Below are 57,671 nucleotides of genomic sequence, written 5' to 3' on the forward strand. Positions count from 1 at the left end.
GGGCGCGTGGATACTTTTGTGCCACCGTTGGCGAGCTGAGCGAGGAGATGATAAAGCAGTACCTGGAGCATCATTTTGAGCCAGACCCAGCGGCTGAATTTCGAGTGGAGCCCTAGACGCGTCGTTCAGTCGACGCGTATCCGGACTTTCAGTCCGTTACTCAAACCCACCGGCTTTTAGCCGGCGGTTGTTTAGTTCTTCAACCAGACTCTCGCCAAGCCCTTCCGCTGGACCTACATTGGCAAGCCACTGATGGTGTAAATTCTCCAGTGAATTTCAGGTGCGAGGTGCGAGTCCGAACGAGGCCGCACCCAGCAGGTCCGCCGTCCAGGCCACGCCCAACAGGGTTTTGAGCATCCGCCGCAGGGCCTTGCTCTCGGTGAGCCGCCCGACCGCATACATGGCCAGCGCCGCGCCGCCGGGACCGCCGATCAGCATCCCCAGCCCTCGCACACCCAGGCCCAGGTTCAGCAAGCCGCCCAGCACCGTCATGCCGAGCAGGCTGCCGACGGCGGCGGCGATGGCCAGCCGGGCGGAAGACAGGCCAGGACTGGTGACGGGAAGGGGCAAATCCCAGGCGGGGTTGAGACTGAGCCAACGGCTACGCAACGCCTCCCGGGCGCCGGCCGTAGTCGGCGCGCTCGGCAGTGAATCCAGCACCGCGTCTGCGGTCAGGGCGGCGAAGACCTCGTCGCGGGCGCTGGTGGTGGCCCGGTCCAACCGGGCCTGAATGGCGGTCTCGGTGTGGTCAAAGACGGCGAAAAACCGCTCGGTCGCGCGCTCGGTGGTCTGCTCGCGCAGCGTCTGATTGGTCGCCATCCAGGCGTGGATCGACTCTTCGAGAATGATGGACATCGCGATTCCTCTGCGCGTCAACCTGACGGCTTATGCTCGGTTGAGATCTAATCTGCTGTGCGTTTGTATCCGCTGATCATGCCGCCAATGAGGTTCTCCAGATGCTCCAGACTGGATAAGAATACGCCGACCGACTATATGTCGCGACACTCAGCACAGTACAAAACGAATAGCTTCCCCAGCTAATACAGCACGCGCCTCATGTCATGTTGGACGTTGAACGGTCGCCCATCGAGCATGAAACCGAGGACGCAGAGCAGTTCGGCAGCGAAACTGGCCTGCAGGGTGATGAGGCGCTGAAGGAGGTCGAGTCCGTAGCGAAAGAAGCTGAACTGAGGGCGCTCGAGTGTTTTTTTTGGCGAATCGGCTGTTGCTCGTGCGCCCAGACACCGGTATGAAGCGCCCACAGGGTGGCCAGCGTCAGCAGCGCGAACAGTCGCTCGAGGCGCTCGGGCTTGGTGAGATGGGTCTCTTCGAGGTGGAATCCGTGCGATTTCAAGGCGGCAAACAGGGTTTCAATGGTCCAGCGTTGGGCATACTCCTCAATGGCTTGGCGGCTGAAGGACTCGCTGACGATGAGCAACCATTCATTGGTTTCCAGGCGTTTGGCACTGAGAAAGACCTTCTGCCCCCAGAGCCGGCGCGGCTGACGCAGCACCCGTGAGCCCCCGACGGCCAGGGTTTGGAATTCGCGCAGCAGTGGATAGGAGCCTTTGGTGGACGTGAGGTTGACGTTGGCCTTCAGGCGCAAGCGAAATGGCAGCTCGCGCTGCAGGAGATACGCCAGCCAATCACGCCCGACGAACTCGCGATCGGCCAACAGGAAGGCCACTGGCTGGCCCGGAAAGGTCGCGAAAAAGCGCTCCATCAGCGCGATGCGCTCTTTGGTGTTGGAGTTGCCGGCCTTGGGCAAAGCGGTCCACAGCAAAGGGATCGCCAATCCCCGATAGGCGACACCGAGCACCAGCAGATTGATCTCGGCACGTCCGAGTTTCCAGTTGGTGCGATCGAGCGTCAGCACCCATGGCTGCTGCGCGGGCAGGAGATCGCCAACCGTGCGGGCGATGTCCGACTGATCCATCGTGAAGGAGCGCATGAAGCGCTGTAACCGGATGTAGTTCGAACTGGGCTTCGCGCGGCTCGAGAGCACCGGCGCCAGGCGGGCCAGGTTGACCGAGCGCACTTGCAGGACGGCCAGGATGAAACGGGCGAGAAAATCGAGACGAGAGCCATGCCAGTCCAGGTGTGTGGCAAGCAGGGTTCGGAGCAGTCTGACAGTGCGGGTTTCGGGCATCGTGACGTTGGGGCAGAGTCTCAAGACAATGCCATTATAATCAAAATCTTAATTTGAAATGTACTGTACTGAGACGATAATCAGTAAGATCGTCGCCAAAATAGAGCCTGACGCGTCTATCCTTGACGTCCCCCTCGGCACCGGAAGATTTTTGAGCCTGTATGGACAGGACGCTCGACGCGCCCTGGTCGGAGCCGATATATCGATGGACATGCTCTTGCAGGCAAGGAGAAAAACCGAAAGGCAACCGGGCGAAAACCGGACCTGGATGATCGTCGGCGACGCGGAGCAGCTACCGCTCAAGGATCATTCGATCGACTATGTGGTATGCATTCGCTTCCTCAACTGGCTATCCGGCGCACACTTGGACCAAGTGCTCACGGAATGCCGAAGAGTCGCGCGACGCGGACTGATTTGGGATCCGCGTCCATTGCGAATTGCGGCCTTATAACTTGATACAGCTTCGCGGCCCACAGATCAAGCCAGCACTCTATCACCTGCTCGGGTCAGTGAGGATTGCACTCGCAAGACGAATCAGAAGCCTAGGTAAGATCGAGCAAGAATCGCTGGATTCCGAAATACACCCTTACGATAACAAGAGCAACGAGTTCAAACTTCACGACGACAGCCACACACGGAGTCTATTCGCAAAAATGGGATTGAAAATCGCTCAACAATTCACCCTTGACGTGCGATGGGATGCCAACACAAAACGCATGCTGCCATACAGGATATTTTTCCTGAAGCTTCAATAAAGCCCGATCCAAATTAAAACCAATGACCGCCGAAAACAAAAACCGATTACATCACAGCCGCACGCAAAAAAACCATAAGATCTACGTCATGGCCTCGCCATGTGCCGGAAAGTCTACATTTGCGACCCGCGAAACCTACAGGAAAGTACGACTTATCGACTTCAACGTCTATTTCGAGCAATGGGCTAAGGACTCAAACCTCAACATCACTGAATTCAGCCGTACAACAATGGAAGAAAGAGAAGCTATCTACAACAGAGTCAACATTGACTATCTATACGCCCAAAGCGACTCTGTATGCATGCTTGGCGTCATTGGACCGGAAAAACCACAAAAAAACACGGACATCTCTTTCGTTATCGTACAGCCATCGCTTCTGCGCGCCATGACAAATTGCCTACTCAGAAAGTGGGAACTAAAAAGAAGCAAAAAAACGAGTCACTGGTCCCGATGGACGCACATCAGAGACTACCGTCGAAAGCTCGCAGCCTACGCCAAAGAAAATGGAGTTCAGATTTACCCCAGATTTGAAGCGGCATTAGATGCCGTTCTTGATGACCCATCGCAGAAAAAAGAAAAAAGCAACCGTTTCAATTAAGCCGCAGATCGAGTAGGCAACCTGTATTCCGCCGAATGGAGGGCAGACTTCCTCCCTGCCAGCTCGAGCGGCGAGCTAACGCATCCCATTACGCACAAATCTGTAAGCGCTTGATTTTGCGTGCCCCAAAAAAGCACCCGCCTATATAAATCAAAAAGTTAAAAGCAGACCAGCGGAGATGTATGTAACGAGATGGAGCTAACGTTGGCGTGTCCTGGCATTCGGCGCAATAGGCTGCGCTATTGAGATTTATTCAAACTAGGCATTGGGAGACGCCGCTTGCGGCGCACGACAATGTGTGTAAGCATTACCTGGATGATTAAGACGTCGCATACGCGCCCGAATCAAAAGCCAGGGAACGTCTTATGGCAGCGATCAGCAAAAACGAGGGAGTGATTCCAAAAGCGTAAGACCTAACCACCGGAGAATAGACGATGGCTGTCGACCACCATTCTTTTGCGGCTGCCTTGGAAGCGTTTCGCGGAGAGTTCGATAAACTCGCTCGCATGCTGCTCATCGCACTCGTCTGCGTCACCCTGCTGCGCCTATTGCTTTGGCAATTTTCCGGTGATTGGGTCTGGCCACTTGGCATTCTGCTCGGCTGCGCTGCCGCGCTACGCATCCGGTCTCGTCTGCCACAGCACCTGGCGAGCCTCGACCTTACTCACCGTGAGCGTGAGAGCTTTTTCATGGGCATTTTGGATGCCTGCGATCAACCCTGCTCGGTCACTGCGCTCGGCAATGCAGGCGACAATGAATGGCGATGGCTCTACGTTAACGATCAGGTTCGGAGCGCTTTCGGAAAACCTCTCAGCGAATTCCTCGACAAGCCCTGCTATCAATGGGGCGCCAATATCTGCAAGACCGCGAATTGCGGGCGCGAATGCCACAGCCGAGGCCAGCCCAACACCAGATTCGCACAGGACTTCGGTGCCGGATTGAGCCATTTTCGCGTCTACACCAAACCCATCAACGACCTGTCGGGTCAGCCGGCCTACATGGTCGAGTGGGTCGATCCACAGGAAGAGCTGCGGTTTCAGATGTCGCATGCCGGCGATCGCGTCAATGAGCTATCGAGCCGTGGGGTTCAGTCGACCCAAGAACTCTCGGAGAACATCAAGGGCGTCGCCACCGCAGCCGAGGAGCTTTCATACTCGACCTTGGACATCAGTCGCTCGGCCGAAAGCGTCGTCGCCACCATCTCGGAAGTCGAGCAGATCACGCAGAAGGCTGGCGAGGAAGCAGAGGAAGCGGCCGATGCGATTCACTCGCTAGCGACCATCGGCGAGCAGATCTCGGATATGAGCTCGGTCATTCGAGCGATTGCGAATCAGACCAATCTGCTGGCTCTGAACGCATCGATCGAGTCCGCACGCGCTGGTGAGCATGGACGAGGTTTCGCGGTCGTGGCCAATGAAGTCAAGCAACTGGCCGAGAAGACCCAAGACGCCACGAAACAGATTAACGAAAAAACCGAAGAGACACGGTCTCAGATCGCAGGCAACGTTTCTCGAATCGCCTCGTTGTCGAAGCGCGTGAACGAGGCGACCGATCGTGTCGGAGATGTCAGATCCGCCATGCAGTCGGTTGCGGCCGCAGTGACCGAGCAAAACGCTGCGGTGGAAGAAATCGCCCGCAATGCGACCGAGGCATCGCATGCCACCGATGAAGCGGCCAATCTCTTAGAGCAGAATTCGGAGGCAGCCAGGGAACTGAAGGACAAAATCGGATAGGAAATCCCCCCTCTCACGCACATCGAGTTGCGGGGAACAGGGGGCCGATGAGGCGACCCGCGTCCCTGCGGCTCGCCATCCTCTCTGCCGGATCAGCGATCCAGATGCAGGAACTGCATGTGGCGCTCGTACTGGTTGAGGATGTCGTTAATGACCTGGCTCTTGGTGTAGCCAACCAGGTCGTATTCACGACTGCCCTCGCGCAGGAAGACCTCGGCGCGGTAATACTGCTCCTGTTCGGCATGCTTGACGATGCCACCGCTCAGGCCAAGCGCGAAGACCGGCTTGAGGCTGCCGACCAGATGGACACGATAGATGAAGTCCATCTCCTCCCCGTGTCTGATACAGAGATTGATCTGACCCGACGACGCGTCGTAAGCCAGGTCGGTATCCAGTCCACGCTGATTGAGCGCGGTCGCAACCTCCTCCATCGCCGGATAGACGGTCTCGGTCATGAAGCGCACGACAAACTGGCGCGTGGGGAAATGCACGATCCGCGACAGACGCTCCTTCCATCCCAACCCGGCGGTCGAAATTGCCGGCGCGAAATCGATGTTGCCCGCCTTCAGCTTGGTCGCCTCCTGACGCAGGCTGTAAAGCAGCGACCACATGAAGAGGATCAGCACCAGGGAGAAGGGCAGAGCCGAGACGACCACCACCGACTGCAAAGAGTTGAAGCCGCCAGCGAACAGCAACCCCAGGGTGATGAGTCCGGTCAGCACCGCCCAGAAGGAGCGTAGCCAGATGGGGGCGTCGGTCTCGGAGGTCAGACCGCGCGTGCTGAGGTTGGCGAGCACCAGGGCGCCCGAGTCGGCCGAGGTGACGAAAAAGATGAGCCCGAGGATAACCGCCAGCACCGACCAAACGCTGGACATGGGGTATTGGTCGAAGAGCGCGAACAGACCCATCGCCGGATTGTCGGTCGCAATCTGGCCGAGTTCGACAACACCGTGATTGGCGACCAGATCGATGGCGCTGTTACCGAAGATCGAGAACCAGGCGAAGATGAATCCGAGCGGGATGAACATGACCCCGAAGACAAATTCGCGCAATGTCCGACCCCGCGATATACGGGCGATGAACAGCCCGACGAAGGGCGACCAGGCCAGCCACCAGGCCCAGAAGAAGACCGTCCAGCCCGCCTTCCATGCCTCACCCTCCTCGCCCTGATAGGCGTAGACGTCGAAGGTCTTGACCATCAGCGTCTGGAAATAGTCGCCGATGTTCTCGACCAGCGCGTTCAGCAGGAAGAGGGTGGGGCCCATGATCAGCAGGGCCAGCAGCAGCAGGGTCGCGAACCCCATGTTGATTTCGGAGAGACGGCGCACACCGCGCTCGACGCCCGAGATGGCCGAGAGGGTCGCCATGGCGATGACGGCGATGATGATGCCCGCCTGGACCAGCTTGCTGGATTCGATGCCGAAGATGTGGGTCATGCCGGCGTTGGCCTGCAGCACCCCGATCCCCAGACTGGTGGCGATACCGAACAGGGTGCAGACGATGCCGAAGGTATCGACCGCGTCGCCAATCCAGCCGCGTGCGCGCTCCTCGCCGATCAGCGGCACCAGCGCCGAGCGCAGCGCCAGCGGCATCTTATGGCGATAGGCGAAATAGGCCAGCGTCATGCCGACCAGGGCATAGACGCCCCAGCCATGAAGCCCCCAGTGGAGGAAGGTCTGGGCGATGGCCTGACGCTCGGGTTTGAGCAGACCGGCATCGCCGCCCGGCGGGGCCAGATAGTGCGCCAGCGGCTCCGAGGCGCCGAAGAACAGCAGGTCGATCCCGATACCGGCGGAAAAGAGCATCGCCGCCCAGGTGACATAGTTGAAGTCCGGCTGGGCGTGATCGGGACCGAGCCGGATGTCGCCATGGCGCGAGAAGCCGATGAAGAGCACGAAGCCCGAATAGGCGGCCATGACCAGCATGTAGTACCAACCGAAGTCGTTGGAAACCCAGGTCAGTGCCTGCCCGAGCAGGGTCTCCATGCGGGCCGGAAAGAGCATGGTGATGGCGATGAGCCCAAAGGTCAGCACCGCCGAGGCGACGAAGACACGACGGTTGAGCGAAAGCGCTGGGGCCTTCTCGATGAGGTCAGGTGGATTGGACATGGATGGAAGCGAACGAATGGATGAGTGAGCGTGACCGGACACGGACGTGGAGCGGTCGACGAAGACAAGCCGTCCAGGCCAGGAAGGCGCGAACGACACGACGAAGCGGTGTGCGAGGCACACCAGGAGGTATCCGCCACATCAGTGGCGGATACCAGAGGGATAGAGAGCGACAGGCACCGCCCCGGATGGGGCGTGCCTCCTCAGGCGGCTCGACGAACCGGAGCGCCATCGGCGCGATAGTAGTCTGCACGGGCACGGTGCATCGATTTGCCGCGAATCCGGTCGGCGATCTTCTCCGCAATCATGATGGTGGTGGCGTTGAGATTGCCGGTGATGATGCGCGGCATGATGGAGGCATCGATCACCCGCAGGTTCTCCAGCCCATGGACGCGGCCGGCGCTGTCGACGACGGCCTCGTTGTCCGTCCCCATGGAACAGGTGCCACAGGGGTGATAGGCGGTCTCGCCGTTGTTGCGGACGAACTCATCGAGTTCGGCATCGCTCTGTAGGTCGTCGATCGGCGAGATCGCGCGGCCGCGATAGGGCGCGAGCGCCGGCTGATCGAAGATCTCTCGGGTGATGCGTATGGCGGCGCGGAATTCGCGCCAGTCCTGCTCGTGCGCCATGTAGTTGAACAGGATGCTCGGGTGCGCCTTGGGATCGCGCGAGCGCAACTTGATCCGTCCCCGACTGGGCGAGCGCATGGAGCCGACATGGGCCTGGAAGCCGTGGGCCTTGACCGCGTTGCGCCCGTCGTAGCGCACGGCGATCGGCAAAAAGTGGTACTGGATGTTGGGCCAGTCGAACTGGGCGTCGGAGCGGATGAAGCCGCCCGCCTCGAACTGGTTGCTCGCCCCCAGGCCCGCACCCATGAACAACCATTCGGCCCCGATGCGCGCCTGATTCCAGGGTTTGAGCGCGGGTGCGATCGAGACCGGCTGCTTGCACTCGTACTGCATGTAGAGCTCGATATGGTCCTGGAGATTGTTGCCGACGCCCGGCAGGTCGAGCACCTCGGGGATGCCCAGCTCGGCGAGCCAGGCACCAGGGCCGACCCCGGAGCGCTGCAGGATCTGGGGCGAGGCGATGGCACCGCCGCACAGCAACACCTCGCGGCGGGCATGGGCGGTCTTCTCGGCACCACCCTGACGGTAGGCGACCCCGACGGCGCGTTGTCCGTCGAAGAGGATGCGGTCGGTGAGCGCGCGCGTCTCGATGCACAGCCCCGGACGGTGGCGGGCCATGTCGAGATAGCCGCGCGCGGTGCTGGCCCGGCGTCCATTGGGCGTGACGAAACGGTCCATGGGACCGAAGCCTTCCTGCTGGTAGCCGTTGAGGTCGTCCGTGCGCGGATAGCCGGCCTGCACGCCGGCCTCGATCATGGCCTCGAACAGCACATTGTTGCCCGCCTTGGGCGTGGTCACCGCGACCGGGCCGGTGGCACCGTGATAGTCATTGCCACCGATGTCGCGCGACTCCGACTTCTTGAAGTACGGCAGACAGTCCAGGTACGACCAGTCCTCCAAGCCGGGGATCTGTGCCCAGTGATCGAAATCGAGCGCATTGCCACGGATGTAGCACATGCCATTGATGAGCGAGGAACCACCGAGACCCTTGCCGCGACCGCAGTCCATACGACGGTTGTTCATGTGGGGTTCGGGATCGGTCTCGTAGGCCCAGTTGTAGCGCTTGCCCTGCAATGGATAGGCGAGCGCCGCCGGCATCTGGGTGCGGAAATCGAGACGATAGTCGGGACCGCCGGCCTCCAGCAGGAGCACCGAGGTTCCGGCATCCTCGGTCAGACGGGCGGCGAGCACGTTGCCCGCCGAACCGGCGCCGATGATGATGTAGTCGTATTCGGTCGTTGCTTGCATCTTGACTCTGTTCGGGGGAAATGCGGAATGCGGATGGAACGCGGGCGCGGGAAGAGCGCCCGCGCGCGGATCAGAACACCGAGCTGAAATCCCCAAGCTCGATCTGGATCGATTTGGTGCGGGTGTAGTGCATCAGGGTCTCGATGCCGTTCTCCCGGCCGATCCCGGATTGCTTGTAGCCGCCGACCGGCATGGGTGCGGGCGATTCGCCCCAGGTGTTGATCCAGCAGATGCCGGCCTCAAGGCGATGGATGAGACCGTGGGCGCGCTTCAGATCCGGCGTGACCACCCCGGCGGCGAGCCCGTAGGTGGTGTCGTTGGCGCGGCGGATCGCCTCATCCTCGGTGTCGTAATAGAGGATGCTCATCACCGGCCCGAAGATCTCCTCGCGCACAATGCGCATCGCGTCCGTGCAATCGGTGAAGACGGTCGGCGCCACATAGGCACCCTGATCGAAGGGGGCCTGCACCAGCCGTTCGCCGCCGCAGAGCACCCGCGCCCCGTCCTGCTTGCCGGACGCAATGTAGTCCAGGACCTTCTCCATATGGGCGAAGCCGACCAGAGGGCCGAAATTTGTCTCTGGATCGAGCGGATCGCCGATACGCATACGCGCGACCCGCGCCTGGATCGCCGCCTCGAAGGCCTCCTTCCAGGCACGCGGCACAAAGACGCGGGTCCCGTTGGTGCAAACCTGACCGGAGCTGTAGAAATTCGCCATCATGGCAATGTCGGCGGCCAGCTCCAGATCGGCGTCGGCGCAGATGAACAAGGGCGACTTGCCGCCCAGCTCCATGGTGACGTCCTTCAGCGAAGAGGTCGCGGCCTGGGCGACGACCTTCTTGCCGGTGGCCACACCGCCGGTGAAGGAAACCTTGTCGATTCCCGGATGCTGGCTCAGATAGGTCCCGACGGCGACGCCGCCCTGCACCACGTTGAACAGACCGTCCGGCAGACCGGCCTCGGTGAAGATCTCGGCGAGCTTGAGGGTCGTCAGCGGCGTGATCTCGCTCGGCTTGAACAGCATGGCATTGCCGGCCGCGAGCGCCGGTGCGACCTTCCACATCGCGATCTGAATCGGGTAGTTCCAAGCGCCGATGCCGGCGACCACGCCCAGCGGCTCGGCACGCGTGTAGACGAAGCTGGTCTCGCGCAGCGGGATCTGACGACCCTCGATGGCAGCGGCCAGCCCGGCGTAATACTCGAGCACGTCGGCGCCGGTGACGATATCGACAGCGGCGGTCTCGGAGATCGGCTTGCCGGTGTCGAGCGTCTCCAGCCGCGCCAGCGCGTCGTTGCGTTCGCGCAGGATGGCCACGGCGGCCTGGATGATACGCCCGCGCTCGACCGCTGGCCGGGCGGCCCAATCCCGTTGGGCGCGACGCGCGGCGACGACTGCGGTATCGATGTCGGCCTCGGTCGCGGGCTGGATCTCGGCGAGCACCTGGCCGGTGGCTGGATTGATGCTCTGGAAGGTCGCGGCATCCGTGCGCGCAAGGAACTGTCCGTCGATATAGGAGGTGTGGATGGTCGTCATGCTTGATTCGAACAGTATCGGACGAGGCGCCAGCGGACGCATCGAAAAAAGTCGCGAGCAGAATCGACGCGTCGATCCCACTCGATGTAGTGGCGCGCATAAAAACAATCCGTGTATCGCGAAAAACGGAGATGGCAACGAAACGCATCGCCATGACCCTCAACATCCCATTCCAGGAATGCATCCCGAATAGCGATAAAAGGGCAACGACGGCTCAGTGACGTGAGGGCGAACGGCGATCTCCATTCCATCCGAATCGAGATCAGTTCAATCGATATCGGGAAAAATGCAGTCCGATCCGAGGGGCCGAGCGGGAAACAGCGATCTCGCGTCCTGGTATCCGAGCCGATCCCGTCGATCGGGCAACAGCCGTTCCATCCTTAGACACGAACCTATTCATTCTCCATTGAGCACGGGATGACGTCAACGCCCAGCCGGGGAAGAACACAAAAAGATCACGCACATATCTCAAGGAGACCGCCGCAGAATCGGGGATAGCGGCGCCCGCAACCCGAAGGCGTCTAGTCTTCCGAGACTGACTCTGCGGGATCGTCCCTCCAAGGCTCGGTGCACACGCGGTTTCGCCCCTCTGCCTTGGCCCGATAGAGCGCCCGGTCGGCGCGCGCGATCAGGGCATTGACGCGCTCCGAGGCCTTGTACTCCGCCACGCCAAAGCTCGATGTGACCGGCTGGCCCATGCCGAAATCCTTGTCGGAGACGCGCTGTTTCAGCAACTCGGCCAGGTGTTTGGCGGATTCCAGGGCGGTTTGCGGGCAGAGGATCAGGAACTCCTCGCCACCCCAACGCACGACCAGGTCAGTGGGCCGACTCGTGTCGGCGAACAGGCGCGCGAGACGGACCAGAACCTGATCCCCCGAGTCATGCCCCTGGCTGTCGTTGATGGCCTTGAAGTGGTCGATATCGGCGATGATGAGCGACAGCGGGACCTCATAGCGGTCCGTGCGCGCCACCTCATTGGCGACGACCTCGGCGAACTTGCGCCGATTGGCGACGCCGGTCAGCTGGTCGGTAGTCGACAGGATCTGTAGCTGGCGATTAGCCTCCTGCAGACGCCGGTTGTAACCGGAGATGACGCGGTCGCGATAGAACAACAGCAGCCCGATCACCCCGATCGCGCCGAAAATCTTGAACAACAGCGGGCGATCGAGTTCCTTGACCGTCTCGACCGAGGCCCATCGCGACAGTGCCTGATCGATCTCCTCCTCCGGCAGCGAGGCCAATGCCTTGTCATAGATCGACAGCAGCAGTGGATCGTCGCCGCGCACGCCGATGGTCAAGGGGTAACGCTCATCCAGCTTGCCAGCGATCTTGACCTCGATGAGCTGGTTCTTGCGAATCGCGTAACCGATGCTGACACTGGTGTCGACGAAACCGAAGGCGTCGCCCTGACGCACCGCCTCCAGACCGGCTAGAGGATTATCGACCTCGATCAGATGGATGTCCGGATAGCGGCGGCGGAAGATATCCTGTAGCGCGTGACGCCGGATGACGGCGACGGTCTCGCCCGGCACGTCGAGGACGCTGTCGATGAAGGGCTGCTCCTGGCGGGTGGCGAGCACCAAGGGCACGTCCAAAAAGGGCTGGGTGAAGGACAGAAAAGAACTGCGCTCGGGAATCGCCACCGCCGCCGAAACGAGGTCGCAACGACGGTCTTGAGCGGCGCGCAACGAGTCGGCCCAGCTCCTGGTCGACATCACCGTCAAATCGACACCCAGCCGCATGGCGATCGCCCTATGGATATCGGCGATGATTCCCCGATACTCGCCCGCCTCGTTCAGACTCTCGTAGGGCATCCACTGAGGGTCGACGCATAGCGACAGCGATCCCTTGGCGCGGAGGTATCGCCGCTCCTCCGGAGTCAAGGGCGCATAGGTCCCGCCAAGTTCCGCCACTCCCTGTATCCCATGAAACCAGCGTCTCTGGATCAATCGGCGCTCGCGCTCGGGAATCGCGGCCAACCCCTTGTCGAGAATGCTGACGGCCTGCGGCCAATCGCTGCGCACGGAGAACACCAGATCCAGAGAGCGGTCGGTATCAGGCGCCATCTCCAGATACGACATGCCCAGCTGGTTGGCCAGGAGCAGGGTCTCGCTGTTTCCGAACGTTGCATCGGCCTCGCCGACAACAACCGCGCGAAGACAATCCTCGACGCTGTCGACAAACATCAGCTCGACACCCTCGACCTCCCGAGCCCGCGTCTCATCGGCAAGAACGCCTCGCTGGACCGCCAGGGTCTTGCCAACGAGATCCCGAACCGAATGGATGCCCGCAGGATTGCCATTGGCAACCAGCAGCATCTTGCGCAGCGAGATGTAAGGGGTCGAAAAACGCAGAAAGCCTCTGCGCTCGTCATCGACGGCGCTGGTGCTGAGTCCATCGATACGCCGCGCCTTGGCTGCCTCCAGCATCTCGCTCCAGCGCCCCAGGACGAGCTGGAAGTTGGCCCCGGTCAGGGCATTCACCCGAGCGAGGATATCGGCATCGTACCCACGCACCTCGCCGTCCGGCGCGGCCATGACATAGGGCTCCCATTCCTCATCGGTCCCAAGCCGGATCGTCGGATGCGTTCTGAGGAAACCCTGCTCGGCGGCGGTCAGGACGACCGTCTCATCAATGCTCGGCCCGCCGGCTCGCGCCCAAGTCGACCACGCCGTCAGGCTCAGCGGCAACCAGAAGAACAGAAGGACGAGAACGAGACGAGAAACGCGGATGAAGACCCGGTGATCGAGGACACGTTGGCCCGGCGACAGCGCGTAACGCGGATTCGATGTGCCGCATTCCCCACTGTCACTGGAGCGCTGGAGCCAGTCGAGCAACCATTTAGACTCAGCATCCTCCAGCATGCGTCTCAAACACTCCATCAATAGAGAATCGATCCCGTACCCAGAACACCGAAAATGCTACCGTTGTCGATGATCCAACAGATACCGCCCGATGTCGAACCCACCCGCAACGAACGCATGTCCAGCCACTCCCGAATAGGCCCACCGAGGACAGCGAGCACGACCCGTTGCAAACAGCGCACGCGACCCTACGCTGTCCGATGAACGCCCCCCTGTAACCTCGCCCACTGGAGACGCCTCATGGAATACAGCAAGACCTTCGCATTGCTGGAAGCCGTGGCCCTTGTCGGATTGGCCGCCTGGCTCTTCTATCTCAACGCATCGAGTTCGCGCCGAAGCTCGGACGACGAGGACCACAGTCAGGCCGAACGCGAAGCGAAACAAAAAGACACGTCTGGATCCTGACCAGCCCCGATGCGAACAAGGTCGCAATGTTCAATCAATCGATCGTTAACACTATAGCCAAAGGCCTTCTCCCTACGGATGAAGACCACCGAATCCGAGTCTATCTAATGCACAGCACGGCAAAGCACAACGAGACGGCACGCGACCGCCTGAAAAGGGTCATCGGTGCCGACGCGCGCTAACGCAGGACACCGCGACCCAGCGGCCTCCCTTGATGGAGGCTTGCACCGAGAGACCGAACTGATGGGCGAACAGCATCTCGGAGCTCCCACGGAGACCGAGGGCTTACGGCCAATTCGCGGCCCGCTCCTGCTGCTTTTCTGCATGACCCTCACGCTCTTCGTGGGACTCAACATCCTGATCACCTCATGGATGCAGCGACACGAAGCCGATCAGGCCACGGACGCGGCACGACGCGGATACGAGACGCTGCTGGAGCAGACGCTAAACCAAGAAACCAACAACCTTTCGGGCCAACTGGACTTCATCGAGCGCGACGAGACGCTGACTGCGGCCTACCTGGCAGAGGATCGCGACCGGCTGCTCAAGCGCGTCAAGCCGCTCTACGAGCGCCTCAACCGACGCTTCGACGTCACCCATTTCTATTTCCACACCCCCGACAAGACCTGTTTCCTACGCGTGCACAACCCGCCGCGCCACAGCGATCGCATCGATCGCTGGACCATGAACACAGCCGCAACGACGCAACGGGAGTCATCAGGAATCGAGCTCGGCCCTTTGGGTACCTTCACGCTTCGAGTCGTCAGACCCTGGACAATCGATGGCAAGCTGATCGGTTTCCTCGAACTGGGTAAGGAGGTCGAGAGCTTCACCGCGAGGATCAAGGACGTTCTCGGTCTCGATTTCTTCGTGCTGATCGACACCTCCAGACTCGACCGCGAGCAATGGGCCGAGGGACTTCAGATGCTGGACCGCACGCCCCTCGCTCCCTGGGGCGCGCTGGACGATAAGGTCATCGTCGACGGCACACTGAGGCCGATACCGCACGCCCTGCTCGACTGGCTGAAGAAACCGGGATTGGGCGCGGACAAAAGTAGGCATGTCAGGGTCGGGAACCGCATCTATAACTGCGCGCTGGTCCCACTGTTCGACGTCGCCCGTACCCGCGTGGGCGAGGTCGCCATCCTCCTCGACCAGACCGACATGATTAGGGACCACGCGCGTTCCTCGGGGCTCTTCATCATCATCCAGATCGTCACCGGAGCCGTCGTGATCGGCGTCTTCTGGCGCGTCCTCAAACGCCTGAAGCACAAACTCGACGCGTCCCACGCGGCGCTCGCCCAGGCGCGAGGAAAGCTGGAAACGCGGGTCGCGGAGCGCACGCGCGAGCTGGCCACCACGAACGCCGAGCTCCGCGAGGAGATCGGGCATCGCAAACAGGTGGAAGAGGCACTGATCGAGGCCAAACACCGGGCCGAGGCCGCGACCGAGGCCAAGAGCCGCTTCCTCTCGTCGATGAGTCACGAGCTGCGCACCCCCATGAACGCCATCATCGGTGTCGGCGAGGTGCTGGCCGACACCGAACTCGGACGCGATCAGGTCCACTTCATCCGCATCCTGCAAAGTGCTGGCGACGATCTTTTGAACGTCATCAACGACATTTTGGACATCTCCAAGATCGAGTCCGGCGAGCTGACCCTGGAATCGATCGATTTCGACCTGTCGCAACTGGTCGAAGAGATCTGCGACATGCTCGCCATCCGAGCACGGACCAAAGGGCTGGATCTGGCCTTGCGACTCGGCCGATACCTGCCAAAGCGAATCGTCGGCGACCCCCATCGACTGCGCCAGATCTTGATCAATTTGATCGGCAACGCCGTCAAGTTCACCGAGCAGGGCTATGTTTCGGTCGAGGTTTCCTTGGAAGAGACCAGCGTGCCGTCCGCCGCCGAAAAACCTCCGGGAAGTCAGGTCGCGCTAGTCTTCAGCATTCGAGATACCGGAATCGGGATCCCCGAGGACAAGCAGGAGCAGATCTTCGAGAGCTTCACCCAGGTCGACTCATCGACGACCCGCCAATATGGCGGGACCGGGCTGGGACTGGGGATCTCACGGCGCCTGGCAACGCTCATGGGCGGCACCATCGAGGTCCATAGCACGCCGGGGCTCGGCAGTCTCTTCGCCGTGCATCTGACAGTGCAGACTGGCAAAGACGAGACGGTCTCGGCACCGCCCGCAGAGATCCCGGATCCGCCCGAAAAACGCATCCTCATCGTCGACGATATCGAGGTCAATCGCCTCATCCTGGGCGAGATGCTTCTGGAATGGGGGATGGATTTCGCCGAGGCGGAGAGCGCCGAGCAGGCGCTCACCCTGCTGAATGCGGCCCGCAACGCCGGACGGCCGTTCGACATTCTGCTGCTCGATTACTGGATGCCGGGCATGGACGGACTCGATCTGGCCAACGTCATCACGCAAGACCTCGACTTCGCCGACCTCGACATCGTCATGCTCGCCTCCGACACCCTGATTATGGACAAGGCCCGCACGCAGCGGATCCGGCTCGCCGGACATTTGGTCAAGCCGGTGAAAAAGCGGGATCTCAAGCGTCTATTGGTCGGATTCACGCAGATCGCCACCGGACCCGGCACGTCGAGCGGCGAACAGGGTGCCACAACCGAGGATGACGGGCGATCGCTGCCAGCGGCGCGGATCCTCGTGGTGGAGGATTCGCCGCACAACCGCACGCTGATTCAGGCATTCCTGGCGCGGACGCCCCTGCGGGTCGACTATGCCGAGAACGGCGCCGAGGCCATCGAGAAGTGGAACGCCAACGCCTATACTCTCGTTCTCATGGACATGCAGATGCCGGTGATGGACGGTTACGAAGCAACGACCGCCATTCGCGAGCAGGAACGAACCGAGGGGCGAGCGCCGACACCAATCGTCGCGCTGACCGCCTTCGCCCTGACCGCAGACGTGGACACCTGTCTCGCTGCCGGCTGCGACGCCCATCTGGCCAAGCCCATTCGCAAGCGGGATTTCTTTCGCATGCTGCACACCCATCTCGGCGCAGCCTCGCCTCCCACCGCAGAGCATCCCCCCCAGGAGGAAACGCCTCCCATGGAAGAACAGTCGGAGATTTTCGCCTATGCCGAACCTGAGCTACTACCCTTCGCACAGGAATTCCTCGATACCCAGCGGGAGGCGCTCGAACACCTGCGCGCGCTGTTGATGGATGAGCGCTTCGAGGAGATCCGCCGCTTGGGGCACACCATGAAGGGCGAAGGTGGCGGATACGGACTCGAAGAGGTCTCCGTCATCGGAGCGGCCATCCAGGAGGCCTGCGAACTGAAGGCCGCTCAAACGATCGCGACGCTGCTCGATCGCCTGGACACCTATCTCGATCAGGTGCGAATACTGTCCAAATCCTGATGGCAAACGGAACGCGATGAAAATCCTGATCGTCGACGACTCGGTGCACGTCCACCGCCAGTTGCAGGTCTTCCTAGCCTCAGACGGCTATTCGGATCTGGTGTTCGTCTCCTCGGCGACCGAGGCATTCCGGTGTCTCGGACTGGAGGGCGACGGACATCCGCCCCCCATTGCGGTCGATCTCATCCTCATGGACATCGAGATGGACGATATCCGTGGGATCGAGGCGACCCGCCGCATCAAGGGTGAGCCGAGCTTCACCGACGTTCCGGTCGTCATGGTGACGGCCGATACCAGTCCCGAGAGCCTGAGCAAGGCCTTCGAGGCCGGCGCGGTGGACTACATCAACAAGCCGATCCGCAAGATCGAGCTACTGGCCAGGGTACGTTCCCTGCTGCGATTGCGGCAGGAAACCCTGACCCGCAAGGCGTGGGAGGCCGATCTGGTCAAGCTCGCAGCAGAACTGGAACACACCAACCGCGAACTCCAGCATGCCAATGAAACACTGGCACGGATCGCCGCGAGCGATGGCCTGACCGGCGTCGCCAATCGGCGTTATTTCGACAAGACACTGGCCCAGGAGTGGAGGCGCGCCCAGCGGCGCGGACTCGACATCGCCCTGCTGATGCTCGATATCGACCATTTCAAGAGTTACAACGACACCTACGGCCATCAGGCGGGAGACACCTGCATCTGCCAGGTCGCGAACGCCCTGACCTCGGTCGCGCGCCGGGCCGGCGAGTTCGTCGCCCGCTACGGCGGCGAGGAGTTCGCCATCGTGCTACCGGAAACGGATCTGCTCGGGGCCACGCTGGTGGCCCAACAGGCGTTGGCCGCCATCGCCGCGCTTGGACTGCCCCATGCCGGGAAAGGGGCGAACGGACACGTCACCATCAGCATCGGCGTCGCATCGAGGCAAGTGCATCAGAATGAACACTGGGAGCCCCTGATCCGAGCGGCCGACGAAGCACTCTATCTGGCGAAGAGACAGGGTCGCAATCGACTGGAAGTCGCCGAGCACTGACCCATTCCTGCTCCAGTGCCGATCGATCGGCGGCACACCGCCCTATTCCGACCCTCTGGAACTTTACCGCGTCGATCTGGCCGACTTCCCCATTGAGGGCCGTCTACCGTTACCGAACCGACGGGCGCCCGATTCATTCGTCCCATTCCGAGGAGCCACACCCATGCCAATCCAATCCATCGATCCCACCACCGGCCAAAAGCTGCAGGACTTTTCTCCCATCGACGACGCCGCGCTGGAAGAGGCGATCGCATCCGCCGCGAGCGCGGTCGCGCCCTGGGCCGCACGCCCGATCGCCGAACGCGCCGCGCAACTCCGAGCCGTCGCCGCCCGACTGCGCGAACGCCAAGGAGAACTGGCGCGCACCATCACCCAGGAAATGGGCAAACTCATCGGCGAGGCCGAGTCCGAAATCGAGAAATGCGCCCTGGTCTGCGACTACTACGCCGACGAGGGCGAGCGACTGCTGGCCGACATCCCTCTCGACTCGGACGCCAGCCGGAGCTATCTCGCGCATCAGCCGCTCGGCGTCCTACTCGCCGTCATGCCCTGGAATTTCCCCTTCTGGCAGGTCTTCCGCTGCGCCGCCCCGGCGCTCATGGCCGGCAACACACTGCTGCTCAAACACGCCTCCAACGTGCCTCGCTGCGCGCTTGCCATCGAATCGGTATTCCGCGAATCCGGACTCCCCGACGGCGGCTTCAAAACGTTGCTGATCGAATCCGACCGAGTGGAAAGGGTCCTCGCCGACCCGCGCGTGCGCGGCGTCAGCCTGACCGGCAGCGAGGCGGCCGGACGCCAAGTCGCAGCGACGGCCGGACGCTATCTGAAGAAGAGTCTGCTTGAGCTGGGCGGATCCGACGCCTGCGTGATACTCGAAGACGCGGACCTGGACGAGGCGGTGGAAACGGCGCTGCGCTCGCGCTTCATCAACGCCGGACAGAGCTGCATCGCCGCCAAGCGCATCATCCCGGTGCGCGCCATCGCGGACGATCTGGTCGCACGGCTGCGCGAGGCCGTCCAAGGTCTGCAACCGGGCGATCCGCTCGCACCCCATGCGACCCTCGCCCCGATGGCCCGGGAGGATCTGCGCGACGAACTGCACCAGCAGGTCCAGGACAGCCTGGCGGCCGGAGCCGAACTCCTGACCGGCGGACAGCCGCTCGATCGATCGGGATGGTTCTATGAGGCGACCCTGCTGGACAAGGTCGGCCCAGGCATGCCGGCCTATGAAGAGGAGCTGTTCGGACCGGTCGCGGTCGTGATCCGCGCCGAGGACGAGGCGGACGCGTTACGTATCGCCAACGACTCGCGCTTCGGACTCGGCGGTAGCGTCTGGACCCGCGATCAGGCGCGCGGCGAACGTTTCGCGCGCGCCATGGCGTGCGGCGCGGCCTTCGTCAACGGGCTGGTGAAAAGCGATCCGCGCCTGCCCTTCGGTGGCATCAAGGACTCGGGATACGGCCGCGAGCTGGGCGCGCCCGGCATCCAGGAATTCCTGAACGCCAAGACGCTGTGGATCGGCTGAGACGGATCAGATCACCGAGCTGAAGCATTCGAGTTCGGGCGGTCCGAGGTAGATTTCACGCGGCGTACTGCCGGCATTGGCATGGGCGGCACGGAAGGCCTCGGAGCGGGTCCAGTCCTCGAACGCCTGCTCGGACTCCCATTCGCTGAAGGACGAGAACAGGGTGTATTCCTCGGTTTCCGGCCCCTTGAGCAGATGAAAGCGCAAAAAGCCGGGGACCTGGTCCAGATGGCTTTCGCGGTTGCGCCAGAGTTCGATGAAGGTCTCTTCGTGGCCGCGCGCAATGCGAAACCGGTTCATGGCGAGGAACATACTGCGACTCCAGGGATAGTTTGAGCGAGGTTTCAGCAACGTGGGGCGTCGAGCCGACCGGATCAACCGGGCAGATCCTTCCGCGTTGTCACACCTTGTTGTTGTTCAGCCGCTGAGGCGCTGGGTATCATGGCGCATCGACACCTTAGATCCACACCCCCGCCGGAGGCATTCCATGTCCGAGCAGAAATTCCGTCTCGTCACCCGTAGCGATTTCGACGGCCTGGTTTGCGCCGTGCTGCTCAAGAGGCTGGATCTGATCGACGAGATCAAGTTCGTACACCCCAAGGATATGCAGGACGGTAAGGTCGAGATCGACGCCAAGGACATCACGACCAACCTACCCTACGTGGACGGCGTCCATCTGGCCTTCGACCACCATGCCTCCGAAACACTTCGGGTCGGCCAGCACGACAACCACATCATCGACCCCGACGCCCCTTCGGCCGCGCGGGTCGTCTGGCGTCACTACGGCGGCCACGACACCTTCCCGACCGACTGGGACGAGATGATGGCGGCGGTGGACAAGGGCGACTCGGCCCAATTCGACCGCGAAGAGGTGCTGAACCCGACCGGCTGGGTGCTGCTCAATTTCCTGATGGACGCGCGCACCGGGCTCGGACGTTTCCGCGAGTTCCGCATCTCCAACTACAGCCTCATGATGGATCTCATCGATTACTGCAAAAATCACGGTATCGACGAGATCCTGGCGCTGCCCGACGTCAAGGAGCGGGTCGAGCTCTATTTCGAGCAGGAGACCAAGTTCAAGGAGCAGATCCAGCGCTGCGCCCAGGTGCACGGCAATCTGGTGGTGCTGGACCTGCGCAACGAGGAGACCATCTGGGCGGGCAACCGCTTCATGGTGTATGCCCTCTATCCGCAGTGCAACATCTCGATCCACGTGCTCTGGGGGCTGAAGCAGCAGAACACCGTCTTCGCCACCGGCAAGTCGATCTTCGACCGTAGCTCCAAAACCGACATCGGCGAGCTGATGCTCCAGTACGGTGGCGGCGGACACCATGCGGCCGGGACCTGCCAGGTCGAGAACGAGCGCGCCGAACCGGTCCTCGCCGAACTGATCGCGCGGATCAACGCAGACGGCTGAGTCAAACCACGCCCATCGGCCCGACCTCAGGCCACCGCCGGCAACCTCACCCGCACCATGAGACCGCCCTCCGGGGCGGTGCCGAAGCAGAGCTCGCCACCGTAGGCGTCGATCACGTCACGCACGATGGCGAGCCCCAGTCCGGAACCATCCTTGCGCTCGTCCAGCCGCAGCCCACGCTGCCCCAGCCGCGACAGCTGATTCCCGGCCACGCCGGGTCCGTCATCACCGACCTCGATCTCGACCCAGTGCTCGACCCGCACGCTCACCCGCACCCGAGCGGATGCCCATTTGGCGGCGTTTTCCAGTAGGTTTCCGAGCAACTCCATCAGGTCGTCCGACATGAGCGCCGCCATGACCTGAGACGGCGTCTCCAATTGCCAATCCAGAGACTCACCGTTCGGGGTGCGCTGAAGCGTGCGCAGCAGTCGGCGGGTCGCCTCCACGACATCGACCCGCGCCTGATGGCTGGACGAGCCCGAGCGCACCCGCGCACGGATCAACTCGCGCTCCACACGCCGACGCATGGACTCGGCCAACTGCTCCAGGTCGTCGGCCAGGGCCGGGTTGCCCGACTTGCGCAGACGCTGAGCGTCGGCGATCAGGGCACTGAGCGGTGTCTTGAGACCATGCGCCAGGTCGGCGGTCCAGGCGCGAGCGCGCTCCACGGCCTGAGCACGCGCGGCGAGCAATGCGTTGACCTCGGCGACCAACGGCATGACCTCGTCCGGATAGTCGTCGGCGAGCTGCGGCGACTCGCCCGAGCGAATGGCGCCCAATCCGCGTCGCACCGACTCCAGCGGCGCCAGGCCGGTCTGGATCTGGACGAAGGTCGCCAGGATCAGGACCAGGACGATGAGTCCCAGATAGGGCAGCATGTCGGCCGCGAAGGCATCGCGCGCGGCAACCAGCTCGGCTCGATCGATCGCGACCGCGAGCCTCAAAGAGGTTTGTGGGCCAGAGCCGGACAATAGGATGCGCCGCTCGCGCACCAGAAGCGGCTTGCCGTCCGGCCCAGGAAGCGCGTGGGCATGGACGATGCCCTGCTCCAGATCATCCGCCGGCAATGGAATGAAACCATCCCAGAGTGAGCGCGATCGCAACAAACCCGGCTGTTCCGGTGCATCGATCTGCCAATAGAGACCGCTCAGTGGCTGGGAGAAGCGCGGATCGGACGGCTCGTGCTCCAATTCCACGCCACCGTCGGCCCTGATGACGACGGCCGCCGCCAGCTGATTGAGCTGAACCCGCAATTCGGCACCGATGCGCCGCTCGACGTGGCGCTCGAAGAGCGTGAGCAGACCGATACCGGCGACCAGCAGCGCCACGCCGATCGAGACGACCGCGCTGGCCCACAGCCGAACCCGCAGCGAACGGCGCGTCACACGCCGTCCAGCTCGACCAGATAGCCGAAACCGCGCCGGGTCTGGATCAGGTCCGTGCCCAGCTTGCGGCGCACCCGCCCGACCAGCACCTCGACCGCATTGGAGTCGCGTTCGAAGTCCTGGGCATAGAGCTGCTCGGTGAGTTCGAGCTGTGACACCACCCGGCCGGCGTGCTGCATCAGATAGCTGACCAGGCGGTATTCCTGAGGCGAGAGATGGATGGGAACGCCCTCCACGCTGACCGACATGCGGCGCGTGTCGAGGATGGTCTTGCCGATCTCGATCAGCGCGCTCGCCTGCCCGGCCGAACGCCGGATCAACGCCCGCAGCCGGGCCTGCAGCTCCTCCATGCGGAAGGGCTTGGGCAGATAATCGTCCGCCCCTGCATCGATCCCCTCGACCCGCTCTCCCCAGTCGCCCCGAGCGGTCAGGATGAGGACCGGCATGCGCTGGCCGGCCGCACGCCATCGGCGCAACACCGAGAGTCCGTCCATGCCGGGCAGTCCCAGATCCAGAATGACGGCCGAATAATGTTCGGTGTCGCCCTTGAACCAGGCATCCTCGCCGTCGCGCGAGCGATCGACGACGAAGCCCCCTGCCTCCAGAACGGCTTCGACGGCATCGCCAACCCGGTCGTCGTCCTCGACCAAAAGCACGCGCATCAGTCTTCCTCCACCTTTAGGATCCGCCCGTTCGCGGCATCGACCTCGACCTCCAGCAGGCGACCATCGGTCGCGATGATCTTGAGTTCGTAGAGCCAGCGCGGCGGGCCGTGACCCCGTTTGCGCTTGCGCTCGAACTCGACCTCCACCACATCGCCCGGCACCTGAGTCGCGACGCTGGCGAGGATCTCGGCGATGGGGCGCACCTCACCGCGCCGCAGCGCATGACGCGCGCGCTCGTGATCGTGCTTTTCATCCTCGTCCCAATGACGGTCATCAGGCTCGGCCCAAACCGGCATCACCATCAAAGCGACCAGCAGCCCCAGAACAAAGCGACGACGAGGTGTGTTTGGCATCTTCATGGTGGGCATTGTGCCTACAGAGTGGCTGACAGATCGCTGACAAGGGCTCACAGGATTTGGTCAGCACCGCTCCGATAGTCTGCGCATCACAGACCGCCACGCCAGGCGATCACTGGAACCCGCGACGACGGAGGAGCGATGCATGAGGACGACCGCCGACATCACCGATGAGGCCAAAACCAGCGCCGACCGGACCGCTCGCACGCGGGTATGGGATCCGCTGGTGCGGATCTTCCATTGGTCGTTGGTGGCCGGATTCGCCACCGCCTACCTCGTCGAGGACGAACTCCTCGACCTCCACGTCTGGGCCGGCTACCTGGTTCTGGGTCTCGTCACGATACGCATCCTTTGGGGATTCGTCGGAACCCGGCATGCGCGTTTTGCCGATTTCGTGCACGGGCCACGCCAGACCCTCGCCTATCTGAGGGACGCGCTGCGATTCCGCGCACCGCGCTATCTGGGTCACAACCCGGCCGGCGGGGCCATGGTGGTCGCGCTCCTGATCGCGGTCGCGGCGACCGGCCTCAGCGGACTGGCGCTCTTCGGCGCCCAGGAGTTCGCCGGCCCCCTGGCCGACCTCATGAGCGGCGTCTCGAACGCCACCGCGCACCGTCTCGAAGACGTTCACGCCTTCTTCGCCAATCTCACACTGGTCCTGATTTTCGCCCACCTCGCCGGCGTCATCTTCTCCAGCCTGGAGCACCGAGAAAACCTCGTTGCGTCCATGTTCAACGGACACAAGCGTTCACCCCACTCAAACGGAGACAACAGTCAATGAAGCATCTCAGCGGACTCGGCAAGCAGACCCTCATCGCACTCATCGCCGCCGGAACCCTGTCCGCTCCGGCAGCACTGCTCGCCGCCGACCCGGCTGCGGGCGCGGCAGGTTGGACCAAGGAATACCCGGCCCCGGACGGATCCAAGGCACGCAGCTGCGCAACCTGTCACGGCACGGACCTGACCCAACCGGGTCGCCATGTCAAAACCGGAAAGACGATCGACCCCATGGCGCCCTCGGTCAACCCGCAACGCCTGACCGACGAGAAGAAGGTCGCCAAGTGGCTGCTGCGCAACTGCCGCTGGACGCTCGGACGCGAATGCTCGGACACCGAGAAGGCCGACTTCATCGCCTACATCAAGACCCAGTGAACGCCAAGACCCAATCAATACCAAGCTCCAGAGAGACCGTCCCCATGCAACCCACGCAACGATATCGAGACATGAAGACACCCAAGATCGCGCTGCTGATCACGCTCGGACTCCTGTCGCTCGGCGGCGCAGGACTGGCCTTCAGCGACGACGACGATGACGACGGCGATCGCCACGGTTCGCACCACGAAAAACATGGGAGCTGGTTCGGATCGCGATCGGACATCGCGCCCAACACCAATCCGACCTACACCGAGGAGTGTGGATCCTGTCACATGGCCTATCAGCCAGGATTGCTGCCGGCCCAGTCATGGGCCCAGATCGTCAACCCGGCGGCACTGGCCAACCATTATGGCGACGACGCCTCGCTGTCCGACGCACTGGTGCTCGAACTCAGCACCTATCTGACCCAGAACGCGGCCGATACCAGCAGCCGGACCCGCTCGCGCGCCTTTGCGGTCGCCTCGGCGGACAACGCATCTGGAGGCCAAACCGAGAGCCTGCCGCGCATCACCCAAACCGCCTATTTCCTGCGCAAGCACGATGAGATTCCGGCACGGATGGTCACCGACAACCCAGACGTCGGCAGCTTCAGCCAGTGCAACAGATGCCACCAAGGCGCTGCCGACGGCGACTTCAACGAGCATCGGGTCAAGATCCCCAACTTCGGAGCTTGGGAGGATTAAATTCGCGAAGATGGATGGCGAGATGTCAACGAAAATGCAGGCAGAGACTGCAATGCTAAACCGGCTGAACCCCTGAGCGCTTCCGTCGTGCCGGCCCGGAGCCACAGACGCCTCGACCAGCCGACGGCAGACAAACCCGACGGAGAGCAACGATGAAACAGATGACTCGCACCTTGCTGATTTCAGCCGCCATCGCGGCAAGCGGCTATGCGCTGCCCACCCTGGCCCAGACCCAGGGCATGCCGCGCGGACCCATGACCTTCGCTGGCTTCGATCGCAACGGCGATGGCACGGTCTCGCAGCAGGAATTCGATGCCGTGCGGGCCGAGCGCATGGCGGCCATGGCTGCCGCTGGCGCACCGATGCGCGGCGCGGCGAATGCGCCGAGCTTCGCCGATTTCGACGCCAACGGTGACGGGCGCATGACCGCCGACGAATTTGCTGCCGGACGCCAGGCCCGCATGCAGAACCGTACCGGAATGGGCATGGGCCCCGGCTCTGGCGGCGGACAGGGCGGAGGAATGGGCCCCGGCTACAGTCGCGGGCCAGGCATGGGCCCCGGCGCGGGGATGGGCCCTGGAATGGGGCGCGGAATGGGTATGGGACGCAACATGCCCGCCTTCGCCGACTTCGACCTGAACCACGACGGCAACCTCACCGAGCAGGAGTTCTACCAGGCCCGAGCCAATCGCATCGCCGAACGCTCGCAGCAAGGCTACCCGATGCGCAATCTGGGCAACGCGCCCGAGTTCGGAGCGATCGACCTGGATGGTAACGGTCAGGTCAGCCAGCAGGAGTTCGCCACAGCCCAGGCCCAGCATCGTCAGCAGATGATGCAGCGAATGGCACCTCCGGCCCAATAGCCTGCAGTTCCACACGTTCAGCCCCTAGTGGCCGGTCCGCCCACGGCGAGACCGGCCGGATCCCCCTGCCCCCCCGCGACATCCGTTCCGCCATGATCCGACTGAAGGCGGATCGAGATTGCCTCGACTGGATCGATTCGCACGTCCCGTCCTTCCCGAAACCCTCAACGGCCAAATAGGCGTCAGCGCAATCCGTCGGAGGATCCCAAAGGGCCGTCGATTTAGCTGTTAAACTGGCGCTCCTAGACCCGGCTCAGCCATATCAGGAGCGGCACCAGCACGCCCAGATGCGATGCGTCGGCATCCCGGACAAGGCCCAGAGAAAGGTGGCGCCGAGGCGCGGCAAAACGGCCGAATGATTCCCGAAGAGAGAACGCGATCCATGCGAACAAGAGGGGTTATGAGCGACCGCAACATCGACTCCAGACTCAAATGGACGGCGCCGGCATTGGCCGCCGGGTGGTTTCTGATCCTTTCGGGTCTGGTCGGAACGCATGTGGCGTGCGCAGGATCGGAGACGGCCGACAACAAGGCCTGTCTACGCTGCCACCAGATGACGACACTTGCCTACCGCGATCCGGAGACAGGCAAGATCGTCGACCTCTCGATCGACCCCAAGGCCCTGTCGCATTCGGCGCATGGAGAACTCGCCTGCTCCGACTGTCACGCTCCCGACTTCGAGCGTTACCCGCATCCGCAACGTCTGAAGAACGAGTCACTGTCGTGCGTCCGCTGCCACGAGGGTCAGGACGACGCAGCCGAACGTCTGTACCGATTCCAGACCATCGACGAGGAATTCGAGCACAGCGTCCACGCCACCTCGGACGATCCGAAGGTCGCGGGCTTCAGCTGTCATAGCTGTCACGATCCGCACGCCTTCCGCAACTCGCAGGTCGGAGAGGACATTGCCCAGATCGTCCGAGCCGACAACGCGATCTGTCTCTCCTGTCATACCAAAGTGCAAGACCCCTTGCGCGATCCGCATACCTGGCTACCGAATCGGGAGAAGCACCAAGAGTCGGTGCGTTGCCTCGACTGCCACACCCCCGTGTCCGAGGACGGCCAGACGGTGTCTCACCAGATCCTCGCAGGGAATGACAGCAATCGCGACTGCGTCAACTGTCATTCCAAGAAGCCGCAACTGCTGAACCGTCTCTATCAGTACCGATCGGAGACGGATCTGGCGAACCAAGGCTGGGTATCGAAGGCCCTCTTCAACGAAGCCTATGTCGTCGGCATGAGCCGCAGCCCACTGATCGACCGTCTGGCACTGGCCATCATCGGCATCACCCTGCTCGTTCTGGGTGCCCACGGCTACGGACGTTACCGGGCGCATCGGCGCTCGAAGGAGGATCAAGCATGAGCCAGCTCTATCTCTACGCCCGCTGGGTGCGCATCTGGCACTGGATCAATGCCCTGCTCTTTCTGACGCTCATGTATTCCGGCGCGAGCATGCACTTCAATGGCGCCGTTTTGCTGCTGGATTTCCAGACGGCGATCACGGTCCACAACACCGCTGGCATCCTGCTGACCATCGGCTGGATCGGCTTCGTCATCGGCAACCTGATCTCCACCAATGGCCGCCACTATCATGTCCAGCTGAAGGGGTTCATCGGGCGACTGATCGCGCAGAGCCTCTATTACGGCTACGGCATCTTCAAGAATGCACCCCATCCTTTCCATCCGAGCGCCGAGGCCAAGCTCAACACACTGCAGCAGATCACCTACATCGGGGTCATGTATCTGCTGATGCCACTGCTGATCATCAGCGGCTGGGCCTTTCTCTTCTCGGTCTACCTGCCCGAGACCCTGCTCGGCATCGGCAGCGTCTGGGTGGTGGCCATGTCGCACCTGACGATCGCCTATCTGCTGGTGCTCTTTCTGCTGGTCCATCTCTACATCATCACGACCGGCGAGACGGTGATGACGAACATGCGCGCCATGCTCACCGGATGGCACCGCGACTCGCATCAGGAAACGGAGGGATAGGCACTCGCCTCCCCGGATATCCGAGTGCGACCGCCTTGGCTGGAATCATCAAGAGTGACGACCATGAAACCGCTCCAGAATCTGCTCTCCACACCCGCCAGACGTCGACTCCTGATCGTGGCACTGGTGCTGATCGCCCTGACGCTGGCCTACAAACGGCTCTACCCGCTGATGTTCGAGTCCTATGTCGGCGAGACCAACGCCCGACTGACCTACGACAGCAGCAAGACGCTCACCGACGCCGAATTCGAGGCGCTCGCCACGGATCTCAGCCGGGAGGCGCGCTATCGCAAGGCCGACTCGATCGTCGAAACCGACCAGGCCCCGTTCGCGCGCCAGGTCAAGATCGAGATACTGATGGGCACCGAGTCGGTGGTGCGCGACGCCGAACCTTCGCACATCAAGTATTTCCGCGACGCGGGCATCCGGCGCTACGAAGGGCCAGACACCTGTCTGACCTGTCACGCGACCATCAAGATCGATCACCCGGACGGCAGCGTCTCGACCATCAACACACTCAACGACATCGTCAACTCGGTGCACTTCAAATTCCAGAGTAGCTCGGGCGGATTCTCGACCTACGGCTATGACGGTCGCCGCGTCAACAGCGGCGTGCACAAGATCCCGGTCGGCAAGATCGACCGCGCCTGCGGCATTCCGGGAAGTTTCACCTGGACCGGCTGGGCCGCCCTGGTCACGGCCAAGCCTGAGCACGACGGCAAGGTCGAGCCCCAGCTCCGCAGCGAGGGCTGCGGCCAGTGCCACATCGGCGGCAACTATCAGCCAGCCACCGAAAAGATGATGCCGATCGGCGACGTGCCCAACGAGGTCAAGGAGGGAATCGACTGTCTCATCTGTCACTCGACCCAGTACGATATGAACCGTCGCGTCGTCATCCGCGACGCGCACGGACTGCGCTGGGACCAGGACCGCAGCATGCGCGCCGCGCTGACCGTCGGCCCGATCCGCGCCGAGAACTGTCTGCGCTGTCACCAGCACAACATGGGCGGTGACACCTACACCCACAACGCGGCGGCCCAGCAACCTGGCTATGAGCACCAACGCATCCTGCATCGCGGGGCCAAGCGCGGCAATCCGTTCAGTCCCCAAGACGACGCCCATGCCGCCGCCGGACTGGAATGTACCGACTGCCATCGTCCCGAGGGCCACAAGATCCCGCGCGGTCGCAAAGGCGTCGATCTGGTCGCCAACGACCTTCCCGGCAAGGAGGTCTCCTGCGAGAGCTGCCATTCCCGGGCCCCGCACAACAACTCCGAGCACAAGGCGCTGCTGAACGGACACATCGACCGCCTGGCCTGCGAGACCTGTCACATTGAGGAACTCCAGCCGGACAACGTCGTTCTGCGCGACTGGGTGCATCCGACCTGGAACGCGGAAGAGGGCATCTGGGAGCCGACCGACATCTATCGTTCCGGCGCGCCCGGCAAGGGCTTCACCTTCCTCTGGTTCAACGGCAACGGAACCTTCCTGGCCAACGCATTGGGCAACAATCCAAACGGATCGGACGTCTATAACCCGCTGATGCGACAGATCGCGCGGATCGACGATCCCGAGGTCATCGCCGCCGTGCGCACCAAGGCCGTCGAGCTGAAACAGCAGTATCCGGACATCGACGTCGAGCGCTACGTCCAGATCGCCACGAACCCGGTGTCGCAGCTCACACCGGACATGCTGAAGAAGCGCGAGACCATGGTCAGGGACAACCTGCGCGGTCCGATGAATGAGGGCGAGAGCCGCATCTATCCCTTCAAGCTCTTCAACGCCATGATGTACGAGGACATGTCGAACCAGGGCCCCTTCGGAGCCATGATCCTGCCATTCGACTACAAGACCTACTATGAAACGGGCAACAGCAAGGCTGCGGTGGCCAAGGCCGTGCAGGACCCCATCGTCCAGCGCATGTATCAGGAGCCCTTCAAGCTCTACATGATGGACGAATTCATGGCCTACTTCGGCGTCACCAACGGCTGGAAAACCGACTATCCCATCGTCGACGGCACACTGGTCAACGTCGAACCCCATTGGATGCGCCAGATGGGAACCCTGATGGTGAATCACGGCATCCAGCGCGCGGGACGCGAATGCACCGACTGTCACTCGCCCAACGGCATCATGGACTTCGCCAAGCTGGGCTATACGCCCGAGCGCACCGCCGAACTGGAAAACGTCGACATCGCCGAGGAGGTGGAGTCAGGGGATGGGCGCGCCCAGAGCGGCTCCAACGACTAGCCGGGCGCGATCAGGGATCGGATCGCATCGGTCGCCGCGCGAAGGACGGCGTCGCTACGGGCGGCGCCGTTCGCGTTCAAACGCCCGCAGACCAGACGACAGAGCCAGTCGGTCGGCGACTCGAAGTCGCAATGGTCCGCACCACTGAAACGCAGGATGCGCGCCTGGGCCGCAACCGCGTAGACGGCGAGGCCGTTGTTGTAGGCATTGCAGGACGATGGATCTCCGAACAGACCGATCAGCGGGCGCTCCATCCCCGACGCCATACGCCGTCCGATCCCGTCGGCGTCGACCAGATCCAGGGTGACCACACCCAGTGCGCGCGGATCGTTGCGCCCAGCGACCAACGCGGCCAAGGCCCCGGCCGAAAATCCGGCATAGACGACCCGTTTGGCGCCCAACGCATCCGCCAGCGCCATCATGTCGAACCCATTCTGGACATGGCTGCCATCCCAGGGTCGAACGTTGCAGAAATCGAGCGTGGCGACGCTCAACCCGGTCGAGGCCAGCGACTCGGCCAGCCCCGCCATGCGGTCGCGGCTGCGCAGAAAGCCGTGCCCCAGGATCACCAAATCGCCCGTCCGAGCCGCGTCGGGACGATAGAGGCTGTAGTCCAGCGCGCAGCCGGTGCGCGAGGCGATCGCTCCCGTCTCGACCGCGATCGGGCTCGACCCGAAGCGCACGGCCTTCTCCACGGCATCGACCCTCGGCTGTCCCGGTTCGACCTGGAGCAGCGGACCGAAACACCCCGCCAATGCCAGACAAGCGGCCAAGACAGCGGTAAACTTGGCTCGACATGGAGCTGTCGGTCGAATCTGACATCGGTCGTATTTCATCGCAGTCGAACACCTTTGATACCTGACGCCATGGAAAGCCCGATTCACGAACGCAATCGTTTGATTTTTTTTGAAATGCCACCTCGGCCTCGGTAACCGGAAGGGTGAGCATCGAGATCCGCGAGCACCCGAAATCCTGGGCCGGCAGGAACCAGTGCAGCCGATCCGATTCAAATGGCTGCCCCCCGCATCCGCGCCCCGATCCCATTGGATCGGCGCGGCGCGCACCGCGAACGACCCAGAACCGAACTCAAATGAGGTATTACGAAATGGACTCCGCCATCAATTCCGCAACCGACCCAGCCAAACCTGGATCCTCCTCGCTCGTCAGCGCCATCGACGCCCCGAGCCATGATTTCATCAGCCAGGCAGCCGGTCGGATCCACTATTACGTCGACGACAGCGCATCGGGACGCCCCCTGGTGCTGATCCACAGCATCAATGCCGCGCCCAGCGCCTTCGAGATGAAGCCGCTGTTCGATCGCTTCCGCTCGCAGCGTCCGGTCTATGCGCTCGACCTGCCCGGCTTCGGACGTGCGGATCGCAGCAAACGCCGCTATTCGCCCGAACTGTACGCCGGCGCCATCAGCGATTTCCTGGAAGAGGTCGTCAAGACACCCTGCGACCTGGCGGCCTTCTCGCTCGGCTGCGAATTCTCCGCCAAGGTGGCTGCGCAGAAACCCGAGCTGGTTAAATCGCTGGCCCTGATCTCACCCACCGGTTTCAACATCCGGGGTCTACCCACCGGAGCGGCCGCCGAGCGCGCCTACAAATTCCTCAGCGTCCCGGGTATCAACGACGGACTCTATGGTCTGCTGACCACGCGTCCCAGCATTCGCTTCTTCTACAGGCAGGCCTTCGTCGGCACCACGCCGCCGGAACTCGTCGAATATGCCCACGCGACCTCACACCAGCCAGGCGCCAAGTACGCACCGCTCTATTTCCTGTCGGGCCAGCTCTTCACCCCAAAGGCATCCGAGACGCTGTACGACACACTGACCCAGCCCGTGCTGGTGATCTATGACAAGGATCCGAACATCGATTTCCACGAGTTACCGGACTTCCTCGGTCGTCACCCCAACTGGCGCGCCGAACGCGTCGGTCCGACCCGCGGACTGCCTCAATGGGAGAAACCGGCCGAAACTGCCGACGCCATCGCACGTTTTTGGGCCTCGCTCCAGTAAACTCGGCACCTGATCCCCAAGCAAGCCCCGCCATGGCCGCGCCGTCGAGACTCCGGACGGCGCGGCCATGGCGGGGCCCCCATTATCCCGCACTCACCGCCCACTCATGCTGCAACCGCTCAAAGTCCTCGAGCAACTCAAGGCTCGTTTACGCGAGGCCGTCGCCCTACTCCCGCTCGATCGAAACGCGGGATATGCCTCGATCATTCTCGAACTCCCGCACGGCCTGACCCACGCGCCCGACATCGCCGGTCCTCGATTCCTGTTCGCGCACAGCCATCGCGGCGACCTGCGAGCCGGCTATGGCATCGCCGGGGAATGGCGCGCCGAGGGGCCGAAGCGACTCGACATCCTCCGGGCGAAGGCTCGCGCGGTGGCGGCCGATTGGCAGCATTTCGACCCCGACGAAACGGGCTTCACAGGGTTCGGCATGCTCGGTCTCGCCGCCTCTCCGAATCCATCCCAGTCGAAAGAAAGCGATCTTCCGAACGCCATTTTCTGGTTGCCCGAGCTGGCGCTCACCTCCCACGCCGGCCAGGCGGCCCTGGTGCTCACCACCCCGCTGCCCTCGACGCTCGATGCGCTGCTGACCCGCTGGGAGCCGCTGCTCGACCGTGTGGTGCCGCTACTCGACGTCCCGGCTCAGGACCCGCTCACCCAGGCCCATTTGGACCCAGGCGACAGCACGCCGGACCAGGACGACTGGCGCGAACTGGTCCTGACCGCGCTCGACGAGATCGACCAGGAGCGCTTCGAAAAGGTCGTGCTCTGGCGCCGGTTGCGGCTGCAGGGACACCGACGCTTCGATCTGACCCGGCTGAATGCCGCGCTGGCCTATCTCTTCCCCTCCTGCCAGGTGGTGAACATCCGTCTGCATGGGGCCAGCTTCGTCGCCGCCACGCCCGAGCGTCTCTTCACCCAATGCCGCGACCGGGTCGAGGCCGACGCACTCGCCGGCACCGCCTGCCGCGCCGAGGATGCCGATCTCGACGCCGAGATCACCCGCGACCTGCAGCACTGCGAGAAGAATCTGCGCGAGCAGCGCGTGGTCGCCGATGCCGTCTCCGAGGCGCTCACCCATTGCTGCAGCCACGTGGAACCGCCCGACGGTCCGCGCATCATGCAGCTCAACAACGCCCAGCATCTCTGGAGCCTCATCCGTGGCCATCTGAAACCGGGCGTCGACGTTTTCCGTCTCACCGATCTGCTGCACCCGACACCGGCGACCAACGGTCAGCCGCGACAGCAGGCGCACGATTGGTTGCGCGAGCACGAACCGCTCGAACGCGGCTGGTACACGGGCACGGCCGGCATCGTCGAGCCCGATCTGACCGGCGAGCTCTGGGTGCTGCTGCGCTGCGCCCGGATCGACGACCGCGTGGCCGACCTCTTCGCCGGCGCCGGGATCGTCGCCGGCTCAGACCCCATGGCCGAATGGCAGGAGACGGGTCACAAGCTCGCGGCCATGTCCACCGCGCTCCAGTTCGCCTGAGTCCCGCATGACCGAAACAGCGGATCTCGGCTGTCGCAATCTGCGCTGGGCGCTGGCCCTGCTCGACGGACTGGCGGACGGCGGCCTGCGCCGCCTAGTCGTCTCGCCCGGATCGCGCTCGACTCCATTGGTCATGGCCGGCCAGCATCATCCGGCGATCGAGCTCACGCCCATCCTCGACGAGCGCAGCGCGGCCTTCTTCGCACTGGGGCTGGCCCGAGCCTCGGGCCGTCCGGTCGGACTGGTCTGCACCTCGGGCAGCGCGCCCGGTCATTGGATGCCGGCGGTCATGGAGGCCTCCCAGTCCGAGATCCCGCTGATCCTGCTCTCGGCCGACCGTCCACCCGAACTGCGCGGCTGGGGCGCCAACCAGACGCTCGACCAGAGCCGCTTGTTCGACGGTTTCGTGCGCGCGTTCCACGACCCGGGGCCGGCCGAGGAAGGCACTGCCGCGCTCAAGATGATCCGCGCGCTCGGTGCCCGCGCCGCCGCCGTGAGCCAGGGCGACTGGCCCGGTCCCGTGCATCTCAACCTACCCTTTCGCGAGCCGCTGGTCCCTCGCACGGGCTGCGAGCCCCAGCGACTGGCGATCCCGGCCTGCCCCTCTCCATGCACGGTGCCGGAATCGGATATTCCCATCCCCACGTCCGTTCGGGATCTGGCATCGCATCTGAGCGGACGCGGAATCATCTGCTGCGGTCCGGGCACCTGGTCGCGCCAGGCGACCGAGGCGCTCTGGAGCTGCGCCGAACGGCTCGGCGTCCCCGTGCTCTGCGACCCGCTCTCGGGTCTGCGCTTCGGTCCAGGCCCCGAGCACCGCATCGCCCGCTACGACAGCCTGCTGCGCGACCCGGCGACCGCCGAGACCCTGAGGCCGGACTGGGTGCTGAGGTTCGGACGCGTCCCCGTATCCAAGACGTTGCTGACCTGGCTGACAGATCTTCCGACCTATCTGGTCGACCCCGGGGCCGGATGGAGCGACCCCAGTCACGACGTCAGAATGCGTATCCAGACCGATCCGGGCGCCGTCTGCCGCTGGATCGCCGACTCGGATCCTTCGCCCGCCGACAGCGGCTGGCTGGCGGCCTGGATCCGAGCGGAGACGGATCTCGACGCCTCGATCGACGCCTATCTGGCCGAATCGCCCTGGTGCGAGGCCCAGTTGATCCGCGATCTGCTGGCGACCCTGCCGCCCGAAGAGGGTCTGCTGTGCGCCAACTCCATGCCGATCCGCCAGATCGACACCTGGTCGGGCACCCGTGCAGCGCCCCTGCATCTGTTCGGCAATCGCGGCACCAGCGGGATCGACGGCCAGACCTCGACGCTCGCCGGCCTCAATGCCGGAGGCGTTCCGACCACCGCCCTGCTGGGCGACCTCTCATTCCTCCACGACCTAAGCGGACTGGCGCTGCTGCAAGGGCTCGACCGCCCCTGCATCCTCATCAATAATGGTGGCGGCCGTATCTTCGACTATCTGCCCCAGCACGGACTGCCCGACTTCGAGCGGCTCTGGCGCACGCCGGTCGATGTCGATCTGGCGTCGCTGATCCGATCCTTCGGCATCGCCCATCGGACGGTCGAAGACGCAACGGGCTTCCGCCAGGCGCTGACCCAGTCCCTGGCCGATGGCGAAGGCAACGCCGGAGTCATCGAGGTACGGCTCGACGGAGACCTCAGCCGACGCATCCATCGCGACTTCTGGACGCGTCTCGCCGGCTGACGACACAGAACATCAAACAGGCGAGCGTCTAAGGACGCCCGCACTCAGCTTCACCAATCGACGAGGTTTTTCGGTGGAATCAGATCAGATGCAGCGAACCGGGGATCAGTCTGGCTCGGAGCTTGCCCCTATTCAGTGGGAAAGCCACCCGGATTGCAGCTATGAGGACATTCTCTACCATCGGGCGGAACACATCGCCAAGATCACCATCAACCGGCCCGAGGTGCGCAACGCCTTTCGCCCCCAGACGGTACGCGAGCTGATCGATGCCTTCCATCGGGCGCACATGGACCCGGAGATCGGGGTCATCATCCTCACCGGTGCCGGCGATCTGGCCTTCTGCTCGGGCGGCGACCAGCGTATCCGCGGGCACGAGGGTTACAAGGACGAGGCCGGCGTCGAACACCTCAACGTGCTGGAACTGCAGCGCCAGATCCGCACCCTACCCAAGCCGGTGGTCGCCATGGTCGCGGGCTATGCGATCGGCGGCGGTCATGTGCTGCACCTCATCTGCGACCTGAGCATCGCCGCCGACAACGCGCGCTTCGGTCAGACCGGCCCCAAGGTCGGCAGCTTCGACGGCGGATTCGGCGCCGGGCTCATGGCCCGCACCGTGGGGCTCAAGAAGGCCAAGGAGATCTGGTTCCTCTGTCGCCAGTACGACGCCCAGGAGGCGCTCGACATGGGCCTGGTTAACACCGTCGTCCCACTGGCGGAACTGGAGACGGTCACGGTCGACTGGTGCCGCCAGATGAATCGCCTCTCGCCGTCCGCGCTGCGCATCCTCAAGGCCTCCTTCAACGCCGACACCGACGGACTCGCCGGCATCCAGGAGCTGGCCGGAAACGCCACAGCGCTCTTCTACACCACCGCCGAGGGACAAGAGGGACGCAACGCCTTCCTCGAAAAGCGCCAGCCAGACTTCGGCAAGTTCCCGAGACGTCCCTGAAGAGAGACTGATTAACCGCAAAGGCGCAGAGGGCGCGAAGGAGAGATCCGGGTTCAAGGTTCCGGGCGGTCATTCCTGGGATCGCCGAGTGGAGGATTTATGCATCCTATTCTTTGCGTCCTTCGCGCCTTTGCGGTTCAAACCAACATTCCAGCCGACACATCATGAACCAGACCCAAGAGGCCAGCCTGCCTGGCCAACACCAGCACATGCCGCCGCTGCTGACCCGCTGGATCGCGGCGGCGCGCCCCAAGACGCTGCCACTGACGGTGACACCGGTCGTCGCGGGCATCGCGATCGCAGTCGCCGAGACCGGATCACTGTCTCTCTGGATTGCGCTCTGCACACTGCTGGGCGCGGTGGCGATCCAGATCGGAACCAACCTCTACAACGACGCCTCCGATTTCGAGCGCGGCACGGACACCGAGGAACGGCTCGGCCCAGCGCGCGCCACCGCGCAGGGCTGGTTCACCGCCCGCCAGGTGAAGATGGCGGCGCATCTGATGTTCACCCTCGCCTTTCTGATCGGACTTGTCCTGCTGATGCACGGCGGCTGGCCAATCCTCGCGGTTGGACTCGCCTCGCTCGCCGCCGGCTATGCCTATACCGGCGGACCGCGCCCCATCGCCTACGGCCCCTATGGCGAACTCTTCGTGCTCCTCTTCTTCGGCATGGCGGCCGTCGGCGGCACCTATTATCTGCAGACGCTCGATTTCGGCTGGATGCCGCTGCTTGCCGGATTCGCGCTGGGTCTGCCGGCGGCGGCCGTGCTGACGGTCAACAACTATCGCGACCTGGACACCGACCGCGCCGCCGGGCGCCGCACACTCTGTCACTATCTCGACCGTCCAGGCGCCCGTCTGCTCTATACGGCGCTCCTTCTGCTGCCGGTTCCCATCCTCATGGAGGCCGGGCTGCCCGGGGCTAGCTGGCCATTGCTCGCGGCACTGCCGCTAGCCATCGTCCTGAGCGCCCGACTCTTCCGTGGCGCAAGCGGTGAGGCACTGAACGTCCAACTCGCACAGACGGCCCTCTACCAGAGCGCGCTGGTCGTGCTCATGATCATCGGGTTTCTGATCGCTTGATCGACCGGCTACAGATCCAGGCCTACGACCTGCCGCTGCGCCAACCCTGGTCGAGCGCCAAAGGCGGATTCGATCGGCGTCGAGGCTGGTTGGTTCGCCTGGAGTCCGAGGGTCTCGTCGGTTTCGGCGACTGCGCGCCCTTGCCGGCCGCCGGCACCGAGACCCAAGAGACGGCTTGCAGCGCTCTCGAGTGCATCGGAGCGGCGGCATCGGGTGATTCGGCCGACAGGCTTCTAGAACGGTTCGAGGTCGAGCTGAGCACTGCGCCAGCGACCCGGTTCGCCCTCGATTGCGCCCTCGCCGACCTGGCGAGCCAGCGTGCAGGAATGCCTCTCAGACAGCATCTATCCCCTTCCTCGGCCGACCGGGTGGCGGTCAACGCCATGCTGGGGCCTCTCGATAGGGTCATGGAGAAAGACCTCGTCGACGCCACCGAGCACGGCTTCCAGGTCATCAAACTCAAGGTGGGGCTGGGCCCGTTGGACGAGGAGATCGCCCGTCTGAGCGAATGCGCCCGCCAGCTGCCGTCCGACATGCGTCTGAGGCTCGATGCCAACGGAGCCTGGACCCAGCCGGAGGCCGAGCGACTGCTCGATGCCCTGATCGCACTCCCGATCGAGTCGATCGAGGAGCCGCTGCACGACCCGACGCCCGAAACGCTCGCGGCGCTCCAGACACGCGCCCCCTTCCCACTGGCGCGCGACGAATCCATCCAGGGGCTAGGCCACGATCTGGATCCGGCCGCGCTCGGAGTACGACGCATCGTCATCAAACCGGCCGCGCTCGGCGGATTGACCCGCACCCTGGCGCTCGCACGCCGGGCCGAGGCAGCCGGCATCGAGGTCGTCATCACCAGCCTGGTCGAGAGCGCGGCCGGCCTCTGGCCCAGCGTCCAGCTCGCCGCCGCTATCGCTACCCCCCTCCCACACGGGCTCGCGACGGCGAACTGGCTGGCGGAGGATCTGGGCGCACCACCCCGCGCGAAGTGCGGCTGGATTCGTCTGCCCACGACACCCGGATCCGGATTCAGACCGACCGTCCCATGACCCCGCCGCTCGATCCAGCACTCTGGCCCAGCCTGCGGCTAGCGCTCCACATCTTCTTTTTCATGGCGGTCTTCTTTCTGCTCAAACAGCTGTTCGAGCTGCGCGACCAGGCCCAACTGCGCCATCTCGCCAAACCCAAGGGCGCCTTTCGCGTCCCCATGCTGATCCTGACCCTGCTGTTCGGTGGACTGCTCATCTACCAGGCCAGCTGGCAGTTGACCGGCATGTTGCGCCCCCAATTCATCGCCTTCATGCAACTGCACGACCGGCGCGAGTTCAATCCGGCCCATTGGATCCAGCGCGGTCGTATCCTCGACCGCAACGGCGAGGTGCTGGCCTACAGCGAGGAGATCCAGGGCAAGGTCTATCGACTCTATCCGGACGGACCGGTCTTCTCGCCGGTGGTCGGATACAGCCAGCCCAGATTCGGGGCAACCGGCATGGAGGCGGTGGCGACGGTCCATCTCAACGGCGGCGCACCGGCCGATCTGAGCGGCTGGGGCGAGTTGGGACGTCAGATCGTCGGGGGCGTCCAGCGTCCGCGCGGCCAGGATCTGCGCCTGACGCTGGACGCCGAACTGCAACGTATGGCCGTCGCGCGTATCGGCCAGCGGCGCGGCGCGGTCGTGCTCATGAACCCGAACAACGGGGACATCCTGGTCCTGGCCAGCGTGCCCTCCTACGACCCAAACCGCATCTCGTCCGAGCTCTTCCTGAACCCGGATCCGAGCGCCCCCCTGCTCAATCGCGCCACCCAGGGACTCTATCCGCCCGGATCCACCTTCAAGATCGCGGTCGCCGCCATGGCGCTGGAGCGGGGCTTCAACGACACCATCGACTGTCCGGCGGACGGTTACACCACCTCGTCGCGCTATCCCAAGATTCGCGATCACGAGTATTACAACGCCAAAAAACGCGGATCGATCTGGCGAGGACATGGCCGCATCGACATGACCCATGCCCTGGCGCGCTCGTCCAATGTCTTCTTCGCCAAGCTGGGCGTGCTCGAAGGTCACCAGGCCTTTCGTAATTTTGGCAAACGCACCCTCATGGATCGTCAAATCACACTGCATCAGACGCCTTACGGGAGCTATCGGATGCGTACCGGCCAGATGCCGCGACTCTCGCCCAAGGACCGCTACGGGCTGGCCCAGCTGGCGATCGGCCAGGGCGCGCTCCTGGTGACACCGGCGTACATGGCGCTGCTGACGGCCGCCGTCGCCGACCAAGGAGTCGCGGCCAGACCACGCCTCATCGACAAGGATCCGCCTCAGGCATTGGCGCGCTTCATGAGCAAGGACACCGCCGACCGGCTCGCGGTCATGATGCGCACTGTGGTCACCGAGGGTACGGCACGCGGCATCGATGATCCGAACCTCTCGATCGCCGGCAAGACGGGCACGGCCCAGAACCCGCAAGGCGACTCGCACAGCTGGTTCGTCGGATTCGCGCCGACCCAACGGCCGACGCTCGCCATCGCGGTTCTCGTCGAAGGGGCCGGCTACGGGTCGGCCGTCGCCGCACCCATTGCGCACGATCTGCTGTTGGCGGCTCGAGCCAAACAGGGGTTTCACTGAGTCAGCGGTCAGCGGTCAGCGGTCAGCGGTCAGCGGTCAGCGGTCAGCGGTCAGCGGAAAAACGGGCCGAGATCGGTCGGTTTCGGTTCCAGACTGAAAGAGAGGGTCAGGTGACGGCTGGAGGCGTCGACAGCAGAGATGCTGTCGCCAAGCCGACAAGGAGGCATTCACGGCATCCCCCGACAGCCGTTACCCGGCCCGGAACAGACCGACAAACCATTCAGGCTGCGTATCAGACAACACGCCGCCTCAAACCGATACCCTTATCCAGGACCGAGATGCAATCGAACCCTCCTTCTCGATCGACGATGCCCGCATTCATGGACGCCTGGCTCGCGCGCTGGCCGGAGCGTCAAATCCTGATCTGGAGCGCGCTCACGATCGGGCTTGGGTTTCTGATGGTCATCGGCTCAGGATATGCAGACGGACATCCACCGGATGCGCGCGCACTGCTGCCGCTGGGTGTCTATGTCCTATCGCTCACGGTCATGCATCTGACCCTGGTCCTAGCCCGCTTCCAAGGCGATCAGATCCTCGTCGGCACCCTGGCCTTCCTGGCCGGCTTCGGCCTGCTGGCCCAATACCGCATGGGCGGCATCCGGTTCGACGATCTCGCCAGACCGGATCTCTATCTGCTCCCCGGCGGAATCCTGCTGATGCTGACCCTATGTCTCGCCCTGATGCGGGGCCGCTACGAGCGGCTCGCCGATTGGATGTGGATCTGGGCCGGGGTGTCGCTGGCGCTGGTCGCGGTGCTGCTGGTCTTCGGACATCGCTACCGGGGTGCCGTCTACGGGGCCGGACTCATCACCCCGACCGAGCTGCTCAAGGTGACCGTGGTGCTCTTCCTGGCCGCCTTCATCGAGCGTCACGGAAAACGTCTGGGCAACTGGGGCCAAACCGCCATCCCCCGACCACCGCTGCGCGCCCTGCTGCCCCTGGCACTCTTTTGGATCCTGCTGACCGGCCTGCTCTTGCTGCAACGCGATCTGGGCCTCTTCGTCGTGCTCAGCATGACGCTGATGCTGATGCTCTTCGTCGGCACCGGACGGGCCGGATACCTGATCCTGGGCGCACTGCTCGCCTCGGCCGCCGGCTATCTCGTCCTGGAGGTCTTCTCGCACGGCCAACGGCGTGTCGCCGCCTGGCTTTCCCCATTCGAGGATCCCACCGGAAACAGCTGGCAGATCTTGCAAGGACTCTCAGGCATGTACTCGGGCGGACTCTGGGGCGAGGGATTCGGCGAGGGGCATCCCGAATACACCCCGATCGCCCAGTCGGACTTCATCTATGCGGTGATCGGCGAGGAACTCGGCTTCGTCGGCTGCGCTCTGCTCGTGGTCTTTTTCCTGATCTTCTTCAGTCGCACGCTCGGCGTCGCGGATCAGACTCGATCCGGTTTCGGCAGACTCATCTGCGTCGGTTTGACCAGCGTTCTCGCCATCCAGTCCTTCCTGAATCTGGGCGGCGTGACCAAATTCATTCCACTGACGGGCATCACCCTGCCCTTCATCAGCCACGGCGGCAGCAGCCTGATCACCGGATTCATCAGTCTGGGTCTGATCCTGGCGATCTCGGAGGGCTCGCCTACACGCCGCCGACACACCCAATCCACACCCAAGACGAACCGTCGCTCGTCCCAGCGCACGTCGAACAATCCCAAAGGAAAACCATCGAAAAAGTCGACGAAAAAAGGATCAGGAGCCAATTCCTCCGCGATCGTCGCGCCTGCAAAGGGTTGCGGCAAAAAGAAGACCACAAGGCCTGGTTGAATCGACAGTCACGAGACCGTCATAAAGAAGACCAACCAACCTGAACAGCGCCATCGGCGCGGTAGGGCAAACATGTTTTCGCATCCAGAACGCGCTCAACATTTCAATCAGTCGCCGACGGAACGGACGGAGATGTCACCTTGCCTCCAATATCCGGTCGGGCTTGAATAACCCGACCGGACAAGGGAGCACCTCCGGGATCAATCGAGCAAGTAGATCTCGACCCGGCGGTTCAGGCTACGCCCATGGGCCGTTGCGTTGGTGGCGATCGGACGCTCGGAACCCACCCCCTCGGCGCTGATCCGATCGGCGCTGACACCGAGTGATACCAGAGCCTGCCGCACCGCCTCGGCACGCCGCTTCGACAGAGAAAGGTTCAGATTCTCGCCTCCACTGCTGTCCGTGTGACCTTCAACCCGGACGCGCAGATCGGGCTGCTTGGCGAGCAGTTCGGCAACACGATCGAGACTGGGAAGCTTCGCCGCGGGCAGTTCCGCCTGGCCCGGCGAAAAACGCAGCTCGCTCTCGGCCAAGCGCACCAGGACACCCTGAGGCGTGTAGGTTCCACCCATTTCGGCGTACCCACTATAGAGCGCGCGCAGCTTGGCGATTTGGGCCTCGGCATCGCGACGCGCCGCCGCTTCCCTCGCCAGGATTTCCTCGTCCTTCTCGGTGATGGCGGCATCCTTTTCCATGACCTCCTTGCGCGCCGTCTCCAGGCCCTCCTCAAGCGCAGCAATCCGGGTCTGGGCCTCCACCAGACGTTGCGCGGTCGTCTCGTCGATTTCGGACCCGCTCTCACGTGCCTGAGCCAATTCGGCTTCGAGCAGTGCCAGCTTCTCGCGCATCGCGTCCAGCTCGGCCTGAGCACCGTCCTGTGTCTCCGCGACCTTGCCTTTCTCCTGCTCCAAATCCGCTTCGAGCGAGGCGACTCGTGCCTGCGCCTCCTCCAGACGCTGCTTCAACGCCGCATCGGCCTCTCCGATGGTCGCACGGGTCTGCTCCAATTCCTGTTTAGAGGCCGACAATCTGGACTTGGCCTCATCGAGCGACGTTTGCAGCGCCGCGATAGCCGCATCATGCTGCTCCTGCAGCGCGGCGCGTACCTCTTGCTCGGAGGCCAGACGCGCGTTCAGCTCGGCGAGTTGAGTCGCCATCTCCTCGGAGGCCTGTCCGGCATCGCCTTGAGCGGACTCCTGGGCGACAACCAACTCGGCCTTGGTCTGCTCGAGCGCGGTTTCGGTCTGTTCGAGCTTGGCCTGCGCCTCGGCCAACTGCTCGCGCGTCGCCTCATGCTCCGACGTCAGCGCATCCAGCTTGGAGTGGGCCTCGTCGAGCTGCTGGATCAACGCTTGGAGATCGACGCCATCCTCGTCCTCGGACTTCGGCAAGACACCGATCTCTTGAGCGGTACGTACCAGGTTTTCGTCCATCGGGGTGGTGCGCGCCAGATTGACCCGCTCGTTGAGGTGCTGTTCCAGCTCGGCGATCTTGGCCCGGTGCTCCTCTTCGGTCTTGGCGATGACTTGATCGACCTTGTCGAGCTGGCCCTTGAGCGTGATCGCGCGTTCGTGCGTGGACTCGTAGAGCTTCTCCAACTCCGTGTTGGCCGCCACCAGGGCCTGCTTCTCTTCCTCGGCCTTGGCGGTCTTCTGACGCGCATTCTCGAGCGCCTGCGCCTGATCCGCCTTCAGGCCCTCCATCGCCTGTTCGAGTGCCGTTTTATCCTGCTTCAGCCCCGCGATCTGCCCGGACAAGTCCGCAATCTCGCTCTTGTGCTGCTCATTGAGAGACTGGATCTGGGTGCGGATGGATTCCTCCACCTCTTCGGAATGCATACGCCGAGCGTCCGCATCATGCATCTCCGTGAGCGACTGTGCGATCTGGGCATCCTTTTCCGCGATCTCGGCCTTGAGTTGATCGTCGTACCACTCATACAACGAATAGACCCCAGTCAAGGCAATAAATAAAAATATGGCGATGAGTTTCCAGAACGACGTGCTGGAGTCGGACATCGTCACCTCCTCGGTGGCTTGTTGGCGAATAGTGCTCTTAAGGCTCTTTGCGCCGCCAATTATCCAGCATTTCCGGGGTTGGTGCGCAGCCCGACTCCAGACGATCTCAACTCACCGTTGCGAGCGCCTGCTGGGCGATCTCCAACTCCTCGTTGGTGGGGATCACCAGCAGCTTGACCTCACTGTCCGAGGTGCTGATGAAGCGCTCGCCCGGAGCGCGCTCGGCATTCACCGCTTCGTCCAGCTCGATCCCCAACCGCTTCAGTCCCTGACAGGCGCCGTGACGGATTTCGACGGAGTTCTCACCGATTCCCCCGGTGAAGACGACCGCATCGACCTCGCCCAACTCGGCGTAATAGGCACCGATATATTTCTTCAAACGATGCAGGGTCATGTCGATCGCCAGCTGGGCGCGCTTATTGCCATCGGCGGCCTGATGGGTGACCTCGCGCATGTCGTTGACGCCGCAGACACCGAGCAAACCGCTCTGGCGATTGAGCAGATGACTGACCGCAGCGGCATTGAGATCTAGATTTTTCCAGAGGTAGATGAGCACCGCCGGATCGATATCGCCCGAACGGGTCCCCATCACCAGCCCTTCCAGCGGGGTCAGCCCCATAGAGGTATCGACACACTGACCGTTGCGAATGGCGGCGGCGCTCGCTCCGTTACCCAAATGCAAGGTGATCAGATTGCATTCGGCAAGCGGCTTGCCGAGCATCGCCGCAGCACGCTTGGAGACGTACTGGTGCGAGGTGCCGTGGAACCCGTAGCGACGGATGCGATGCTCGACGTAGAGGTACTCGGGAATCGCATAGCGATAGGCTACGGGCGGCATGGTCTGGTGGAAGGCGGTATCGAACACCACGACCGAGGGCACGCTCGGGAAGTGCTTGCGCGCAACCTCAATACCGGCCAGATGACCCGGGTTGTGCAAGGGAGCGAGCGGGATGACGCTGCGGATCTCGTCCTCGACCTCATCGTCGACCACCACCGGATGCTTGAAGTGCGGTCCACCATGCACCACCCGGTGACCGATCACGCTCAACTCCGAGACATCCTCCAGGACACCCTGCTCTTGGAGCTTGTCGACAATATGGTCGATGCCCTCTTGGTGGGCCGGAATCGCACGATTGTCCTCGGAGCACTGACGGTTGCCATCGGCGTCGATCCAGACAAGCTTGAGGTCGCCCTCGGCCTCTCCGATGCGGCCGATCTGGCCGCTTGCGAGCGCCACCCAGTCGTCGCTACGAAAGAGCTGGTACTTGATGGAGGAACTGCCCGAGTTGAGTACCAGGACTTTCATTCTGCGTTTCCCTCGATGCGAAGATCGTTCTCGGCCTGCGCCTGGATGGCGGTAATGGCGACGGTATTGACGATATCGGTCACGGTGCAGCCTCGACTGAGGTCGTTGACCGGCTTGTTCAGCCCCTGCAGCACGGGGCCGATGGCAACCGCGCCGGCACTGCGCTGCACGGCTTTATAGGTATTATTACCTGTATTGAGATCGGGGAAGACGAGTACGCTCGCGTGACCGGCAACATCGCTGCCCGGCATCTTGGAGCGAGCGATCTCCTCGTCCACGGCGGCGTCGTACTGGATCGGGCCCTCGACCTTGAGCTCGGGATGGCGCTCGCGCACTAGGCTCACCGCCTCGCGCACCCGGTCGACGTCCTCGCCCTTGCCCGAGCTGCCGCTGGAGTAGGACAACATGGCGATGCGCGGCTCGATCCCGAAGGCGGCGGCGGTCGCGGCCGAGGTGATGGCGATGTCGGCCAGTTCCTCGGAATTCGGATTGGGGTTCACGGCGCAGTCGCCGTAGACCAGCACCTGATCCGGCAGACACATGAAGAAGACGCTGGAGACCAGCTTGACGCCAGGCTTGGTCTTGACCGTCTCGAACGAGGGCCGGATGGTGTGCTGCGTGGTGTGGGTCGCGCCCGAGACCATGCCGTCGGCGTCGCCCTGATAGACCATGAGGGTGCCGAAATAGCTGACGTCCTCCATGAGATCGTAGGCCATCTGCTCGGAGATGCCCTTGTGCTTGCGCAGCTCGTAATAGGTGCGGGCGTAACGCTCGCGGTTGATCGAGTGCGTCGGATCCACGATGCGGATGCTGTCGAGCTTGAGACCCAGCTCCGAGATACGGCGCTGGATGCGATCGGGATTGCCGAGCAGGGTCAGGTCGGCGACCTGACGCAGGGTCAGAATCTCGGCGGCGCGCAGAATACGCTCGTCGGCGCCCTCGGGCAGCACGATACGCTGACGGTTGGCCTTGGCACGACGAATCAGCTCGTACTCGAACATGATCGGGGTCACGCGGTCGGAGTGGCGTATCGACATCCGCTCGCGCAGTTCCTCGACATCCACGTACTCCTCGAACAGACCGAGACCGGCGGCGATCTTGCGCTTGTCACCCGCGAGGATGCTCGCCTCGATGCGATTGAGGTTCATCGCCGTGGTGAAGGTATCGCTCTCGACCGACAGGATCGGCACGCTGGTGCGACGCAGCCCCTCGATCAGGGTCTGAACCCGCTCCGCCGGACGCAGACCACCGGTCAGCAGTAGACCGGCGACGCGCGGGAAGGCGGTGGAGACATCCGCCGCGAGACTGGCGAGGATGATGTCCGAGCGGTCACCGGGGGCGATGATGAGACTGTCGTCCTCGATGTGACCGAGGAAGCTCGGGATCTCCATCGCGGCGATCTTGTAGTTGGTCACGGCCTGGCGCAGACCGTCCTCGTCGGCATAGAGGGTGCTGGCGTCGAGCACCTGGGCGATCTCGCCCACCGTCGGCATGCCAAGCGACGGCTGCTCGGGCAGCACATAGACGTTCTCGGTGTCGCTCAGCAGATCGCGAACGCGAGTCTTCACCGTCTCCAGATCCTCCGGGGCGACCCCGTTGACGATACTGGCGAGGAAATCCGCACCGCGCTCGCGCATCAGCTCGTGGGTGATGTGCAGCGCATCCCATGCCTCCTGCTGGTTGCGACCGAAGCCGGGCACGACCGGTACCAGCGCGCATCCGCAGTTGTTCGCCAGATCGACGTTGAAACCGAACTCCAGGGACGGAATGAGGCCGCCGAAATCGGTTCCGGCACAGACCACCAGATCGCAATGCTCCTCAAGCATCTTGTATTTGTTCATGATGAGTTTGAGCAACTCATCGTAGCGGCCGCTGCCGACCAGCTTGCGCACGGTTTCGACCGTGCAGCCATAAAGCATTTCGGGAGGGAACGGCAGGTCGTAGCGACTGGAGATCAGGTTGGTCAGATTGTCCGTCCCGTTGTCCCTGGGAGCAAACGGCCGGAAGAATCCAATCCGGCGATTCACGGACGACAACATCTCCATGAACCCCAGGACCACCACGGACTTGCCGCTACCAGCACTGGCACCAGCGATATAAACGCTTTGCATTGATCTGCCTCTTGACGAAAAAACACCCGGCGACACATGCGCCAAGTGCTGCAATGCGAAGAAATGAAGAGAGACTCTCTCAATCAGAGAACGGGCATATTACGGGATTCTACTCAACCGCGAGCCATTCTCTAGCGAGTTAGGATCTTGGATCAATCGCGCCTTGATGACCGCCAAGCCCCATACGTCTGGGTGCGATACCCCTTGTCGGCGACATAATTCAGCACGCCGCGCAAACGGTAGAAACCCGTAACCGAGTCGAGACGCAGAAATTCTCGCCCCTTCTCGTCGAAAAAGATGAGTGCTGGCGCATAGAACAGCCCAAGATCGGCGGCCCAGGCACGAGCCGTCGTGCGCGTTCCGGCAGGCGTGATCACTGGCGTTTCGGCACGAACGTCGAGCTGAACCACGTCCAAATCGGCGAAATGGCGCTGGATTCCCGGTGCGCGCAGCGCCTGACCATGCAGAACGTCACAGGGATGGCAGTCACCCTGCTCGAAGAAGACGACCAGCGGGCGTTCCGCCGTTCGGCGACGATCCAGATTGTACGGCGGCGGGGCGAAGAAGGGCTCCTCGTTCAGGTCCTCGGGATCGAACAGCATGCGATTCTCGCCGCGAGCGAGATAATCCCGAAAGGATTCGCGCCGATAGTGTCCGTCGGCCACGTATTCGAGCGCCGCGCGGAACTGATAGGGCGGATAGTAGCCGCGCAGCCGTAACGCGATCCGTCCCTCGGCATCGAAGAAGAGGATCGACGGGGTGAAATCCGTGCCCTCGCGTTGCGCCCAGTCGCGCTCCGACAGCAGGGCACCATCCGGTGTCGTGACCTCCTCGATGCCATGGATATCGATGGGAACGAGGTCAAAATGCCGCCGCGTATACTCAACGATATCCGACAGCCCGAAGTTCACGCGCATGAGCCGCTCGCAATAGGGACAGCGCTGCTGGCCGAAATAGACCATCAATCCCCGTTTTCCCTCGGCGAGCGCCTCGCTCAGGTCCGAGCGGATGTCGAGGAAGCTGCGCTTGAACCAGACCGGATAGGTGATCGGCTCGTCCATGGGGAAGTCGTCGAAGCTGTAGGGGTCTCCATCACCGGGTCCAGCGCCAAAGGCGTGGGGCAGGACGAACGACCAGAGCACCGCAAGCAGCAGAGACAGACGTCCCACTTCCGATCGCCACGCCATAGCCAACCTCCGAGCAACATTGACCGGACTCGCCGCAGCCGACCGAAGTGGCCGACGCGGCATCGACCTCATCAGGTCCCGTGATTCAGCACCCGCATCGCCAGCAGCAACGCAGCAATGGAGCGGGCCTCGTCGAAATCATCGCGCGCGAGCAGCGCGTCGATCTCGGACAGCCGCCAGGGCACCACCTCGATCGGCTCGGGCTCGTCGCCGACGAGCTGCTGCGGATAGAGATCCTGAGCCAGGACGATCAGGCTATGGTGCTGGATGTATCCAGGCACCAACGAGAGACGATCGATGATCCGCAGACGCTGGGCGGCATAGCCGATCTCCTCCTGCATCTCGCGGTTGGCCGCAGTGAGCGGATCCTCGCCGCGCTCGACGACCCCCTTGGGCAGACCCAGTTCGTAGCGCTCGCTGCCGGCGCCGTACTCGCGAATCAGCAGCACCGTCTCGGCGTCCAGCATGGGTACAATCATCACCGAGTCGGCACCGCCGGGCACACGCTCGTAGGTCCGCCGACTGCCGTTGGCAAACTCCAGATCGATCTCCTCGATTCGGAACAGCCTGCTCTGGGCCACCAGGCGCCGAGCGTGTATCTTGGGTTTCGACCGCATCGAAGGACTCCTACGTGAACAACCTGATCATGAGCGCACCAAGCCTCGACATCGATTGGAATGGAATCGACAGCGTCTTCCTCGACATGGACGGCACGCTGCTCGACCTGCATTTCGACAACCATTTCTGGCTGGAGCACGTCCCACGCCGCTACGGCGAGGCCCGGGGTCTCTCCATTGAGGAGGCCAAGGCCGAGCTGCTGCCCCGCTACCGGGATATCGAGGGCACACTGAACTGGTATTGCGTGGACCATTGGAGCCGCGAGCTCGGTCTAGATATTCTGCTCCTCAAACAGGAGATCGAGCACCTGATCGCCGTTCATCCCCATGCCTTAGACTTCTTGGAATGGCTCGCCAGTCTGGGCAAGCGCCGCGTTCTGGTCACCAACGCGCACCAGAAGACCCTGGCATTGAAGCTCGAGCGCACTCGACTCGGCGGACACTTCGAGCGCGTCCTCACCTCGCACGACCTGGGTGCCGCCAAGGAGTCGGCCGATTTCTGGCACCGACTGCGGGCCATCGAGGCGTTCGACCCCGAGCGCAGCCTCTTCGTCGACGACAACCTCGACGTGTTGAGGGCGGCGCGCGACTATGGATTGCGCTGGACGATCGCGATATTGGAGCCGGACTCCCAGCAGGCTCCGCGCCGCTCGGCGGATGATTTCGCGGCCATCCTCAATTTTTCCGAGCTGCTGCCCGAAGCGCGCTGAGCCGCGCGCCACGACCAACCGGCACGGATCACTCGATCGATTCGGACGCAACCGGCTCCGATTTGGAGGTGGCCTCGCCGGACGCGTCGTTCGACTCGGCATCCGCCGACTTACGCCGACGCCGACGCCGCTTGCGCTTCGGCTCCTCGGACGGCGCGGACGCCTCCGGCTCGGCGGCCAGTTCGACCGGCACCCCCAGCTTTCGCAGCACGGACGGCGGCGGCGGGCTGGTCAGCGCAGCCTGCTCGATCGGCAACGCTGGCAACAGCGGATGCGCCTCCTCGGGGGGCGGCGCGGATAAGGGTGCGGATGGCTTCACAACCTCCACAGGCTCTGGAGCGGAGACGACCGGTTCGGTCTGACTCGGTTTTTCACGACGACCTTCCGTGCGAGCGCCCGACTTACGCGGACGCCGCTCGCGGCTCTCGGACTCGCCATTCCGAGGCGCGTCGCGCCGCGTCTTATGACCGACCTCGCGACGCGCCTCGCGATCCGCCCGATCGGGACGCAGACGGCTGCGCGGATCGACCTCGGCCAGAAGACTGGCATCGACCGGCAGGACCGGGATCTTGGCGCCGATATAGCCCTCGATATCGGGAAGACAGAAGGCGTAGGTCTCACAGACGAAGCCGATCGCGTCGCCCGTCGCGCCCGCGCGCGCGGTGCGCCCGATGCGATGCACGTAATCCTCCGGATCCTCGGGCAGATCGTAGTTGACCACGTGCGTCACGTCAGGGATGTGCAATCCGCGCGCGGCCACGTCGGTACCAACCAGAACCGGCAAGGAGCCCTCGGTGAAGTCGCGCAGCAGCGAGAGACGCTTGCGCTGCGGTACGTCGCCCGAGAGCACAGCCGTATTGACGCCATTGCCTTGCAGATAGCCCCAGACACGGTCGGCCTCACGCTTGGTGTTGACGAACACCATGATGCGCGCGTCCTCCCAACCGCGAACCAGTCCGAGCAGGAGCGGAATCTTCTCCTCGTTGGAGGTCATGTAACAGCACTGGCGCACCCGATCGGCGGTAATGGTCTCCGCCTCGACCTTGACCAGCTGCGGATCGTTCATATGCTCATAGGCAAGCTCGGTCACCCGGTAGGAGAGAGTCGCCGAGAACAACATGCCCAGCCGGGATTCCGGTGGAGGCATGTGACGGAACAGGTAGCGGACGTCCTTGATGAAGCCGAGATCGAACATGCGGTCGGCCTCGTCCAGCACCGCGACTTGGATGCCCTTGAGGTCGAAGACGCGCTGTTTGAAGTAATCGATCAGCCGACCCGGCGTTCCGATCAGGATATCGACTCCGGCGGCAAGATCCTCGCGTTGTTTCTGATAGGCGGTACCACCATAAACGACAGTGGTACGCAAACCTGTATGCTTGGAGAGCAGAAGGGTGTCATTGTGGATCTGGACCGCCAACTCACGGGTCGGCGCCAAGATCAAGGCCCGCGGACGACAGATGGGCGCGGGCTCCGGGGGTGGCTGATCCAGCAGCCGCTGCATCAGAACCAGCAGGAAGGCGGCGGTCTTGCCGGTACCTGTCTGAGCCTGGCCCGCCACGTCGCGGCCGGCCAGAGATAGAGGAAGGGTTTCGGCCTGGATCGGGGTGCAGAAGGAAAACCCCGCATCAGCCAGGCCCGCGTGGATCCGCTGATCGAGCACAAAGGAATCGAAGCGAATCGTGGTTAGGTGTGTATCTGTCATGAAGCTGCGCGTCGGGAACTGGTCTCGTGTGAAGTGTGACGAACCTCGCGCTGGGCAAGGCTTGCAAATTATCTTCCGTTTGGATCAAATAGCATCTTACTCAAGGGCTCATACCAACGCCAATTCGCCCGCCCGCCTCTCAGCCCGATCCGCGCGACGCCCCGACCGATGGCAAGCCCTCACGCTCGCAATACGCGATACTCTGTGAACACACATTATTACAAGCTAAAAAATGGGAGACGACTTCAGTGAGCGATAGCATCGTCCATGTGACGGATGACTCTTTCGAGGAAGAGGTTCTAAAATCCCCCGACCCCGTGCTCGTGGACTACTGGGCCGACTGGTGCGGACCTTGCAAGATGATTGCCCCTGTGCTAGATGAGATCGCAGGGGAATACGCCGGTCGCATCAAGGTCGCCAAGCTCAATATCGACGAAAATCCGAGCACACCGCCCAAATACGGCATCCGCGGCATCCCGACGCTGATGCTGTTCCGCGGCGGCGAAGTCGAAGCGACCAAGGTCGGAGCCGTCTCCAAATCCCAGCTGACTGCCTTCATCGACAGCAATCTGTGACGCCCAGCCAGCCCCAAACGACACCAGGATCCAGGCCAACTCTTAAGGAGGACGCCTGATCCGAATCGACACGGGACGCCCGCTCGGGCGTCCTCTCTCCGGTAAACCGCCGCCCCTCACTCGCACCTCCTCGCGACTCGACTCCTACGCGGGGCGCCCTCTACCAGCCACGACCTCTGTCTTACAAAAACCGTGATGAACCTAACCGAATTGAAGAAGACGCCGGTGCCCGATCTGGTCGCACTGGCTCAATCCATGGAAATCGAGGGCGTTGGAAGGTCCCGTAAACAGGATCTGATCTTCGCCATACTCAAGGCTCAGGCCAAACGAGGCGAGGATATCTACGGGGACGGCGTCCTGGAGATCCTGTCGGATGGCTTCGGTTTCCTGCGCTCCGCCGACGCCTCCTACCTCGCGGGACCCGACGACATCTACGTCTCGCCGAGCCAGATCCGCCGCTTCGCGCTGCGCACCGGCGACACCATCTCGGGCAAGATCCGCCCCCCCAAGGATGGCGAGCGCTACTTCGCGCTGCTCAAGGTCAACGACATCAACTTCGATCGGCCAGAGAACGCCAAATCGAAGATCCTGTTCGAGAATTTCACCCCGCTGTTCGCCCAGGAACGCCTGACCCTGGAGATCGGCAACGGCAGCACCGAAGACATCACGGCCCGCACCATCGACCTGGTCGCCCCCATCGGCAAGGGGCAGCGCGGACTCATCGTTTCGCCGCCCAAGGCCGGCAAGACCATGATGCTGCAGAACATCGCCCAGTCGATCGGGCACAACCACCCGGACTGCTATCTGATCGTGCTGCTGATCGACGAGCGCCCCGAGGAGGTCACCGAAATGTCGCGCTCCGTGCGCGGCGAGGTCATCTCATCCACCTTCGACGAGCCGGCAACCCGCCACGTGCAGGTCGCCGAGATGGTCATCGAGAAGGCCAAGCGCCTGGTCGAGCACAAGAAAGACGTTGTCATCCTGCTCGACTCCATCACCCGTCTGGCGCGCGCCTACAACACCGTGGTGCCCTCATCGGGCAAGGTACTGACCGGCGGTGTCGATGCCAATGCGCTGCAACGGCCCAAGCGGTTCTTCGGCGCCGCGCGCAACGTGGAGGAAGGCGGATCGCTCACCATCCTCGCCACCGCTCTGGTCGACACCGGCTCCCGCATGGACGACGTCATCTACGAGGAGTTCAAGGGCACCGGCAACATGGAGATCCACATGGACCGGCGCATCGCCGAGCGCCGCATCTTCCCATCCATCAACATCAACCGCTCCGGCACCCGCCGCGAGGAACTGCTGATGGGCCCGGCCGAGCTGCAGAAGATGTGGATCCTGCGCAAGATCCTGCACCCGATGGACGAACTCGCAGCAATGGAGTTCCTGCACGACAAGCTCAAGGCGACCAAGACGAACGACGAGTTCTTCTCCTCCATGAAGGGCTGAACCCGCTCCGAAGAGCGGTCTCGCACCCATCATCCGCGAAAGCAACGTGCCCGGCACGCCTGGGCACGCGACCTCTCAGGACGAGGGACTCACGATACGGTCCCTCCCGCCCTCCTTGGCCTCGTAGAGCAGATGGTCGGCGGACTCCACGAACTCGTCGAGGCTCTCCCCGCGATACTGGCTGATACCTCCGCTGATGGTCACCGTCAGCCCCTCGGCCGGCCAGACGCACTCTCTCAGCATCGCGCGCAGCCGCTCGGCCACGTCCAGCGCCTGCGCCACCCCTGAATGCGGCAGAATCAACAGGAACTCCTCGCCGCCGTAACGACCAACGACATCCACCTCGCGGACGCAGGCACCGAGCGCGGCGGCGACCTTGACCAGCACTTCGTCACCGATCCGATGCCCAAAGGTGTCGTTGATCCGCTTGAAGTGATCGAGATCGAACAGAATGATCGACAGCGGATGCCCATAGCGCTTGACCAGATCGATCTCCTTGGCGAGATGCAGATAGAGAAAACGCCGGTTGTAGAGTCCGGTCAGAACATCGGTGAAGGAGGCCGAGCGGAGCTCGTCCTGGGTTTCCTTCAGCTCGGAGACGTCCACCAGGGTGATGAGCTTGCTGGACTTCCCGGCGAACTCGATCGCTTTCGCTGAAACGAGCGCCCAGCGCACCGTACCCCCCTGCTTGGCGATCCGCGTCTCGCGCCGCTCGCCATCGGTATCGGGCAGACCAGCGGCATAGAGCGCCAGCCAGGACTCGCTGCACAACAATCCCTCCGCAGTCTCTTCGAGGCCAAGATACATCTTTGCCGCATCGTTGGCCTTGCTCAACCCAAGCCGTCCATCGACATAGAGCACCATGGGAGAGGGCGCCGCCTCGAAGATAGTGGCTAGATTGGCCTCACTGTTATGCACGCGGCGCAGAAGACGCGTCGTCTCAAACCAGGCGAAGAGGATCAGGAAGAGGATGATTCCCAGGCCCCACAGCAGCTTCGCCCTGAGATCCGCCACCAGATGGTCGAGGAACTGAATGCTGGAGTAGCAGGTGACGACGCCAACCAGCAGTCGGTCGCCTGGATGGTACAGAGGGACCCTGGATACGAAACACTTTTCACAGCCATCCGAGCCCAGAGCGAGATCGAGACTGCCTCGGGGGGCGTCGACGAGGTCGTAATCCAAACGCAACGTGATTCGGTAGACGAAGGGGGTATCGGTTGCCTGATCCTTGAGCAGCAGGATGCCATCCAGCGCGGTCTGGAGTTCGCTCTTCAGCCGGTCGGCCGGCTTATCGCCGTCCAGCAGCCTTTCGATCGTCTGGACTTGGGCATGGGCGAGCGCCTTTGAATGACTTTCGGCCTCGGCGCGTAGCGCAGGCTCCATCACCAGAAACCAATGTGCAGCGATCAACCCCGTCAGCATCAACGCCAACAGACCGAAGATCAGGGCCAGATTCCGTTCCAACCTGATCGATAGGCACCAACGGGCGAGGAACGCGGTATCAATCATCTTCATAGGACCGCGCCACCTCCAGGAAGAATGGCCTGAACCGAATCTTGGCGCGTCGCGCCTGCGCTCGATTGACGTAGGGAAGAATACGGTCGGCCACATAGAGTCCAGCGACGGCACCGCCCTCGACGGCACCGGCGAAGGGCGAAAAGACCAGGGTATGATGACGCAGGGACCAAGACCTCAGACGCGCAGGCGCGATGCCGACGCTCGCGACAAAGATACCGCCCAGCACCTCTCCAACGTAGCGATCCAAGCTTGCGGCCGACTGAATCTGGACGTCGAGCGGAACCCCGCGAATCTCGCCAATGGCGTCGAGGTTGGATACGGCCTGACGGGCCGCAGCGTCCGAGCCCTCGTACACCACCAGCACCACCAAACGGCCATCCTGCGTGCTGTGATCGGCGAGCGACTCCAGGGCGCCGAGACAGGAGGGAAAAAGCTTCAGTCCGACCCGAAAACGCTGCGCGTCTTCGCGCCACAGCGCGTCTCCCCCGGAGACCGAATTCGCGACGCCGACACAGAGGCATAGCCCCAGGATCAGTGTGCGAACCAGTCCGGGAGGACAAGAGGTCATGCTTGGCTATAGGAAAGTCGACATTGAAGACGCGTCAGAAGTTGTACCCGACCGACATCCACCAGGTACGCCCAGGACGCGGATAGTCGTCCGGCATCAGATGCCGAACCCCGACAAACGACTGATCCGGATAGGCATAATCGACATCAGTGAGATTTTTAACCCCGAGCGTTCCGAAGAAACCGTTGACCGAAGGGCGGTACTGCAGACTGAGATCGGCCAACGTATAGCCCGGCAGAGGATCGCGCGGATCGTAGTCGGCGCGAACACGTTCACCGACATAGCGCAACTGGACAGTCGCGGTCCAGTCGGTGACTGGCCGCCACAAAAGGGCAAGATTGGCCAGCACATCCGTACCTCCCTCAAGCCTCTCATCGTCGTCCAGCCGCCGCGCGTCCACGTAAGACGCTGACGCCTCCAGCTTGAGATCGGGTCCGACCCGATACTCGTAGTCCACCTCGACACCACGCAAACGCGTGTCGGCACTGTTGACGAAGCCGACCCCTCCCAAGGCGATGGTGACCGGGCGATCCAGCTCCGACTGATAGAAAATGAATCGTGCCTCCCAGCGCGGTTGCTTGTAGATGTACCCAAGTTCATAGGTACTCACCATACTTGGCTTCACCGGCCCCTCTGCCGGATACTCCAGATCGTGAAAGGTCGGCGGCCGGAAGGCGCGCGCGTATTGCAGCTTGAAGATATTGTGACTGTCGAAGCGCCAGACCCCCGCAAGCCTCGGACTAACGAAGCTACCGACATCGCTGTAGTCGTCGACACGAACCGTGGCGGTCAAATCGATACGATCGGTCGCGCGAAATTGATCCTGCACCAAGGCGCTGAGAATCCGGCGATGACGGTTGTTTTCCCAGTTATCCGCTGGGGGATCGAGCAATTCGGCCCGCGCAGCCTCCAAACCCAGCAGCAAATGATGGCGGTCGTTCGGATCCCAGTGAACATCCGCCCCGACCTGATAGCGCGCCTCGTCGTAATCCTGTTCGACATAGAGTGCCGATCGCATCCCCATGAATCCGGCGGGCATCAGAAAGAGATTGCTCGAACGCTCGTGACGCCAAGTCTCCGCGCGCAAGCTCGCGCGCAGCGTATCCGAGACAATCAACTCATGACTGATACGCCCAGTGATGAAGCGCTGCTCGGTCGCTAGACGACCGTCATCGGACGGAAGATAGTGATGGGCACCATAGTAGTCGCCATACTCGTCGTTCAGAATCTGAAAAGAGGCCAAGGTCCCGGCCCATTCCATATTGACGAACAGACTGCGGAAGCGCGATGCCTCGTCGGAGTGTCCAGGCGCATTGGAGTAAGATTCCAACCCGACATTGTAGAGCGCATCCCGATCCACCCAAGCACCGCCCTTGCCTTCCACGCCGACGAAATTGATCGACAGATTCAGGTCGCGCTCCGAGTCCTCCCAATACCAGACCCCACCGACACCACCAGAACCGCCCTCACCCGCCTGGACATGAATCTGGCGTTCCTGCTTGCGGCTGATGACAT

The 57,671-nt window shown here is 62.9% G+C and carries 46 protein-coding genes and 1 pseudogene (1 of these 47 running past the window's edge); 27 read left to right on the top strand and 20 right to left on the bottom strand.

Annotated features, from left to right (window positions below; genetic code table 11):
* Window positions 1-116 (top strand): annotated as a pseudogene (locus THIDRDRAFT_RS07545) (IS200/IS605 family transposase); the annotation flags it as partial.
* A 160-nt stretch (window positions 117-276) separates the two neighbouring features.
* Here the strand turns inward: THIDRDRAFT_RS07545 and THIDRDRAFT_RS07550 are convergent.
* Complete coding sequence (locus THIDRDRAFT_RS07550; RefSeq protein ID WP_007040240.1) at window positions 277-855, bottom strand: hypothetical protein; 579 nt, start codon at window positions 853-855, stop codon at window positions 277-279.
* Between the two features lie 199 nt (window positions 856-1,054).
* Window positions 1,055-2,149, bottom strand: coding sequence for an IS4 family transposase (locus tag THIDRDRAFT_RS07555; protein WP_007040241.1), 1,095 nt, complete (start codon window positions 2,147-2,149; stop codon window positions 1,055-1,057).
* Between the two features lie 58 nt (window positions 2,150-2,207).
* On the opposite strand from THIDRDRAFT_RS07555, the gene THIDRDRAFT_RS07560 reads away from it, so the two are divergent.
* The 3 genes from THIDRDRAFT_RS07560 (at window position 2,208) to THIDRDRAFT_RS23680 (ending at window position 5,235) form a co-directional block, all read left to right on the top strand.
* The gene (locus THIDRDRAFT_RS07560; RefSeq protein ID WP_040844255.1) at window positions 2,208-2,600 is read left to right on the top strand and encodes a class I SAM-dependent methyltransferase; all 393 of its coding nucleotides are present in this window, start codon (window positions 2,208-2,210) and stop codon (window positions 2,598-2,600) included.
* A gap of 326 nt (window positions 2,601-2,926) precedes the next feature.
* On the top strand, window positions 2,927-3,502 hold the full coding sequence (locus THIDRDRAFT_RS07570; RefSeq protein WP_007040243.1) for a hypothetical protein: 576 nt from the start codon (window positions 2,927-2,929) through the stop codon (window positions 3,500-3,502).
* A 434-nt stretch (window positions 3,503-3,936) separates the two neighbouring features.
* Window positions 3,937-5,235 (top strand): methyl-accepting chemotaxis protein, encoded by a 1,299-nt coding sequence (locus tag THIDRDRAFT_RS23680; RefSeq protein WP_007040244.1) that lies wholly within the window; start codon window positions 3,937-3,939, stop codon window positions 5,233-5,235.
* A 92-nt stretch (window positions 5,236-5,327) separates the two neighbouring features.
* Here the strand turns inward: THIDRDRAFT_RS23680 and betT are convergent, their stop codons facing one another.
* From betT to THIDRDRAFT_RS07595, 4 genes are all read right to left on the bottom strand, one after another.
* Window positions 5,328-7,343, bottom strand: coding sequence for a choline BCCT transporter BetT (gene betT / locus THIDRDRAFT_RS07580; protein WP_007040245.1), 2,016 nt, complete (start codon window positions 7,341-7,343; stop codon window positions 5,328-5,330).
* 203 nt (window positions 7,344-7,546) lie between these two features.
* A complete protein-coding gene (gene betA, locus THIDRDRAFT_RS07585) occupies window positions 7,547-9,220 on the bottom strand; it encodes a choline dehydrogenase (RefSeq protein WP_007040246.1) in 1,674 nt (557 codons plus the stop codon).
* A gap of 70 nt (window positions 9,221-9,290) precedes the next feature.
* The gene (betB, locus tag THIDRDRAFT_RS07590; protein ID WP_007040247.1) at window positions 9,291-10,754 is read right to left on the bottom strand and encodes a betaine-aldehyde dehydrogenase; all 1,464 of its coding nucleotides are present in this window, start codon (window positions 10,752-10,754) and stop codon (window positions 9,291-9,293) included.
* A gap of 521 nt (window positions 10,755-11,275) precedes the next feature.
* The gene (locus tag THIDRDRAFT_RS07595; RefSeq protein ID WP_007040248.1) at window positions 11,276-13,618 is read right to left on the bottom strand and encodes a transporter substrate-binding domain-containing diguanylate cyclase; all 2,343 of its coding nucleotides are present in this window, start codon (window positions 13,616-13,618) and stop codon (window positions 11,276-11,278) included.
* Window positions 13,619-13,858: 240 nt separating this feature from the next.
* Here THIDRDRAFT_RS07595 and THIDRDRAFT_RS26140 point away from each other — a divergent pair, with 240 nt between their 5' ends.
* The 4 genes from THIDRDRAFT_RS26140 to THIDRDRAFT_RS07610 all read left to right on the top strand — a co-directional run bounded on the left by THIDRDRAFT_RS26140 (window position 13,859) and on the right by THIDRDRAFT_RS07610 (window position 19,971).
* Window positions 13,859-14,023: a hypothetical protein gene (locus tag THIDRDRAFT_RS26140; protein ID WP_007040249.1), complete on the top strand. Its 165-nt coding sequence runs from the start codon at window positions 13,859-13,861 to the stop codon at window positions 14,021-14,023.
* A gap of 222 nt (window positions 14,024-14,245) precedes the next feature.
* Complete coding sequence (locus THIDRDRAFT_RS23685; RefSeq protein WP_159105398.1) at window positions 14,246-17,419, top strand: hybrid sensor histidine kinase/response regulator; 3,174 nt, start codon at window positions 14,246-14,248, stop codon at window positions 17,417-17,419.
* A gap of 16 nt (window positions 17,420-17,435) precedes the next feature.
* Window positions 17,436-18,443 (top strand): GGDEF domain-containing response regulator, encoded by a 1,008-nt coding sequence (locus THIDRDRAFT_RS07605; RefSeq protein WP_007040252.1) that lies wholly within the window; start codon window positions 17,436-17,438, stop codon window positions 18,441-18,443.
* A 163-nt stretch (window positions 18,444-18,606) separates the two neighbouring features.
* A complete protein-coding gene (locus THIDRDRAFT_RS07610; protein WP_007040253.1) occupies window positions 18,607-19,971 on the top strand; it encodes an NAD-dependent succinate-semialdehyde dehydrogenase in 1,365 nt (454 codons plus the stop codon).
* Between the two features lie 6 nt (window positions 19,972-19,977).
* Here the strand turns inward: THIDRDRAFT_RS07610 and hmuQ are convergent, their stop codons facing one another.
* Entirely contained in the window at window positions 19,978-20,283 is a 306-nt protein-coding gene (gene hmuQ / locus THIDRDRAFT_RS07615; RefSeq protein WP_007040254.1) for a heme-degrading protein HmuQ, read from the bottom strand.
* A 175-nt stretch (window positions 20,284-20,458) separates the two neighbouring features.
* Here hmuQ and THIDRDRAFT_RS07620 point away from each other — a divergent pair, with 175 nt between their 5' ends.
* On the top strand, window positions 20,459-21,388 hold the full coding sequence (locus THIDRDRAFT_RS07620; RefSeq protein ID WP_007040255.1) for a hypothetical protein: 930 nt from the start codon (window positions 20,459-20,461) through the stop codon (window positions 21,386-21,388).
* A 26-nt stretch (window positions 21,389-21,414) separates the two neighbouring features.
* On the opposite strand, the gene THIDRDRAFT_RS07625 is transcribed toward THIDRDRAFT_RS07620, so the two are convergent.
* From THIDRDRAFT_RS07625 to THIDRDRAFT_RS07635, 3 genes are read right to left on the bottom strand one after another with little or no spacing between them, the layout of a single operon-like run.
* The gene (locus THIDRDRAFT_RS07625) at window positions 21,415-22,773 is read right to left on the bottom strand and encodes a sensor histidine kinase (protein WP_007040256.1); all 1,359 of its coding nucleotides are present in this window, start codon (window positions 22,771-22,773) and stop codon (window positions 21,415-21,417) included.
* The gene (locus THIDRDRAFT_RS07630) at window positions 22,770-23,435 is read right to left on the bottom strand and encodes a response regulator transcription factor (RefSeq protein ID WP_007040257.1); all 666 of its coding nucleotides are present in this window, start codon (window positions 23,433-23,435) and stop codon (window positions 22,770-22,772) included. Before THIDRDRAFT_RS07630 ends, THIDRDRAFT_RS07625 begins: the two co-directional genes overlap by 4 nt.
* Window positions 23,435-23,791, bottom strand: coding sequence for a PepSY domain-containing protein (locus THIDRDRAFT_RS07635; protein ID WP_245535796.1), 357 nt, complete (start codon window positions 23,789-23,791; stop codon window positions 23,435-23,437). Before THIDRDRAFT_RS07635 ends, THIDRDRAFT_RS07630 begins: the two co-directional genes overlap by 1 nt.
* 148 nt (window positions 23,792-23,939) lie before the next feature.
* On the opposite strand from THIDRDRAFT_RS07635, the gene THIDRDRAFT_RS07640 reads away from it, so the two are divergent.
* The 7 genes from THIDRDRAFT_RS07640 (at window position 23,940) to THIDRDRAFT_RS07670 (ending at window position 30,734) form a co-directional block, all read left to right on the top strand.
* Window positions 23,940-24,575, top strand: coding sequence for a cytochrome b/b6 domain-containing protein (locus THIDRDRAFT_RS07640; protein WP_007040259.1), 636 nt, complete (start codon window positions 23,940-23,942; stop codon window positions 24,573-24,575).
* Window positions 24,572-24,946, top strand: coding sequence for a DUF1924 domain-containing protein (locus THIDRDRAFT_RS07645; RefSeq protein WP_007040260.1), 375 nt, complete (start codon window positions 24,572-24,574; stop codon window positions 24,944-24,946). Before THIDRDRAFT_RS07640 ends, THIDRDRAFT_RS07645 begins: the two co-directional genes overlap by 4 nt.
* 71 nt (window positions 24,947-25,017) lie before the next feature.
* On the top strand, window positions 25,018-25,632 hold the full coding sequence (locus THIDRDRAFT_RS07650) for a cytochrome c (protein WP_040844257.1): 615 nt from the start codon (window positions 25,018-25,020) through the stop codon (window positions 25,630-25,632).
* Between the two features lie 152 nt (window positions 25,633-25,784).
* Complete coding sequence (locus THIDRDRAFT_RS07655; RefSeq protein ID WP_007040262.1) at window positions 25,785-26,495, top strand: EF-hand domain-containing protein; 711 nt, start codon at window positions 25,785-25,787, stop codon at window positions 26,493-26,495.
* A gap of 400 nt (window positions 26,496-26,895) precedes the next feature.
* Window positions 26,896-27,858: an ammonia-forming cytochrome c nitrite reductase subunit c552 gene (locus tag THIDRDRAFT_RS07660; RefSeq protein WP_007040263.1), complete on the top strand. Its 963-nt coding sequence runs from the start codon at window positions 26,896-26,898 to the stop codon at window positions 27,856-27,858.
* Window positions 27,855-28,484 (top strand): cytochrome b/b6 domain-containing protein, encoded by a 630-nt coding sequence (locus THIDRDRAFT_RS07665; protein ID WP_007040264.1) that lies wholly within the window; start codon window positions 27,855-27,857, stop codon window positions 28,482-28,484. Before THIDRDRAFT_RS07660 ends, THIDRDRAFT_RS07665 begins: the two co-directional genes overlap by 4 nt.
* Window positions 28,485-28,547: 63 nt before the next feature.
* Window positions 28,548-30,734: a cytochrome c3 family protein gene (locus tag THIDRDRAFT_RS07670; protein ID WP_007040265.1), complete on the top strand. Its 2,187-nt coding sequence runs from the start codon at window positions 28,548-28,550 to the stop codon at window positions 30,732-30,734.
* Here THIDRDRAFT_RS07670 and THIDRDRAFT_RS07675 read toward each other — a convergent pair.
* Entirely contained in the window at window positions 30,731-31,507 is a 777-nt protein-coding gene (locus tag THIDRDRAFT_RS07675) for an alpha/beta hydrolase (RefSeq protein ID WP_245535797.1), read from the bottom strand. The genes THIDRDRAFT_RS07670 and THIDRDRAFT_RS07675 overlap by 4 nt on opposite strands.
* A 332-nt stretch (window positions 31,508-31,839) precedes the next feature.
* Between THIDRDRAFT_RS07675 and THIDRDRAFT_RS07680 the strand changes: the two genes are divergently transcribed.
* From THIDRDRAFT_RS07680 to THIDRDRAFT_RS07715, 8 genes are all read left to right on the top strand, one after another.
* A complete protein-coding gene (locus THIDRDRAFT_RS07680; protein WP_007040267.1) occupies window positions 31,840-32,754 on the top strand; it encodes an alpha/beta fold hydrolase in 915 nt (304 codons plus the stop codon).
* A gap of 67 nt (window positions 32,755-32,821) precedes the next feature.
* On the top strand, window positions 32,822-34,246 hold the full coding sequence (locus tag THIDRDRAFT_RS07685) for an isochorismate synthase (RefSeq protein ID WP_007040268.1): 1,425 nt from the start codon (window positions 32,822-32,824) through the stop codon (window positions 34,244-34,246).
* Between the two features lie 7 nt (window positions 34,247-34,253).
* Window positions 34,254-35,966, top strand: coding sequence for a 2-succinyl-5-enolpyruvyl-6-hydroxy-3-cyclohexene-1-carboxylic-acid synthase (gene menD / locus THIDRDRAFT_RS07690; protein WP_007040269.1), 1,713 nt, complete (start codon window positions 34,254-34,256; stop codon window positions 35,964-35,966).
* Between the two features lie 88 nt (window positions 35,967-36,054).
* On the top strand, window positions 36,055-36,915 hold the full coding sequence (gene menB / locus THIDRDRAFT_RS07695; protein ID WP_007040270.1) for a 1,4-dihydroxy-2-naphthoyl-CoA synthase: 861 nt from the start codon (window positions 36,055-36,057) through the stop codon (window positions 36,913-36,915).
* 164 nt (window positions 36,916-37,079) lie between these two features.
* The gene (locus THIDRDRAFT_RS07700) at window positions 37,080-38,000 is read left to right on the top strand and encodes a 1,4-dihydroxy-2-naphthoate polyprenyltransferase (protein WP_007040271.1); all 921 of its coding nucleotides are present in this window, start codon (window positions 37,080-37,082) and stop codon (window positions 37,998-38,000) included.
* Complete coding sequence (gene menC / locus THIDRDRAFT_RS07705) at window positions 37,997-39,046, top strand: o-succinylbenzoate synthase (protein ID WP_007040272.1); 1,050 nt, start codon at window positions 37,997-37,999, stop codon at window positions 39,044-39,046. Before THIDRDRAFT_RS07700 ends, menC begins: the two co-directional genes overlap by 4 nt.
* Entirely contained in the window at window positions 39,043-40,623 is a 1,581-nt protein-coding gene (locus THIDRDRAFT_RS07710; protein ID WP_007040273.1) for a peptidoglycan D,D-transpeptidase FtsI family protein, read from the top strand. The genes menC and THIDRDRAFT_RS07710 overlap by 4 nt, the downstream gene beginning before the upstream one ends.
* A gap of 308 nt (window positions 40,624-40,931) precedes the next feature.
* Window positions 40,932-42,395 (top strand): FtsW/RodA/SpoVE family cell cycle protein, encoded by a 1,464-nt coding sequence (locus tag THIDRDRAFT_RS07715; protein WP_245535799.1) that lies wholly within the window; start codon window positions 40,932-40,934, stop codon window positions 42,393-42,395.
* A 200-nt stretch (window positions 42,396-42,595) separates the two neighbouring features.
* Here THIDRDRAFT_RS07715 and THIDRDRAFT_RS23690 read toward each other — a convergent pair whose 3' ends face one another.
* From THIDRDRAFT_RS23690 to nudE, 5 genes are all read right to left on the bottom strand, one after another.
* On the bottom strand, window positions 42,596-44,410 hold the full coding sequence (locus THIDRDRAFT_RS23690) for an OmpA family protein (protein WP_007040275.1): 1,815 nt from the start codon (window positions 44,408-44,410) through the stop codon (window positions 42,596-42,598).
* Between the two features lie 106 nt (window positions 44,411-44,516).
* Window positions 44,517-45,716 carry an acetate/propionate family kinase gene (locus THIDRDRAFT_RS07725; RefSeq protein ID WP_007040276.1) on the bottom strand — a complete coding sequence of 400 codons (1,200 nt, stop codon included), beginning with the start codon at window positions 45,714-45,716 and terminating at the stop codon, window positions 44,517-44,519.
* On the bottom strand, window positions 45,713-47,827 hold the full coding sequence (pta, locus tag THIDRDRAFT_RS07730) for a phosphate acetyltransferase (RefSeq protein WP_007040277.1): 2,115 nt from the start codon (window positions 47,825-47,827) through the stop codon (window positions 45,713-45,715). The genes THIDRDRAFT_RS07725 and pta overlap by 4 nt, the downstream gene beginning before the upstream one ends.
* A gap of 152 nt (window positions 47,828-47,979) precedes the next feature.
* Complete coding sequence (locus tag THIDRDRAFT_RS07735; RefSeq protein ID WP_007040278.1) at window positions 47,980-49,014, bottom strand: thioredoxin family protein; 1,035 nt, start codon at window positions 49,012-49,014, stop codon at window positions 47,980-47,982.
* A 71-nt stretch (window positions 49,015-49,085) separates the two neighbouring features.
* Window positions 49,086-49,631 carry an ADP compounds hydrolase NudE gene (nudE, locus tag THIDRDRAFT_RS07740; protein ID WP_007040279.1) on the bottom strand — a complete coding sequence of 182 codons (546 nt, stop codon included), beginning with the start codon at window positions 49,629-49,631 and terminating at the stop codon, window positions 49,086-49,088.
* Between the two features lie 29 nt (window positions 49,632-49,660).
* On the opposite strand from nudE, the gene yrfG reads away from it, so the two are divergent.
* On the top strand, window positions 49,661-50,341 hold the full coding sequence (gene yrfG / locus THIDRDRAFT_RS07745) for a GMP/IMP nucleotidase (RefSeq protein WP_040844294.1): 681 nt from the start codon (window positions 49,661-49,663) through the stop codon (window positions 50,339-50,341).
* A 28-nt stretch (window positions 50,342-50,369) separates the two neighbouring features.
* On the opposite strand, the gene THIDRDRAFT_RS07750 is transcribed toward yrfG, so the two are convergent.
* Window positions 50,370-52,043, bottom strand: coding sequence for a DEAD/DEAH box helicase (locus tag THIDRDRAFT_RS07750; protein WP_007040281.1), 1,674 nt, complete (start codon window positions 52,041-52,043; stop codon window positions 50,370-50,372).
* A 248-nt stretch (window positions 52,044-52,291) separates the two neighbouring features.
* On the opposite strand from THIDRDRAFT_RS07750, the gene trxA reads away from it, so the two are divergent.
* Both trxA and rho read left to right on the top strand, forming a co-directional pair.
* Window positions 52,292-52,618 (top strand): thioredoxin TrxA, encoded by a 327-nt coding sequence (gene trxA, locus THIDRDRAFT_RS07755; protein WP_007040282.1) that lies wholly within the window; start codon window positions 52,292-52,294, stop codon window positions 52,616-52,618.
* Between the two features lie 195 nt (window positions 52,619-52,813).
* The gene (rho, locus tag THIDRDRAFT_RS07760) at window positions 52,814-54,070 is read left to right on the top strand and encodes a transcription termination factor Rho (RefSeq protein ID WP_007040283.1); all 1,257 of its coding nucleotides are present in this window, start codon (window positions 52,814-52,816) and stop codon (window positions 54,068-54,070) included.
* Window positions 54,071-54,145: 75 nt separating this feature from the next.
* Here the strand turns inward: rho and THIDRDRAFT_RS07765 are convergent, their stop codons facing one another.
* The 3 genes in view from THIDRDRAFT_RS07765 to THIDRDRAFT_RS27085 are tightly spaced (at most 34 nt apart) and all read right to left on the bottom strand, a layout consistent with a single transcriptional unit that may run on beyond the window.
* On the bottom strand, window positions 54,146-55,585 hold the full coding sequence (locus THIDRDRAFT_RS07765; RefSeq protein WP_007040284.1) for a sensor domain-containing diguanylate cyclase: 1,440 nt from the start codon (window positions 55,583-55,585) through the stop codon (window positions 54,146-54,148).
* Complete coding sequence (locus THIDRDRAFT_RS07770) at window positions 55,572-56,156, bottom strand: hypothetical protein (RefSeq protein ID WP_007040285.1); 585 nt, start codon at window positions 56,154-56,156, stop codon at window positions 55,572-55,574. The genes THIDRDRAFT_RS07765 and THIDRDRAFT_RS07770 overlap by 14 nt, the downstream gene beginning before the upstream one ends.
* Window positions 56,157-56,190: 34 nt before the next feature.
* Window positions 56,191-57,671, bottom strand: partial view of a TonB-dependent receptor plug domain-containing protein gene (locus THIDRDRAFT_RS27085; protein WP_007040286.1) — the 3' portion only. The gene runs 550 nt beyond the window's last position; the window shows 1,481 of its 2,031 coding nt (coding positions 551-2,031); its start codon lies beyond the right edge, outside the window; the stop codon is at window positions 56,191-56,193.

This window comes from Thiorhodococcus drewsii AZ1, from assembly GCF_000224065.1.
Taxonomy (GTDB): domain Bacteria; phylum Pseudomonadota; class Gammaproteobacteria; order Chromatiales; family Chromatiaceae; genus Imhoffiella; species Imhoffiella drewsii.

Coding starts and splice junctions, on each gene's coding strand:
- pta (WP_007040277.1), bottom strand. CDS start 47,827: ATGCAAAGCGTTTATATCGCTGGTGCCAGTGCTGGTAGCGGCAAGTCC.
- THIDRDRAFT_RS07735 (WP_007040278.1), bottom strand. CDS start 49,014: ATGGCGTGGCGATCGGAAGTGGGACGTCTGTCTCTGCTGCTTGCGGTG.
- nudE (WP_007040279.1), bottom strand. CDS start 49,631: ATGCGGTCGAAACCCAAGATACACGCTCGGCGCCTGGTGGCCCAGAGC.
- THIDRDRAFT_RS07680 (WP_007040267.1), top strand. CDS start 31,840: ATGGACTCCGCCATCAATTCCGCAACCGACCCAGCCAAACCTGGATCC.
- menD (WP_007040269.1), top strand. CDS start 34,254: ATGACCGAAACAGCGGATCTCGGCTGTCGCAATCTGCGCTGGGCGCTG.
- THIDRDRAFT_RS07605 (WP_007040252.1), top strand. CDS start 17,436: ATGAAAATCCTGATCGTCGACGACTCGGTGCACGTCCACCGCCAGTTG.
- yrfG (WP_040844294.1), top strand. CDS start 49,661: ATGAGCGCACCAAGCCTCGACATCGATTGGAATGGAATCGACAGCGTC.
- THIDRDRAFT_RS07555 (WP_007040241.1), bottom strand. CDS start 2,149: ATGCCCGAAACCCGCACTGTCAGACTGCTCCGAACCCTGCTTGCCACA.
- THIDRDRAFT_RS07685 (WP_007040268.1), top strand. CDS start 32,822: ATGGCGGGGCCCCCATTATCCCGCACTCACCGCCCACTCATGCTGCAA.
- THIDRDRAFT_RS23690 (WP_007040275.1), bottom strand. CDS start 44,410: ATGTCCGACTCCAGCACGTCGTTCTGGAAACTCATCGCCATATTTTTA.
- betA (WP_007040246.1), bottom strand. CDS start 9,220: ATGCAAGCAACGACCGAATACGACTACATCATCATCGGCGCCGGTTCG.
- THIDRDRAFT_RS07700 (WP_007040271.1), top strand. CDS start 37,080: ATGAACCAGACCCAAGAGGCCAGCCTGCCTGGCCAACACCAGCACATG.
- THIDRDRAFT_RS07660 (WP_007040263.1), top strand. CDS start 26,896: ATGAGCGACCGCAACATCGACTCCAGACTCAAATGGACGGCGCCGGCA.
- THIDRDRAFT_RS07765 (WP_007040284.1), bottom strand. CDS start 55,585: ATGAAGATGATTGATACCGCGTTCCTCGCCCGTTGGTGCCTATCGATC.
- THIDRDRAFT_RS07670 (WP_007040265.1), top strand. CDS start 28,548: ATGAAACCGCTCCAGAATCTGCTCTCCACACCCGCCAGACGTCGACTC.
- THIDRDRAFT_RS07750 (WP_007040281.1), bottom strand. CDS start 52,043: ATGACAGATACACACCTAACCACGATTCGCTTCGATTCCTTTGTGCTC.
- betT (WP_007040245.1), bottom strand. CDS start 7,343: ATGTCCAATCCACCTGACCTCATCGAGAAGGCCCCAGCGCTTTCGCTC.
- THIDRDRAFT_RS07560 (WP_040844255.1), top strand. CDS start 2,208: ATGTACTGTACTGAGACGATAATCAGTAAGATCGTCGCCAAAATAGAG.
- THIDRDRAFT_RS07640 (WP_007040259.1), top strand. CDS start 23,940: ATGAGGACGACCGCCGACATCACCGATGAGGCCAAAACCAGCGCCGAC.
- THIDRDRAFT_RS07610 (WP_007040253.1), top strand. CDS start 18,607: ATGCCAATCCAATCCATCGATCCCACCACCGGCCAAAAGCTGCAGGAC.
- THIDRDRAFT_RS07655 (WP_007040262.1), top strand. CDS start 25,785: ATGAAACAGATGACTCGCACCTTGCTGATTTCAGCCGCCATCGCGGCA.
- THIDRDRAFT_RS23680 (WP_007040244.1), top strand. CDS start 3,937: ATGGCTGTCGACCACCATTCTTTTGCGGCTGCCTTGGAAGCGTTTCGC.
- THIDRDRAFT_RS07595 (WP_007040248.1), bottom strand. CDS start 13,618: ATGCTGGAGGATGCTGAGTCTAAATGGTTGCTCGACTGGCTCCAGCGC.
- THIDRDRAFT_RS07715 (WP_245535799.1), top strand. CDS start 40,932: ATGCCCGCATTCATGGACGCCTGGCTCGCGCGCTGGCCGGAGCGTCAA.
- THIDRDRAFT_RS07645 (WP_007040260.1), top strand. CDS start 24,572: ATGAAGCATCTCAGCGGACTCGGCAAGCAGACCCTCATCGCACTCATC.
- betB (WP_007040247.1), bottom strand. CDS start 10,754: ATGACGACCATCCACACCTCCTATATCGACGGACAGTTCCTTGCGCGC.
- THIDRDRAFT_RS07665 (WP_007040264.1), top strand. CDS start 27,855: ATGAGCCAGCTCTATCTCTACGCCCGCTGGGTGCGCATCTGGCACTGG.
- THIDRDRAFT_RS07650 (WP_040844257.1), top strand. CDS start 25,018: ATGAAGACACCCAAGATCGCGCTGCTGATCACGCTCGGACTCCTGTCG.
- THIDRDRAFT_RS07620 (WP_007040255.1), top strand. CDS start 20,459: ATGTCCGAGCAGAAATTCCGTCTCGTCACCCGTAGCGATTTCGACGGC.
- THIDRDRAFT_RS07570 (WP_007040243.1), top strand. CDS start 2,927: ATGACCGCCGAAAACAAAAACCGATTACATCACAGCCGCACGCAAAAA.
- menB (WP_007040270.1), top strand. CDS start 36,055: ATGCAGCGAACCGGGGATCAGTCTGGCTCGGAGCTTGCCCCTATTCAG.
- THIDRDRAFT_RS07725 (WP_007040276.1), bottom strand. CDS start 45,716: ATGAAAGTCCTGGTACTCAACTCGGGCAGTTCCTCCATCAAGTACCAG.
- THIDRDRAFT_RS26140 (WP_007040249.1), top strand. CDS start 13,859: ATGGAATACAGCAAGACCTTCGCATTGCTGGAAGCCGTGGCCCTTGTC.
- THIDRDRAFT_RS07630 (WP_007040257.1), bottom strand. CDS start 23,435: ATGCGCGTGCTTTTGGTCGAGGACGACGACCGGGTTGGCGATGCCGTC.
- rho (WP_007040283.1), top strand. CDS start 52,814: ATGAACCTAACCGAATTGAAGAAGACGCCGGTGCCCGATCTGGTCGCA.
- hmuQ (WP_007040254.1), bottom strand. CDS start 20,283: ATGTTCCTCGCCATGAACCGGTTTCGCATTGCGCGCGGCCACGAAGAG.
- THIDRDRAFT_RS07770 (WP_007040285.1), bottom strand. CDS start 56,156: ATGACCTCTTGTCCTCCCGGACTGGTTCGCACACTGATCCTGGGGCTA.
- THIDRDRAFT_RS07710 (WP_007040273.1), top strand. CDS start 39,043: ATGACCCCGCCGCTCGATCCAGCACTCTGGCCCAGCCTGCGGCTAGCG.
- THIDRDRAFT_RS07550 (WP_007040240.1), bottom strand. CDS start 855: ATGTCCATCATTCTCGAAGAGTCGATCCACGCCTGGATGGCGACCAAT.
- THIDRDRAFT_RS07635 (WP_245535796.1), bottom strand. CDS start 23,791: ATGCCAAACACACCTCGTCGTCGCTTTGTTCTGGGGCTGCTGGTCGCT.